Origin of the sequence: Bacillus sp. AFS029533 (assembly GCF_002585125.1) — a bacterium.
Taxonomy (GTDB): domain Bacteria; phylum Bacillota; class Bacilli; order Bacillales; family Bacillaceae_G; genus Gottfriedia; species Gottfriedia luciferensis_B.
The window spans coordinates 1-48,481 of record NZ_NUQC01000011.1 but is presented as its reverse complement, the minus strand read 5'-3'; the positions used below and the strand labels follow the sequence as shown (position 1 = coordinate 48,481).

55 protein-coding genes and 1 pseudogene are annotated in these 48,481 nt (G+C 32.5%); 41 read left to right on the top strand and 15 right to left on the bottom strand.

Annotated elements, in window-relative coordinates:
* Positions 1 to 155: 155 nt before the first annotated feature.
* Both COE53_RS06320 and COE53_RS24470 read left to right on the top strand, forming a co-directional pair.
* Complete coding sequence (locus COE53_RS06320) at positions 156 to 446, top strand: hypothetical protein (protein ID WP_069033476.1); 291 nt, start codon at positions 156 to 158, stop codon at positions 444 to 446.
* A 792-nt stretch (positions 447 to 1,238) separates the two neighbouring features.
* Positions 1,239 to 1,706, top strand: a pseudogene (locus tag COE53_RS24470) (immunity protein Imm33 domain-containing protein); the annotation flags it as partial.
* 237 nt (positions 1,707 to 1,943) lie between these two features.
* On the opposite strand, the gene COE53_RS06305 reads toward COE53_RS24470, so the two are convergent.
* Positions 1,944 to 2,540 (bottom strand): DedA family protein, encoded by a 597-nt coding sequence (locus tag COE53_RS06305; RefSeq protein WP_069033465.1) that lies wholly within the window; start codon positions 2,538 to 2,540, stop codon positions 1,944 to 1,946.
* A 195-nt stretch (positions 2,541 to 2,735) separates the two neighbouring features.
* On the opposite strand from COE53_RS06305, the gene COE53_RS06300 reads away from it, so the two are divergent.
* From COE53_RS06300 to COE53_RS06290, 3 genes are all read left to right on the top strand, one after another.
* Positions 2,736 to 3,422 carry an alpha/beta hydrolase family protein gene (locus COE53_RS06300; protein ID WP_069033464.1) on the top strand — a complete coding sequence of 229 codons (687 nt, stop codon included), beginning with the start codon at positions 2,736 to 2,738 and terminating at the stop codon, positions 3,420 to 3,422.
* Positions 3,423 to 3,435: 13 nt separating this feature from the next.
* Positions 3,436 to 3,630, top strand: a complete 195-nt coding sequence (locus COE53_RS06295) for a helix-hairpin-helix domain-containing protein (RefSeq protein WP_069033463.1) — start codon at positions 3,436 to 3,438, stop codon at positions 3,628 to 3,630.
* A 183-nt stretch (positions 3,631 to 3,813) separates the two neighbouring features.
* On the top strand, positions 3,814 to 5,154 hold the full coding sequence (locus COE53_RS06290) for a glycosyltransferase family 2 protein (protein ID WP_069033462.1): 1,341 nt from the start codon (positions 3,814 to 3,816) through the stop codon (positions 5,152 to 5,154).
* 68 nt (positions 5,155 to 5,222) lie between these two features.
* On the opposite strand, the gene COE53_RS06285 is transcribed toward COE53_RS06290, so the two are convergent.
* Positions 5,223 to 5,507 carry a YiaA/YiaB family inner membrane protein gene (locus COE53_RS06285; RefSeq protein ID WP_069033461.1) on the bottom strand — a complete coding sequence of 95 codons (285 nt, stop codon included), beginning with the start codon at positions 5,505 to 5,507 and terminating at the stop codon, positions 5,223 to 5,225.
* 271 nt (positions 5,508 to 5,778) lie between these two features.
* On the opposite strand from COE53_RS06285, the gene COE53_RS23865 reads away from it, so the two are divergent.
* Entirely contained in the window at positions 5,779 to 5,943 is a 165-nt protein-coding gene (locus COE53_RS23865; protein WP_175403474.1) for a hypothetical protein, read from the top strand.
* A gap of 67 nt (positions 5,944 to 6,010) precedes the next feature.
* Here COE53_RS23865 and COE53_RS06280 read toward each other — a convergent pair whose 3' ends face one another.
* The 3 genes from COE53_RS06280 to COE53_RS06270 form a co-directional block, all read right to left on the bottom strand.
* Positions 6,011 to 6,409: a thiol-disulfide oxidoreductase DCC family protein gene (locus COE53_RS06280; RefSeq protein ID WP_069033460.1), complete on the bottom strand. Its 399-nt coding sequence runs from the start codon at positions 6,407 to 6,409 to the stop codon at positions 6,011 to 6,013.
* 17 nt (positions 6,410 to 6,426) lie between these two features.
* Entirely contained in the window at positions 6,427 to 6,783 is a 357-nt protein-coding gene (locus tag COE53_RS06275; RefSeq protein WP_049819805.1) for a globin domain-containing protein, read from the bottom strand.
* Between the two features lie 931 nt (positions 6,784 to 7,714).
* Entirely contained in the window at positions 7,715 to 8,068 is a 354-nt protein-coding gene (locus tag COE53_RS06270) for a VOC family protein (protein ID WP_353615534.1), read from the bottom strand.
* A gap of 154 nt (positions 8,069 to 8,222) precedes the next feature.
* Between COE53_RS06270 and COE53_RS06265 the strand changes: the two genes are divergently transcribed.
* Complete coding sequence (locus tag COE53_RS06265; protein ID WP_069033459.1) at positions 8,223 to 9,461, top strand: DNA polymerase IV; 1,239 nt, start codon at positions 8,223 to 8,225, stop codon at positions 9,459 to 9,461.
* A 100-nt stretch (positions 9,462 to 9,561) separates the two neighbouring features.
* On the opposite strand, the gene COE53_RS06260 is transcribed toward COE53_RS06265, so the two are convergent.
* Positions 9,562 to 10,242, bottom strand: a complete 681-nt coding sequence (locus tag COE53_RS06260) for an N-acetylmuramoyl-L-alanine amidase family protein (protein WP_180242392.1) — start codon at positions 10,240 to 10,242, stop codon at positions 9,562 to 9,564.
* A gap of 241 nt (positions 10,243 to 10,483) precedes the next feature.
* On the opposite strand from COE53_RS06260, the gene ggt reads away from it, so the two are divergent.
* The 3 genes from ggt to COE53_RS06245 are packed head-to-tail and all read left to right on the top strand — an operon-like array spanning position 10,484 to position 13,227.
* Positions 10,484 to 12,100: a gamma-glutamyltransferase gene (ggt, locus tag COE53_RS06255; protein WP_439097775.1), complete on the top strand. Its 1,617-nt coding sequence runs from the start codon at positions 10,484 to 10,486 to the stop codon at positions 12,098 to 12,100.
* A 21-nt stretch (positions 12,101 to 12,121) separates the two neighbouring features.
* Positions 12,122 to 12,703, top strand: a complete 582-nt coding sequence (locus COE53_RS06250) for a chromate transporter (RefSeq protein ID WP_069033457.1) — start codon at positions 12,122 to 12,124, stop codon at positions 12,701 to 12,703.
* The gene (locus COE53_RS06245) at positions 12,700 to 13,227 is read left to right on the top strand and encodes a chromate transporter (protein ID WP_069033456.1); all 528 of its coding nucleotides are present in this window, start codon (positions 12,700 to 12,702) and stop codon (positions 13,225 to 13,227) included. The genes COE53_RS06250 and COE53_RS06245 overlap by 4 nt, the downstream gene beginning before the upstream one ends.
* A 19-nt stretch (positions 13,228 to 13,246) precedes the next feature.
* Here COE53_RS06245 and COE53_RS06240 read toward each other — a convergent pair whose 3' ends face one another.
* Complete coding sequence (locus COE53_RS06240; RefSeq protein ID WP_069033455.1) at positions 13,247 to 13,678, bottom strand: SET domain-containing protein; 432 nt, start codon at positions 13,676 to 13,678, stop codon at positions 13,247 to 13,249.
* A 240-nt stretch (positions 13,679 to 13,918) separates the two neighbouring features.
* On the opposite strand from COE53_RS06240, the gene COE53_RS06235 reads away from it, so the two are divergent.
* From COE53_RS06235 to COE53_RS06225, 3 genes are all read left to right on the top strand, one after another.
* Positions 13,919 to 14,419 carry a hypothetical protein gene (locus COE53_RS06235; protein ID WP_069033454.1) on the top strand — a complete coding sequence of 167 codons (501 nt, stop codon included), beginning with the start codon at positions 13,919 to 13,921 and terminating at the stop codon, positions 14,417 to 14,419.
* A 239-nt stretch (positions 14,420 to 14,658) separates the two neighbouring features.
* The gene (locus COE53_RS06230) at positions 14,659 to 15,423 is read left to right on the top strand and encodes a MerR family transcriptional regulator (RefSeq protein WP_069033453.1); all 765 of its coding nucleotides are present in this window, start codon (positions 14,659 to 14,661) and stop codon (positions 15,421 to 15,423) included.
* A gap of 927 nt (positions 15,424 to 16,350) precedes the next feature.
* Entirely contained in the window at positions 16,351 to 16,728 is a 378-nt protein-coding gene (locus COE53_RS06225; protein WP_069033452.1) for a hypothetical protein, read from the top strand.
* A 162-nt stretch (positions 16,729 to 16,890) separates the two neighbouring features.
* Here the strand turns inward: COE53_RS06225 and COE53_RS06220 are convergent, their stop codons facing one another.
* Positions 16,891 to 17,811: an NAD(P)/FAD-dependent oxidoreductase gene (locus COE53_RS06220; RefSeq protein ID WP_069033451.1), complete on the bottom strand. Its 921-nt coding sequence runs from the start codon at positions 17,809 to 17,811 to the stop codon at positions 16,891 to 16,893.
* Positions 17,812 to 18,006: 195 nt separating this feature from the next.
* On the opposite strand from COE53_RS06220, the gene COE53_RS06215 reads away from it, so the two are divergent.
* Together COE53_RS06215 and COE53_RS06210 are read left to right on the top strand one after the other, a co-directional pair.
* Positions 18,007 to 18,930, top strand: a complete 924-nt coding sequence (locus COE53_RS06215) for a DMT family transporter (RefSeq protein WP_069033450.1) — start codon at positions 18,007 to 18,009, stop codon at positions 18,928 to 18,930.
* Between the two features lie 81 nt (positions 18,931 to 19,011).
* Positions 19,012 to 19,875 (top strand): AraC family transcriptional regulator, encoded by an 864-nt coding sequence (locus COE53_RS06210; protein ID WP_069033449.1) that lies wholly within the window; start codon positions 19,012 to 19,014, stop codon positions 19,873 to 19,875.
* Between the two features lie 68 nt (positions 19,876 to 19,943).
* Here COE53_RS06210 and COE53_RS06205 read toward each other — a convergent pair whose 3' ends face one another.
* Positions 19,944 to 20,885: a Gfo/Idh/MocA family protein gene (locus COE53_RS06205; RefSeq protein ID WP_098947567.1), complete on the bottom strand. Its 942-nt coding sequence runs from the start codon at positions 20,883 to 20,885 to the stop codon at positions 19,944 to 19,946.
* Positions 20,886 to 21,111: 226 nt separating this feature from the next.
* Between COE53_RS06205 and COE53_RS23860 the strand changes: the two genes are divergently transcribed.
* Positions 21,112 to 21,276, top strand: a complete 165-nt coding sequence (locus COE53_RS23860; RefSeq protein ID WP_175403476.1) for a hypothetical protein — start codon at positions 21,112 to 21,114, stop codon at positions 21,274 to 21,276.
* A gap of 156 nt (positions 21,277 to 21,432) precedes the next feature.
* Here COE53_RS23860 and COE53_RS06200 read toward each other — a convergent pair whose 3' ends face one another.
* The 3 genes from COE53_RS06200 to COE53_RS06190 form a co-directional block, all read right to left on the bottom strand.
* Entirely contained in the window at positions 21,433 to 22,044 is a 612-nt protein-coding gene (locus COE53_RS06200) for a DsbA family oxidoreductase (RefSeq protein ID WP_069033447.1), read from the bottom strand.
* 134 nt (positions 22,045 to 22,178) lie between these two features.
* Positions 22,179 to 22,562 carry a hypothetical protein gene (locus tag COE53_RS06195; RefSeq protein ID WP_069033446.1) on the bottom strand — a complete coding sequence of 128 codons (384 nt, stop codon included), beginning with the start codon at positions 22,560 to 22,562 and terminating at the stop codon, positions 22,179 to 22,181.
* Positions 22,563 to 22,633: 71 nt separating this feature from the next.
* Positions 22,634 to 23,749, bottom strand: a complete 1,116-nt coding sequence (locus COE53_RS06190) for a BMP family lipoprotein (RefSeq protein WP_069033445.1) — start codon at positions 23,747 to 23,749, stop codon at positions 22,634 to 22,636.
* 147 nt (positions 23,750 to 23,896) lie between these two features.
* Between COE53_RS06190 and rnz the strand changes: the two genes are divergently transcribed.
* The 5 genes from rnz (at position 23,897) to cbpA (ending at position 28,046) form a co-directional block, all read left to right on the top strand.
* Entirely contained in the window at positions 23,897 to 24,823 is a 927-nt protein-coding gene (gene rnz / locus COE53_RS06185) for a ribonuclease Z (protein WP_091021034.1), read from the top strand.
* A gap of 97 nt (positions 24,824 to 24,920) precedes the next feature.
* On the top strand, positions 24,921 to 25,673 hold the full coding sequence (locus COE53_RS06180) for a polysaccharide deacetylase family protein (RefSeq protein ID WP_069033443.1): 753 nt from the start codon (positions 24,921 to 24,923) through the stop codon (positions 25,671 to 25,673).
* A 158-nt stretch (positions 25,674 to 25,831) separates the two neighbouring features.
* Positions 25,832 to 26,161: a lmo0954 family membrane protein gene (locus COE53_RS06175; protein WP_069033442.1), complete on the top strand. Its 330-nt coding sequence runs from the start codon at positions 25,832 to 25,834 to the stop codon at positions 26,159 to 26,161.
* Positions 26,162 to 26,176: 15 nt separating this feature from the next.
* Entirely contained in the window at positions 26,177 to 26,818 is a 642-nt protein-coding gene (locus COE53_RS06170; RefSeq protein ID WP_069033441.1) for a PspA/IM30 family protein, read from the top strand.
* 580 nt (positions 26,819 to 27,398) lie between these two features.
* On the top strand, positions 27,399 to 28,046 hold the full coding sequence (gene cbpA / locus COE53_RS06165; RefSeq protein WP_069033473.1) for a cyclic di-AMP binding protein CbpA: 648 nt from the start codon (positions 27,399 to 27,401) through the stop codon (positions 28,044 to 28,046).
* A gap of 90 nt (positions 28,047 to 28,136) precedes the next feature.
* Here the strand turns inward: cbpA and COE53_RS06160 are convergent, their stop codons facing one another.
* Together COE53_RS06160 and proC are read right to left on the bottom strand one after the other, a co-directional pair.
* Entirely contained in the window at positions 28,137 to 28,388 is a 252-nt protein-coding gene (locus tag COE53_RS06160; protein WP_069033440.1) for a hypothetical protein, read from the bottom strand.
* Positions 28,389 to 28,466: 78 nt separating this feature from the next.
* Positions 28,467 to 29,306 (bottom strand): pyrroline-5-carboxylate reductase, encoded by an 840-nt coding sequence (gene proC, locus COE53_RS06155; protein ID WP_069033439.1) that lies wholly within the window; start codon positions 29,304 to 29,306, stop codon positions 28,467 to 28,469.
* 323 nt (positions 29,307 to 29,629) lie between these two features.
* Here proC and COE53_RS06150 point away from each other — a divergent pair, with 323 nt between their 5' ends.
* The 19 genes from COE53_RS06150 to COE53_RS06060 all read left to right on the top strand — a co-directional run bounded on the left by COE53_RS06150 (position 29,630) and on the right by COE53_RS06060 (position 47,503).
* The gene (locus COE53_RS06150; RefSeq protein WP_069033438.1) at positions 29,630 to 30,610 is read left to right on the top strand and encodes an MBL fold metallo-hydrolase; all 981 of its coding nucleotides are present in this window, start codon (positions 29,630 to 29,632) and stop codon (positions 30,608 to 30,610) included.
* A 15-nt stretch (positions 30,611 to 30,625) separates the two neighbouring features.
* Positions 30,626 to 31,414, top strand: a complete 789-nt coding sequence (locus COE53_RS06145) for an SDR family NAD(P)-dependent oxidoreductase (RefSeq protein ID WP_069033437.1) — start codon at positions 30,626 to 30,628, stop codon at positions 31,412 to 31,414.
* 218 nt (positions 31,415 to 31,632) lie between these two features.
* Entirely contained in the window at positions 31,633 to 31,929 is a 297-nt protein-coding gene (locus COE53_RS06140) for an antibiotic biosynthesis monooxygenase family protein (RefSeq protein WP_069033436.1), read from the top strand.
* A gap of 377 nt (positions 31,930 to 32,306) precedes the next feature.
* Complete coding sequence (locus COE53_RS06135; protein ID WP_069033435.1) at positions 32,307 to 33,635, top strand: aspartate aminotransferase family protein; 1,329 nt, start codon at positions 32,307 to 32,309, stop codon at positions 33,633 to 33,635.
* Between the two features lie 65 nt (positions 33,636 to 33,700).
* On the top strand, positions 33,701 to 34,330 hold the full coding sequence (locus tag COE53_RS06130; RefSeq protein ID WP_286133816.1) for a CoA transferase subunit A: 630 nt from the start codon (positions 33,701 to 33,703) through the stop codon (positions 34,328 to 34,330).
* 14 nt (positions 34,331 to 34,344) lie between these two features.
* Complete coding sequence (locus tag COE53_RS06125) at positions 34,345 to 34,989, top strand: 3-oxoacid CoA-transferase subunit B (RefSeq protein ID WP_439097777.1); 645 nt, start codon at positions 34,345 to 34,347, stop codon at positions 34,987 to 34,989.
* Between the two features lie 6 nt (positions 34,990 to 34,995).
* Positions 34,996 to 36,264 (top strand): peptidase, encoded by a 1,269-nt coding sequence (locus COE53_RS06120; RefSeq protein WP_069033432.1) that lies wholly within the window; start codon positions 34,996 to 34,998, stop codon positions 36,262 to 36,264.
* Between the two features lie 324 nt (positions 36,265 to 36,588).
* On the top strand, positions 36,589 to 37,083 hold the full coding sequence (locus COE53_RS06115) for a HugZ family pyridoxamine 5'-phosphate oxidase (RefSeq protein ID WP_069033431.1): 495 nt from the start codon (positions 36,589 to 36,591) through the stop codon (positions 37,081 to 37,083).
* A 186-nt stretch (positions 37,084 to 37,269) separates the two neighbouring features.
* Positions 37,270 to 38,055: a polysaccharide deacetylase family protein gene (locus COE53_RS06110; RefSeq protein ID WP_069033430.1), complete on the top strand. Its 786-nt coding sequence runs from the start codon at positions 37,270 to 37,272 to the stop codon at positions 38,053 to 38,055.
* Between the two features lie 225 nt (positions 38,056 to 38,280).
* On the top strand, positions 38,281 to 38,760 hold the full coding sequence (locus tag COE53_RS06105; protein WP_069033429.1) for a PH domain-containing protein: 480 nt from the start codon (positions 38,281 to 38,283) through the stop codon (positions 38,758 to 38,760).
* Positions 38,753 to 40,168, top strand: a complete 1,416-nt coding sequence (locus COE53_RS06100; protein WP_069033428.1) for a PH domain-containing protein — start codon at positions 38,753 to 38,755, stop codon at positions 40,166 to 40,168. Before COE53_RS06105 ends, COE53_RS06100 begins: the two co-directional genes overlap by 8 nt.
* A 105-nt stretch (positions 40,169 to 40,273) precedes the next feature.
* On the top strand, positions 40,274 to 41,710 hold the full coding sequence (locus COE53_RS06095; protein ID WP_091021036.1) for an FAD-binding oxidoreductase: 1,437 nt from the start codon (positions 40,274 to 40,276) through the stop codon (positions 41,708 to 41,710).
* Between the two features lie 4 nt (positions 41,711 to 41,714).
* Positions 41,715 to 42,257 carry an MFS transporter gene (locus COE53_RS06090; protein ID WP_069033426.1) on the top strand — a complete coding sequence of 181 codons (543 nt, stop codon included), beginning with the start codon at positions 41,715 to 41,717 and terminating at the stop codon, positions 42,255 to 42,257.
* A 274-nt stretch (positions 42,258 to 42,531) separates the two neighbouring features.
* On the top strand, positions 42,532 to 42,711 hold the full coding sequence (locus COE53_RS06085) for a hypothetical protein (protein ID WP_069033425.1): 180 nt from the start codon (positions 42,532 to 42,534) through the stop codon (positions 42,709 to 42,711).
* 159 nt (positions 42,712 to 42,870) lie between these two features.
* A complete protein-coding gene (locus tag COE53_RS06080) occupies positions 42,871 to 44,382 on the top strand; it encodes an MDR family MFS transporter (RefSeq protein ID WP_069033424.1) in 1,512 nt (503 codons plus the stop codon).
* Positions 44,383 to 44,484: 102 nt separating this feature from the next.
* On the top strand, positions 44,485 to 45,111 hold the full coding sequence (locus COE53_RS06075) for a class I SAM-dependent methyltransferase (protein WP_069033423.1): 627 nt from the start codon (positions 44,485 to 44,487) through the stop codon (positions 45,109 to 45,111).
* A gap of 170 nt (positions 45,112 to 45,281) precedes the next feature.
* Positions 45,282 to 45,704, top strand: coding sequence for an RrF2 family transcriptional regulator (locus COE53_RS06070; RefSeq protein WP_084006839.1), 423 nt, complete (start codon positions 45,282 to 45,284; stop codon positions 45,702 to 45,704).
* Positions 45,705 to 45,903: 199 nt separating this feature from the next.
* Positions 45,904 to 46,611: a nitroreductase family protein gene (locus tag COE53_RS06065; protein ID WP_098947566.1), complete on the top strand. Its 708-nt coding sequence runs from the start codon at positions 45,904 to 45,906 to the stop codon at positions 46,609 to 46,611.
* Between the two features lie 280 nt (positions 46,612 to 46,891).
* Positions 46,892 to 47,503 carry a YdeI/OmpD-associated family protein gene (locus tag COE53_RS06060; RefSeq protein WP_483295424.1) on the top strand — a complete coding sequence of 204 codons (612 nt, stop codon included), beginning with the start codon at positions 46,892 to 46,894 and terminating at the stop codon, positions 47,501 to 47,503.
* 82 nt (positions 47,504 to 47,585) lie between these two features.
* Here the strand turns inward: COE53_RS06060 and COE53_RS06055 are convergent, their stop codons facing one another.
* Positions 47,586 to 47,903: a hypothetical protein gene (locus COE53_RS06055; RefSeq protein ID WP_091021037.1), complete on the bottom strand. Its 318-nt coding sequence runs from the start codon at positions 47,901 to 47,903 to the stop codon at positions 47,586 to 47,588.
* Between the two features lie 197 nt (positions 47,904 to 48,100).
* Here COE53_RS06055 and COE53_RS06050 point away from each other — a divergent pair, with 197 nt between their 5' ends.
* Complete coding sequence (locus COE53_RS06050; RefSeq protein WP_091021038.1) at positions 48,101 to 48,310, top strand: hypothetical protein; 210 nt, start codon at positions 48,101 to 48,103, stop codon at positions 48,308 to 48,310.
* Positions 48,311 to 48,481 lie beyond the last annotated feature (171 nt).

Below are 48,481 nucleotides of genomic sequence, written 5' to 3'. Positions count from 1 at the left end.
TAGGTATAGATATGTTATTTTAATGTTTCGTAAAATCCTTTAATAATATTTTTAATTTAATACAACTAACTCATGCAATAGTACAACAAGCAATCAGATTCAGTGTTTAATCAAAAAACAAGAAAAGGGATGAAATATTGAATAAGTCAAAATGGATACCATTGTCTAATATTAAGGATGATGAGGAAATATGGGCAGGAGCAAGAGTAAGATTATACGATGTTGGATTGAATTCAAGTGACAAAGAAAAAGATTACTATGAATTTATAATTTCTTACATTTACGATAATAATGACCATCTTCAATTAACCAATTTAACACCAGGCAAAGCAGGATATGTAACATTTGTTTTAGAAAAGGATTTACCGAACAACTTTGGATTAGGTAAAACATTAAAATATTTAATAGGCTTAGAAAATGCCTATATTAAATTTGAGTTTGAATAATTAAAAACTAAGGGATGCACCTACTTTAAGGTGTTTTCCTTAGTTTCATAATTTATCAACATTATCTTATATAACTAACGCATGCGTGTGCGGCCGAGCCTAGGTCGTATCATATAGCGGGTGGGATTCCCGTCGAGTAAGAACTAGCCATTCACTCGTAGCGAGTCTTGGAGGGCTAAAGGTAACTTTAGTCTTTAAGCGTAGACAGTTAGGTTGCGGGCCGAAAGCCAAATGGTTGAAGGGATTGAGCTTCGAAATGTTAGTAAAACGAGAGGGCTGATGCCTTACGCATAGCAGAAAGCAACATTTTACCTTTCATTAAAGGCAAGAAGGGTAAAACCTCTCCGGAGTCAGAGACCTTGGCACGTAATACATTGATATGATACGGCAACTCGGGAGACCCTACTGGTCTTTTCATTTAGAAGAAGAGTATGGTGTACAAACGATAACAAGTAAGGAAACCAAATGCCGATGTAGGGAGCCGGATAGCAGCGTAGTACCTATGAAGTTGGGTAATGCCAATGGAGGAAAGGCTGCTACCAAAGAATCACCCTTAATAGGGACACATTTACTACACACAGAGGTAGAATAAATGGAAACAAAACTATTAAGGATAGTAGAATTAGCAATATTTAAGATTGCTACATTCTATGAATGATAACTTGGAGGAGCCGTGTGCATTAATAGTGCAAGCGCGGTTCTGAGAGGGGTTGTACAACAATGGGAGCTGATCAATCGATCGGCTCCTTTATTATTTTTAGAGTTAAGTTGAATTAGAAATGATATAGTAATTGGGTCGAAATAACTCAGATGGATGATCAAAAATTTATTGGAAAACTAGATAACAAACCTTATTGAATACAAGATTTAAAAGCTGGCGATGAAGTTGCATTTGGAATTGAAAACATTTGTGATACAGAATATGATGACCCAAATTCCTCAAATTGGGATTACTATTTTGATACAAAGGTCATTGTTAGTGATGATGTACTTGAAAAAAGAGAGTTTAACTTTCTACTAAGGGATGTTTCGAAAGGCGAAGGTGACTCTGGTTGGTCAATATTAAGTGGTTTCGAAGATGATGAATTTCTTGGTGATTCCAAAAATTTTCAGGTTATATCTATTGGTGTAATCCTAAATATCGATGACTCCATTCTAGATTTTATTGAAGAACCTCCTTTATGTGCATACGAAAGAAACGAAGACGGCAACTTTATTAAAATAGAAGACTGCGATTGGGAAACATATTTAAATGAATAAGATCATCTCTTCTTATTCAAATACCATGAAAATAACTATCTACTAAAAAGTTGTTCCATTAACCATTTTCCTTATGCAACTAAACTGCCAGTAAATTACCGATAAAAATAAACAAAAAAAAAGACCTTTTCTAAGGTCCTTCGGTGTTTTTTGACTAACGTTTTAATCTATTACTGGACTTGTAAATCAAAGAAATGAGCAATCACAATGCCTCGTCTTTTTAATAGTTGCCTAACTCTAATTTGTAGTTAATCGTTTTCTATATAGGAAAAAGAATACAATCGCAATCAATAAGGCAGTTGGAAAAATGACTAAACTATACTTTGCAAAAATAGACGCAACTTTATCCCATTCTTCACCAAAAATTTTTCCTAATGTTATAAAAGTGAATCCCCAAAGGATTGCTCCAATAAATGCAAACGTTGCAAATTTTCTATACGAATATTTATTAATGGCAGCAAAATAAGCAGTTAAATGCCTGACTCCGGGTATAAAAAATCCTATTATAAGAATATATGGTCCAAATTTTGTAAATAAGCTTTTTGTCATTTCAATTTTTTTCTCTGTAATATGAACTTTTGGTCCATATTTATTAAGTAAAGGTAAACCAAATATGTATCCAAGTAAATAGCTTAATGAGATTCCACAAATGATTCCAATCATCGCACAAGCTATTGAAGGTAAATATAATAATCTACCTATAAATACATTATAACCTATGTATACTAAAAGAATTTCATCTGGTAGTGGTAATCCTATAATTCCTCCTATTAATGCTAAAATGATGCCTAAATAACCATAGTGACTAATTAGTAAGTTTAAATGGTGAACCATTGATATACACATCCTCGATTTTTTCCGCGTGAAGTAAATAGGCAAAAAATTAATTTTAAAGATAATATCATTGTATACAAACAAAAGTATTTTATAGCATTTTTTTAAATATGGCAATTCAAAATTCAAATAATTTTGTTATTATTAGAATGATTTAATATTACGATAGAAAATAATGAAATTTAGGTGCTAAAAATGATTAATTATTATGAAATAACCCCAAATATATTTAGTAGGAAAGAAACAATCATCATGTTTCATGGTTGGGGTTCAACGATTGAATCACAAATAAAACTTGGCAATGAGCTATCTGAATTAGGATTTAAAGTTGTTATTCCCGAAATTAAATACCATGATTCCAGACAAGCTCTAAATAACCATTTCGATCAAGAGATTTTACAAACATATTTTTGGAAATCGATATTTGAAACAATTGATGAAGAAGATGAAATGATATATCAGCTTAATTTACAAAAAGAAAATACGATTCTGTTAGGCAGTTCAATGGGTGGTTTCATTGCAAGTGGAATGTTTTTTTCAAACAATAGTTATGCCGGGCTAATTAATATTAATGGATCAAGTTCTTATATTTATTCTGAGCAGGATTTTCGTATAAAAGATAGAAGAGAACCATTAAATGATAGTGAATTGGAAAAGTTTGTGATATATGATCCAAAATATAAAAAAAGTACGATAAGAAAGCCTGTTTTATTTTTACATGGCGAACAGGATCTAGTTATTCCAATTGGTGGGCAACTCGATTTTTTAAAAACAAATCATCATTATTATATAGATTTTCTTAAGTATAAGGATGTAAATCATACAATCACAACTAGTATGAAAAACGACATATTGAATTGGCTTGATAAAAATTTTAAATAGGAGAGGATTTTATATGAGTGAAAATTCACTACCAAATGGATTAGCTAAACCTGCAATTAGAGCATTAACTTCAGAAGGTTACTTACAGTTGGAGCAATTCACACAATTAAGTGAAGCGGAAGTATTAAAATTACATGGAATGGGACCTAAGGCGATTATGACAATTAAAAATGCATTGGAAGAGAATGGATTATCTTTTAAAAAATAATATTGGCTAGCGATTAAGAACTGATCAAATTTCAGTTCTTTTTTTGTCTTTATTAAGTAAATGAAGGTGTTATAAAAAATCATTGATTAACTCATTTTTACCATAAGTTGTTAGGATATTAATATAAACTATAGTGATATAATGATTCTTATCGATTAATTTTCATAAAAAGGAGGAAGGCTATTGAAACCTAACTTGTCTCCTATACAAAAAAAAGGAAACCGTTATTATTTAACAGTAAATAAGAAATTTTGGTTTAGCCATTTTATTTCATTTTCTTGGTTACTTTTTTCAATTTATTTATCAATTCCTTGGGTAAAGGACTTATCTGACGTTGTTACTACGCCAGTAGCAATCATCATAATAGGAGGTATTGCCTATATACCGGGCTATATGAGCACTTTTTTAGTCATAAGTTTACTACTCGATAAACAACCGAATTTTAAAAATGAATTTCCAGATGATTCGGTAACTGTATTAGTGGCTGCTTATAATGAAGAAGGTGCTATTTTTAATACGTTAAAATATATTTCAGATCAAGACTATACTGGTGAAATAAACGTTATCGTTATTAATAATAATTCAACTGATGGTACAGATCGTGAAGTAATGAGGGCGAAAACAGAGTTAAATTCAAATATAACTTTATTACATCAACCAAAACCAGGTAAATTTCATGCACTTAATTTAGGTTTGGAGTATGTAAAAACAACATATGTCATTACATTAGATGCAGATACATTAATTCATCCTTCCGCAGTAAGATACTTAGTTTCAAGAATAAAAAGTAGCCCTACCGATGTTTGTGCTGTTGCTGGCTCAATGTTAGTTCGTAATAGTCGTGAAACATTTTGGACTAAGATCCAAGAATGGGACTACTTTTTAGGAATTGCTTCTATAAAAAGACTTCAGGGATTATATCAAGGAACACTAGTTGCACAAGGGGCGTTTAGTTTATATAAAACTGATTGTGTCAAGGAAGTCAATGGTTGGCCAGATGCAATTGGAGAAGATATCGTTCTAACATGGAGACTTTTACAAAAGCAATGGAAGGTATATTTCGAACCTTTAGCAGTAGCATTTACTGATGCACCTACTACCTTTGGTCATTTTGCTAAACAAAGATCAAGGTGGGCAAGAGGGATGGTTGAAGGACTAATTGAAATAAAACCGTGGCAACAACCACAAGTATATACAAAGTATTTAACTGGTATTAACCTCTTGATGGTTTACTTAGATCTTATTTACACTTTATGTTGGATTCCTGGATTGATTTTAGCGTTTTTTGGAATCAACATTATTGTTGGACCAATGACTTTATTAGTTCTCCCATTAACATTCATTAGCTATTCAATCCTTTATTTTTACCAGAAAAACTATGTTTTCCGTAATTTAAATTTAAGAATAAGAAATAATCGTATAGGATTTCTATTCTTCCTATTATGCTATCAAATGATTATGTCGCCAATTTCACTTTATGGCTATATTCAAGAATTCTTTAAATTAAAACGAGTTTGGGAATAAAAACTTTATCATCATAAAAAAAGGGGATCACTAAAGTAAAAATACTTTTTGTGATCCCCTTTATGTTTTTATAAATTTTTTGTTTCTTTCTTTATTGAGCTATCTAACTTCATCTTTAATTGAACTTCTTGATCCGCGATAATATCATCATCTTCGGCATTATCACGAACAACCTTTTGGGTTAAAATTGAGCCTACTGCTACTAATAGCATAACTGCAATATAATAACCTTTTTCGTTTAACTCCATATCTGCATTATAAAGTCCAATACAAAACAAAAATACTCCTGCAACTAATGTAAAGTAAGCTAAAACAGTAAATGCTGGTGTGTTTCTACGTCTGTGCTTCTGCAAATTTAATCACGCTCCGCATAAGATTTTACAAAATTATTTGACGTTAAAAAATGCTATTAAGAAGATATAAATGATTTCAAATTAATTCTTAACGTCTGTTATTATTATATAAAATTTGTTGTTAAATAGTAATAAAATTCTAATAAATTAGTAAATTGGAAAATATTACTGGAATTTTTTAGGAAAAAGCTAAATAAAAAATAGAGAAATACAAAAAGGTATCTAATCACAAATAGATAGGAAATATTTATTTGGAGAGGATGGTCAGATTTTGAGTAATAGAGGTGCTGGTATTGGTGGAATCGTGTTTGTAGGCTGTATGTTTCTAGGCGGAGGAATTGGAAGTTTATTACATGAACCACATTCTGGTTGGCTAATTGGAATGGGTGTTGGATTTTTAGGGCTCGCTTTAACAAGATTTCTAATAAAAAGTTAATTCGGGAACTAAAAAAGAACCACAAGGGAAATGATAACCTTGTGGCTCTTTCAATTGAAGAGGACTTTTATAAATAAAATCGATCCCTAATTTCTTTTGATGGAATCATACACGATTCGTTTTTTCCAAAAAATTTAAAACGATTTCTTGCGATCAGTCTATATAAATGGTCACGTATTGTTGTTGGGATTATGATAAAGGCATAGAAAAATTTTGGCCAACCTTCTAAATTTTTTGCAATAGAAAGGGCAGCTGAAGATTCAATTTTTATTTTTCCATTTTGTACAAGAATAATTGAATCAATTGAACAAAGTTCGGGGTGATCCTTCTTAAGCTTTTCGCCAAAAGTAGATTGTAATGCGGCAAAATGAAAATATCCTTTTTGGTCATGTTTAATAATAAATTGAACGGCTCCATTGCACAAAATACATTCACTATCAAATAAAATAATTGGCCTCTCACTCATAATATATCCCCTAAAGATTATTCTTGGTTCACCATATGGTAAGCAACATTTCTTAAATGTTGTAATAATGGCTCTTTAATTTCTTCATCTAGATCGACATCATCCATCGCTTTTCCCATGCAATCCAGCCAGTCATGCGCTAATTCAATTGTAATTGGAAAAGGCAAATGACGCGCGCGCATTCTTGGATGACCACGTTCCATACTATAATATTGTGGTCCACCTAAAAACTGTGTTAAAAATAGTTTTTGTTTACGTGCAGTCTCCTCCCAGTCACCTGGAAATATTGGTGAAAGTCTCTCATGCTTTGAAACATAAGAATAAAAAGTATCCACAAGCTCTTCTAATTTTTCTTTCCCTATATAATCATACATTGTTTGATTTTCGTTACTCAAAAGAAAATACCTCCATTAACTTCAAAAAATACAATTAAGATAGGTTTATTTTATCTCTTTTTGGACTTTATGAGAAGTAAATAGGAACGTTAGGGTAATATAATTTATTATTAAAAGATATTGTCCCACTTTTTATGGGAACCCTCGTTTTTTAAGAAAGAAGATGAAATATAGTAACTCATAGGAGGTTCATGAGTAAGTAAAAAAGGAAGAAGATGAAAATAACTTACCCATAGGAGGTTCATGAGTAAGTAAAGAAGCAAAAAGATGAAAATAACTTACTCATAGGATGTTCATGAGTAAGTAAAAAAGCAAAAAGATGAAATAACTTACTCATAGGAGGTTCATGAGTAAGTAAAAAAGCAAAAAGATGAAAATAACTTACTCATAGGAGCTTCATGAGTAAGTAAAAAAGCAAAAAGATGAAAATAACTTACCCATAGGATGTTCATGAGTAAGTAAAAAAGCAAAAAGATGAAAATAACTTACTCATAGGAGGTTCATGAGTAAGTAAAGAAGCAAAAAGATGAAAATAACTTACTCATAGGAGGTTCATAAGTAAGTAAAAAAGTAAAAAGATGAAATAACTTACTCATAAGAATTTATATGAACTAATCGGCTAAATTTCTATAAAGAGTCGTTCAGTCAGTCGTATTAACATCAAATCATAAACTTAGGTGAGATGCCTCCCTATACATACTTCAACTTCAGAGCTTTCCCAAAGTGCTAGTACATTTTATCGTGATTTAAGAGATAGCCCCTATCCTTTATAAGCATCAATTAAGTTGTTTAGATTGATTTTATTCTTAGTTTGGAGAATAGCTTTCATTACTCGTTCAGATTTTTCTAGATTAGAGTCATTTAATAGTTCAGGTAAAATGGTCGGAACAATTTGCCATGAGACACCAAATTAATCTTTTAACCAACCACATGCTTGAGCATTTTTATCTCCATCCTTTGATAATTTTTCCCAATAATAATCTATTTCTTCTTGGGAGTCACAATGAACGATGAATGAAATTGCTTCTGTAAATTTAAAGTGAGGTCCACCGTTTAACGCAACAAAATCTAACCCCTCTAAGCTAAATTGAATGGTCATAACCGCACCTTCTTCCATACTGTTTGGATCATGTCTTTCTTTTCCGTATCGTGTGATTCTTTCAATTTTTGAATTCTTAAATATAGAAGTGTAATAATTTACGGCTTCTTCGGCTTGTGTATCAAACCATAAATTCGTTGATATTTTTTGAATTTTACTTTGCATAGCTTTTCTCCTTTAATCCAAAAACGTTTATAATAATTAGATATTGGTTTTAGATATGATTCAAACTTTATCAGTTTTAACTATATTCAGGCATTAATACACGTTAATAGAATATATAAAAAAATGAAATTATACTAGCATAGGAGGTGAGTCAATGAATCAATGGGCACCAAAGAGCGGAAGAGTTATTTTACATGTCGATATGAATTCATTTTTTGCTTCAGTTGAAATAGCGAATGATCCATCATTAAAAGGTAAACCAGTAGTTGTGGCCGGTAATGAAAAAGAGCGGAGGGGAATAATCGTAACTGCAAGTTATGAAGCTCGAGCCTATGGAATCCGGGCAACAATGCCATTATGGGAAGCACGAAAAAAATGTCCTGAGATGATTGTGAAAACGCCAACTTTTGAAGCTTACCGAAAAGTCTCAAGGCAAATATTTGAAAAATTAGGTGCAATAAGTCCTAAAATTGAAGTAGCATCAATTGATGAAGGATATATTGATATAACTGATTGTGATGAAAAACTAGGTCATCCAATTAAAATAGCTGAAATGATCCAGTCAATGTTGTTAGAAGATCTTGATATGCCATGTAGTATCGGTATTGGTCCAAATAAATTTCTTGCGAAAACAGCTTCAGATATGAAAAAACCACTTGGAATTACTGTTCTTCGAAAGAGGGATGTTCCTACTATTTTATGGCCTAGAAAAGTAGGAGAGATGCATGGTGTTGGTAAGAAAACTGAAGAAAAATTAAATGAAATTGGCATTATTACAATAGAAGATTTGGCAAAAAGTGATGAAGAACAAGTACAAGAATTATTAGGTGTAAACGGTAAATCTTTAAGAAATAAGGCAAATGGAATAGATGAAAGAGAAGTCGATCCTAGTCGTATGCTTTCACATAAGACAATTGGCCAATCAACGACATTTTCATTTGATGTTTTTGAGGAACCAATGATTGCAGAAAAATTTGAAGCTCTATCGAAACGGGTTGCTGAACGATTAATTAAGAAGGGTTTAGTTGCTGACACTGTGACAATTACACTTCGATTTAGTGACCGAAAAACAATTAATCGAAGTAAAAAACTTACTACACCTGTACAACAAGCTAATGAAATCTTTAAAGAGGCATTTGACCTATGGAAAAGAAATTGGAACGGAGAACCATTACGTTTAATCGGAGTAACTGCCTCACAATTAAATCCAAAAGATGAAATATCAAAGCAATTGGACTTATTTTCTTTTGAAAAGGATGCCAAACAAGAACCTTTGTTTGAAACATTACATAAATTGCAAAATAAATATGGAGAACAAGTGATTAGTTTAGGGAGACAAAAAAAGAAAATTGACTCAAACAATATATTAGATATATTGAAATCTACAGAGTAAACAGCTGGTGCGGTTTCTTAATCGAAGAACCCTTTTTTATTCTCTACGAAAAAAAGACGGTCTATTAATTAGACAGTCTTCAAATAGTTAATAGAACCGTTTAAACTTTCTCGATAATAATTTTAGTTGCTGTTGGAAGATATTGTTCCACTGCATTCAGTACATTTTGATCATCCTGATATGCACCGACTTGTATTCCGTCTACGATTACTCTATGCATTTCAGCCTTAGCCTTAGCTGTTAAGTTAAATGCTTTTACTAATCCATTTACATGCCCTTGAGCTACTTTTTGACGCCAATTTGGGTCTTTTAGTTTTGCAGCATCACTTGCATTATCAATGAAACCATTTTCAGTCAAAATCGCTGGCATATTTGATTCACGTAATACATGAAAATTAGCTTTCTTTTTACCACGATCAGTTAGACCATTTACCTTTACGATCTCTGGATGTAAAACGTTTTGATACTGAGCTGAAGTAGACGTATCTGACAAACTATCATGTATATAATCCTCATAACCTGACGCTGATGTATTAAATGAATTGATATGAACAGATAAAAAGTAGCTAGCACCCCATGAGTTTGCATCATTAGTACGTTCAGTTAAAGAACGATCAGTATCGGTAGATCTGCTCATTCTAACCTCAACGTCATTGTAGTTATTCAATAAATCTCGTATTCTTAATGCGATATCCAAAGTTAAGTCTTTTTCCTTTAATCCATTACCTACTGCACCTGAATCAGAGCCACCATGACCTGGATCTAAATAAAGTTTCAACATTTTTTTATAATCCCCTCCTAAAGATAATGTATTCAAAGTAGCCTTTAGTTGAAATGGACAAGCATCTAAATGTATATAACCAAATTTAAGACATTTAATTGAATTAGGCATTCATTCTAATAGATTCTTTTATTTAGATTGATAGTTAAGTAGGGGAATACTAAAATATTGTCGAATTTATAGATTAGGTTATTTTGTTATCCAATATAACTATTGCAGAGAAGCCAAGGAGGAAAAGTGTATGTATACAAAAATGAAAGCGAATGAACACGTTTATTCATCACATCGTAATGTGGTGTATGCTAGAAATGGAATGGTCGCTACTTCTCAACCATTGGCTGCACAAGCGGGCCTTGATATTTTAAAAAAGGGTGGTAATGCAGTAGATGCTGCAATCGCTACAGCTGCTTGCCTTACAGTAGTAGAGCCTACTTCAAACGGCATTGGCGGGGATGCTTTTGCATTAGTTTGGATGAACGAAAAGTTATACGGTTTAGATTCAAGTGGACCAGCACCTAAAAATATATCGATTGAAAAAGTAAAAGATCTAGGTTATGAAAAAATGCCTAAGTATGGTTGGGTGCCAATAACAGTTCCTGGTGCTCCTGCTGCTTGGGTAGAATTATCGAATCGGTTTGGGAGACTTTCATTAAAGGAAGTGCTACAACCGGCAATTGAATATGCTCGTGAAGGTTTTCCGATTTCACCAACATTAGGTAAGTTTTGGAAGAAGGCTTATGAAATATACAAAAAGGAGTTAAACTCTGAGGAGTTTGCTGCTTGGTTTGATACGTTTGCCCCAAATGGAAGAGCTCCTGAAGTAGGAGAAATTTGGTCGTCACTGGATCATGCAATAACTTTAGAAAAAATAGCCGAAACAAATGGAAAAGATTTTTATAAAGGTGAAATTGCAGATAAAATTATTGAGTCTTCAAATCAATATGGTGGCTTTTTAGCAAAAGAAGATTTAGAGTCTTTTAAACCGGAATGGGTAAATCCAATTAGTATAAATTACAGAGGCTATGATGTGTGGGAAATTCCACCTAATGGTCAAGGCATTGTCGCACTGATGGCTTTAAATATATTGAAAAATGATCAGTTTGATGACAAAGAGAACGTAACTACATATCATAAACAATTTGAAGCAATGAAGTTAGCTTTTGCTTGTGGAAAGGAATATGTGACAGACCGAAAGTTTATGAAGACTTCGGTGGAGAGTCTATTAAGTGATCAATATGGAAAAGAACGTTTTTTAGAGATCACGGAAACTGCTCATACACCATTACCAGGAAGACCGCCTAGTGGAGGCACTGTTTATTTAGCAACAGCTGATGCAGATGGAAATATGGTCTCATTTATTCAAAGTAATTATATGGGTTTTGGGTCAGGTATCGTAATTCCTGGAACTGGAATTGGATTGCAAAATAGGGGTTGTGATTTTAGCTTAAATGAAAAACATGCCAACGCTTTAATCGGTGGAAAAAAATCATATCATACGATTATTCCGGCATTTTTAACAAAAAATAATAAAGCAATTGGACCATTCGGTGTAATGGGTGGTTATATGCAGCCTCAAGGTCATGTTCAAGTAATCATGAATAGCATCGATTTTTATTTAAATCCACAAGAAACTTTAGATGCTCCTAGATGGCAATGGATTGAAGGGAAAATAGTTGAAGTCGAACCTAGTTTTCCGCAAGAGATTATAGAAGAGTTACAGGCTAAAGGTCATGAAATTAAGGTTGCAGATGATACTGGAAGTTTCGGGCGAGGCCAAATTATTTGGAGAAATGAAGATTCTGGCGTTTTAATGGGTGGTACAGAATCAAGAACGGACGGTTGTATAGCAAGTTGGTAAATATGAAAAGGAAATGATTTAATGAAACAATTAGAAATATTCATCGCGTTTTTTCGAAGTAGTATATTAGGATATGGTGGAGGACCATCTACGATTCCTCTAGTTTATAAGGAAGTCGTTGATACGTATAAATGGATGAAAGACGAAGAGTTTTCTGAAATTTTAGCTATAGGTAATATGCTCCCAGGTCCAATCAATACAAAATTAGCAGGTTATATCGGTTATCGTATGGGTGGTATAATCGGAATGCTAAATGCGATTATTGCAACGATCCTACCGACAATCCTATTAATGATTATACTATTAACATCATTATCGTCTTTTAAAGATATAAAATGGGTTAATGGGATGAAGGAATCAATTGTACCTGTTGTTGGGGTAATGTTAGGTGTATTAACATGGCAATTTTATCAAAGTTCAAAAAAAGGATTGAAAACACCAACAATATTAATTCATTTAGTTGTTGGATTGTTTCTAATTCAATTTTTACACATACATCCAGCGATTATTATTGGTAGTTTACTAATATTTGCAATCTTCCAACCAGTAAAAGCAACTTCCTCAAATGACCATCAGACGAGGAAGGGGAGTACAAACGAATGATTTATTGGAAATTATTTCTTTCATTTCTTATAACGAATCTTTTAGGATATGGTGGGGGGCCAGCTACAATCCCATTAATTCAAAATGAAGTTGTTACACAAAAACATTGGTTAACAGGGCAAGAATTTCATGAAGCGTTTGCAATGGGAAATGCCTTACCAGGACCTATCGCCACAAAAATGGCTGGCTATATTGGATATAAAATTGGAGGAATCTTTGGTTCCTTTATTGCAGTCTTTGCAACGGTATTCCCTTCTTTATTGCTAATGATTCTATTGATTGGGTTGCTTTATAAAAATCGTGACTCAATTCGAGTGAAGAGAATGACAGCATATGTAAAACCGACAATTGTTGTCCTTTTAGGTCTACTTACATATCAATCTTTTTCTGATTCGTTTCATGATATTGGAGCATTCCAAGTTATTTTTATTGCGGCTTGTACATTTTTCTTAATGGAAAAATTTAAGATTCATCCGGCTTTTGTAGTACTTGGTGCATTAATTTATGGTGCCATTAATCTTTAAAAATAAAAAAAGAAACCAATTAATTGGTTTCTTTTTCATTTTCTTTTTCCTTTTCCTTGCTCATAACTTCTTCATAATCTTTATTAAACCAAAGTGGATCCATATTATCTACTTCGCCATTATAATTAATCAAAATTTCTTCGCCAGCTTTAATGTCTTTGTAAGCGAAAAAATCAAATGTGTGATTATCAAAGTTAATATCGTAAGTTGCATTTGCATCATAAGAATGGTTGAATAGCATTCCGTATCCTAGAAGAATAGCTGAATGATTAATACCATATTCAAATGCGTAGTCTGCTAATAAAGTTTTCTCGATATGCTCATGTTCCTCGTTCGGGTAAGAAATAACTGGCGCCTCGTGTATTAATTCACCTTTTGCAATATCACGTGTTGCAAAGACACCTCGATTAAATTCACCGTCACTCAACGTAGAAGTTTTAATTTCAATCATAATTACACCTATAATTCTCTCTTAAGTCTTATAGATAGTTTGCCATTATTTTAAATATAAATCAATTTTTTTATCTATTTATCGTTATTCACAAAAAAAAGTGCGTCTCTTATTCGAGCGAAAGGAGTAGTAAAGCTAATATTAGATTAAAAACTGATAAAATTTTAAAAATCTAAGTATATATTTTGCCAAAACATCAAATTATAAAATTGTTATATATATATAGGGAGGCAGATTATAATGAAATTTTTTTATAAGATTATGATTTTATTGATTGTAATGTCTTCTATTCTTCCAGGAAATAAGCAGGTAAATGCAACTAGCAAAAAGGAATTTCTGCGAATTGAAGGATATAAGCCAAACCAAACTGTTAACAAAATTCCTAATCTAGCTGATATTTTCCAGGTTTCAACAAATCAGATCCTAGTAACTTTTGATTCACAAGTTGATATTTATTTAGGAACAAAAGCATCTTTTTATTGGATTCAAAGTTTATCTGATAAAATCCCTACCGGAATTGCATCACTAGGAAACAAAAGTCAATTTAATGCAAGGAATGCCTTATCAAATAATCAAGTTACAATTACAAAGGTACAAGGAGATAACAATTCATTCTTGTTAACCTTTAAACAAGAAATCCCTTCAAATAAGCGATTTAAACTAGCAGTTCGTCATTTGCACGCTCCTGGTGGAAAACCATTTGATGGTATAAATGGTATAAAAGTATTTACAGGTAAATAATTATTTTGTAGTTTGTCTACATGATTGATGTAATCCCCTATTGCAGAGGGGATTTTTTTATGTCTTGTAATGAATAATGTTACCAAGCGATCGGTAGAAATTAAATGTAGTGTAGTTCAAAGAAATTTTTTTGAACAGGGTATAGCTTACTCCAAAAAAAATCTTAAAAAATATAAATTATAGAATTGACTTTAACGTTGCGTAAAGGTGTATTGTAAAGATGTCAGGAGGTAGTCGCAATGGAATACACTGTACAAAAGCTTGGACTTCTAGCAGGAATCAGCACAAGGACTTTAAGATATTATGATGAGATTGGGATTCTTAAGCCGGCAAGAATTAACTCATCAGGATATCGGATTTATGGTCAAGCGGAAGTAGATCGCTTACAACAAATCTTATTTTATAGAGAACTAGGTATGAATTTAGAAAACATTAAAGAAATTATCACGTCACCTGACTTTAATAGTACCAAGGCGTTAAACGAGCATCGTGAGCGGCTTCTTGATAAAAGAAAGCAATTGGATTTATTAATTTCAAACGTTGAAAAGTCAATTGCTCTAACAGAGGGGAGAATTACAATGTCAAATAAAGAAAAATTTGAAGGTTTTAAGAAAGATATGATTGAAGAAAATGAAAAGAAATATGGAAAAGAAGCACGTGAAAAATATGGGGATGAAGCTGTTAATAAAGCAAATCAAAAAGTAATGAATATGACAGAAGAAGATCATAAAGAAGTAACGCGACTTGCTGAAGAATTAGCAAAAACACTAGCTGAAGCATATAAAACGGGTGATCCATCAAGTGAAATTGCCCAAAAAGCAGCTGATTTGCATAAACAATGGTTAACATTTTATTGGAGCAAATATAGTAAGGAAGCTCATGCAGGCCTAGCCCAAATGTATGTAGACGATGAACGCTTTAGAGCACATTACGATAAAGAACAACCAGGAACTGCTGAATTTTTAAGAGATGCAATTCATATTTACACGCAACATAAAAAATAAGTCGGGGATGGTGTACTTAGGCAAGTTCTAAGTACACCTGTTCTTAATTCGTGAAGGTTCATGAGTAAGTGAAACAGCAAATAAGAAAAAAGGTGACTCATGAGGGGTTCATGAGTAAGTAAAACAGCAAAAATAAGAAAAAAGGTACCGCATGAAGGGTTCATGAGTAAGTAAAACAGCAAAAATAAGAAAAAAGGTGACTCATGAGTGGTTCATGAGTAAGTAAAACAGGAAAAATAAGAAAAAAGGTGACTCATGAAGGGTTCATGAGTAAGTAAAACAGGAAAAATAAGAAAAAAGGTTCCTCATGAAGGGGTCATGAGTAAGTAAAACAGCAAAAATAAGAAAAAAGGTGACTCATGAGGGGTTCATGAGTAAGTAAAACAGCAAAAATAAGAAAAAAGGTGACTCATGAAGGGTTCATGAGTAAGTAAAACAGCGAAAATAAGAAAAAAGGTGACTCATGAGTGGTTCATGAGCAAGTAAAACAGCAAAAATAAGAAAAAAGGTTCCGCATGAAGGGTACATGAGTAAGTAAAACAGCAAAAATAAGAAAATACCTTACTCATAAAAGGTTTATGAGATGTAAAAGTGAAAAAGAAGATGTTGTCATACTCTTATGTCACATGGAAATCAACATCACTCTACTTCTTTTACGAAAATTTGCTAACTTATTTAACAAGGTTGTTTTTCAGTAGCGTGAAAAAGTGTAATTAGATTCATTCTAAGTACACTTTTTTTATTTTTTTTGGAAAAAAATAGTAAATGTATTCAATGAAATTTGGTATAATTATTTTTATGATTATTTAGTTTGATGTAAATTTTGTAGAGATGTATTATAAATTTTTAAATAATGGAATGTTTATGTACAATATAGGTAAGAATTTGATTTAAATAATTTAATTTTTAAACTAAGGATGTACTAAAATGGACGAACAATTTATACCGAGGAAAGAGCGACATAAGAAGCGCTTTATTAGAAAGCGCCAAAATATTGAGCATGAAAAAATAAAATTTAGTACTTATATATTAAGTGTATTTTATTATTTTTTATTATTTTTAATTTTTAATCTTGTACAATTTTATATATTTCAGCATGTTAATCACACCATTAAATCACTAGGGAATTTTGATTTAGCTAGAGCAATTATATCAGGATTAATCTATTTACTATGTATTATTTGTATTGAGGATACTTATAGAAGATATCGAATACCTTCAACTTTCATCCGAATATTAATACCAATTTTAGTGTTTATTTTAGCAATCGTCACTATGTATACTTTAATAAAAGTATTTTTCTAATACGATTTGTTAAGTGAAAACAGCAAAAAAGTATTACTTCTTTTAATGATGTAATACTTTTTTTGTTAAACTTAAATGGTATTTTGTTAGATGGATAAGGTGTAGGGAATTTTTAGTTTAAGCTGTGTAATGGCTAAAAGATGGGGGAACAAAGTGCTTTATTTATGATTCTTTTACACTCATTTCTAATAATCTTTTTTGTATCCAAACAGCGGCTTGGGTACCATCGCCCATTGCTATTGTGACTTGTTGAGAGTGGGCTACTAAATCGCCGGCTGCCCATACATTTGTAACATTCGTCTCCTTTGTCCGTGAGTCTACAATAACATGCTTATTATTTAAAAGATTTACTCCTAGCTGGATAGCGAGACTATTTTGTACTTTATTTCCACCAAAACCAATAAATGCTCGGTCCCCATAAATTATTTCACCACTATGTAAACAAATGCCTTTAAAAGTGGAATCGTCTTCTTTGAGTACTTCTTTAATCGTTTCTTTTCGATAGTGAACTCCAATTTTCTGTAGTTGGTCATGTAATTTGGAGTCAAGGTCATGTCCATCGTGATTAATATATGTAATTTGTTTTGACCAATAAGCTAATGTTATGGCAAGATTTGCACCAATATTACCAGATCCAAGTATTAAAACACTTTTATTTAAAATTTCATATCCATCACAATCTGGACAAACATAAATTGTCGATCCAAGACAATCGACTAGATTTTTAATTTGAGGAATTCGATCAATTAGTCCAGTTGCTAGTAAGACTGTTTTGGCAGAATAAGATTTTCCTGTTTCCGTCTCTATTAAGAATTGATTGTTTACGTTTTGTATACTTATTACTTTATCTTGGATGAATGATACACCATAAACTTCAGCATGCTTTCTTCCTAGTTGTCTTAGCTCTTGTCCACTTATACTATTCGGCCAACCTAATATATTACGATATGTTTTACATAATGTTGAGCGACCATAATTTGAGTCAATTACGAGTACATTCCTTTGGTATCGACCAAGCTGAATGGATGCCTGTAAGCCTGCGAAACCTCCCCCTACTATGATACATTCATATAACTCATTCATAGACTAGTCTCCTAAATCATTTAATACAAAATCGTATATGTTCAATTTTTCCAATTAAGCAATTTCTAATCATAATTTCTCAATTAATCTAATTGTTGAAAATAAAAAGATTTTTGATTGATATATTCTGAATATTTAGGTACGATTTTTCTATTAACTTATTTTAATTTGTTGTTTTTTGTGGAGGGAGTAAGAATGAGTGCAGATAAGATTGCCTTAACAAATTCTAGAACGAAGGGAATTATTCTCGTATTAACTGCGGCAATATTATGGGGCATATCTGGAACTGTTGCACAATTTGTATTTCAAAGAAATCATTTTAGTCCAGAATGGTTAGTCGTTATTCGATTATTGTTTTCAGGAATCATCCTATTAATTTTTGCTAGTCTAAAAGAAAAAGGACATATAACGGAAATTTGGAAGGATAAGAAGGATATCTTTAGTTTATTGTTATTTAGTATTCTTGGAATGTTAGCAGTTCAATATACATACTTTGCCGCAATAAAAGCTTCAAATGCTGCTACAGCAACAATTTTACAATATTTGGCACCTGTCATTATTACATGCTTTTTAGCAATGCGTTTCAAAAAAGTACCAACTAGAAAAGAAGTACTGGCTGTCATTTTAGCGCTTGCAGGGACATTTTTATTGGTAACACATGGAACGATTAAAGGATTGTCTATTACTGGATGGGCATTATTTTGGGGGTTAGCGTCAGCTTTTGCTTTAGCATTTTATTCAATTCATCCTCAGAATCTTTTAAAAAAATTTGGGTCGACTATCGTAGTAGGGTGGGGAATGCTAATCGGTGGAATTTGTTTTAGTTTCATACATTCACCTTTTAATTTCCAAGGTCATTGGTCGATGAGTGCATATTTCGCAGTCATTTTTATTGTTATATTTGGAACGTTAATAGCCTTTTATTGCTACTTAGAGAGTTTAAAGTATATTAATGCTTCCGAATCTAGCTTACTTGCATGTGTGGAACCATTATCAGCTGCTGTACTGTCAGTCATTTGGTTAAGAGTAAATTTTGAAATGATAGATTGGATCGGTAGCCTATGTATTATAAGTACGATTGTCATTTTATCAATGACTGATCGAAAAGAGACTAATTGACGATTATCTGTCACAAAAGAGCATAAAAAGACAGGACTCAATCAATTTAACTTGTTAGGATGTAATTAAGGGAGGAGTCATATGGCTTGGGTTGAATCTTTACAAAAGGCAATTGATTATATTGAAGACAATTTATTAAACGAGTTAACGATTGAAGAAATTTCTAAACAAGCTAATTCATCTGTTTTTCATTTTCAGCGAACATTTTCAATTTTAACTGATATTAATCTAGCTGAATATATAAGACGAAGAAGATTGACGCTAGCGGCCAATGAATTAACAACTACTGATCATAAAATAATTGATATTGCCTTGAAATATAGGTATGACTCTCCTGAGGCTTTTGCAAAAGCGTTTAGAAGACAGCATGGTGTAACACCAAGTGAAGCAAGAAAGTTTATTGGAAAACTAAAATCATATAACCGCCTCGTTATTCAGGTGAGTTTGAAGGGAGCCGAACCAATGCAATTTAATATTGTTGAAAAAAGTGCTTTTCAAGTAGTTGGAGTAAAAAAAGAGTTTTCTTATTTGAATGATCAACAACAGCAACTGATTCCTAAAATGTGGGAAGAGGTTAATGAAAATGGTACGAGTGATCGTTTGTACGAATTGAACAACGGTGACATTAAAGGTGTTTTAGGTGTATGCATGATGAGCGAGGAGCAAAAATCAAAAAATTTACTAGAATATTGGGTTGCAACCGAATACGAAGGAGATGTACCAGAAGGTTTTTATTTTCACGAAATTCCTGCATCAAAATGGGCTGTATTTGGTGTTCATGGAGCGATGCCGAACGCAATGCAATCGGCATGGAAAAAGATTTATTCCGAATGGTTTCCTTCAAGTGGCTATTCACATGCAGGTATCCCAGAATTTGAACTTTATCCAGAAGGAAATCCATTTAGTGAAGATTATTATACTGAAATTTGGATTCCGGTAAAATAAAACCAATCATTAAAAGCGTTAAAAAAGGTGCTTTTTAGAGAAAGCACCTTTTCCTTTTATGTATGGATTTATCCTCTTAATGCTTCTAAAACTACTTGTGCTTTGTAGCCTTCAGAGAAATCTATAATTGTAGCTTCTTCACCTTTTAGAGCCTTTACTAAATGGTCAATTAATGAATCAGCTAAAGTTTGATCGGCTTCAATTTGTTGAATTGGCTCGCCGATTTTTCCTCCTTCTAAATTAGCCCAATTTACTAAAGAAAGAGTTCCTTTCGAACCGTATGCTGTAAATTTAATTTCTTCTTCACCTGCAATTTGGCTTAAGCCATCTATTATTACAGGAGTGCCATCTTCTAATTCTAAAAAGGCGATAATTCCATTTTCGGAAGCAAGAGGGTCAGCGGGATATTGCATATGTTTCGTGCCTACTTTCATATTACCAAAAATCTTTTGAATTTGTTGAATATAATGCACACCAACCTCTAATACATAACCGCCTTGTTCTTTTGTAGCAACCCACTCATTTTGTTGCCATAGTCTCGGCCAATTAGGAAAACGCATCTTTAATTCGATTCTTCTTAAGTCGCCAACATATCCGGATTTAATAAGGCTAGCAAAAGACTTACTACCAACATTGTAGTTTAATGGAAAGTTCATTGCGTGAAAAATACCTTTTTCTTTAGCTTGGGTATAAAGTCCTAGAGCTTCCTCTGTTGAGTTTGCCAAAGGCTTTTCACAAAGCACATTAATTCCTTTTGCGATTACATCAGTTACTACCGAATAGTGATATTTTGGAGGTACAGTCACATAAACGAGATCAAGTTCTGTATTTTCAAGCATCTCAAGATGATTTGTAAAGGTTAAAACTGATTCTAATCGGCTACTTGTTTCTTGAACTCTTTCCTCTAATGTGTCACATATTGCTACTATTTTTGTTTCTTGGTGGTTTGAAAATAAAGGAATTAATCTTTGGCCAATTGCGCCAAGACCAATAATACCAACTTTTATCATGAGAAAAACACCTTTCAAAGTAGATTTATATTGTAATTATAGTAAGAAAAATTAAATAATTAAAGAAATAGATACCATGTTCTTAGATTTAAAAATTTAAGGTCCTACAAATTGCTCATAGCAAAATAATTTTTGAGTAAAAAGTTTTGTGAATTACCAAATTCGAAAAGGGGTTTTCGACATAGAAAAAGAATATAAATCATTGATAAGTAATGGAGGTGACATTATGGAGAAGAAGCCATTGTATTATGATGGTAGTGGGGATGGAGAAAAATTAATTCAATCAGAAGTTATAAAAAAGCAAATGAGTATTGTTACTGAAGTAAGAAAAAATTTAACTGGTAATCCGTTTGTGATTGATTGGAGTCAAGTTAATGTAGCTGGGAAATGATTCGTTATTTGTGCTTGTTTGTTCTTGATTGAGAACGAATCGGTGAACTATTAACAAAATAATGAATTGAAAAATTGTTTATCCCAGTTAATTTAAATTAAAAAAGATGTCCCATAAGTTAGAAAAAAACTTAGGGGACATCCTTATTAAAGAGTATTAACAGTTTCCATCAATGTCGCAGCTTAATGAAGACTGCTCAACAAGTTTTTGGTTGTTTAATGCTTGAATAAATGCTTCTTTACTTTGAACACCTTGTAAAACTTGATCACCAATTATAAAAGTTGGTACTGCATTAATAAAATTAGGGTTTTGAATCGATGAGTCATATTTTGTATTTGAAACAGCTTCAATGAATTGAGAACGGTCTAAGCCAAGTTTTTCAGCGATATCTGCCAGTACGTTTACATCACCAATTTCTTTACCTTTTGTCCAAAAGTCTGCTAAAACTGCTTGAGCATATTCAGCACCTTTTCCATTTTCTTCTGCGAATAGAAAGCCTCTATGAGCTTTTTTAGTTGAAGGATGGGGATCCATTGTTGGTAAAATCATCTCTACACCAAGTTTTTGTGCAAGTGGTTGAACACCGAATTTCCATCCTTGTTGAATATAAGAACTATTAGGACTTAAAGGTTCAGCTCCCTCAGGTCTTAATTGGAATGGTTTCCATTCAAGCTCTACATCGCTAACTTCTTTAATAGCGTCCTCAAGTGGTTTTTTTCCTAAATAGCAAAACGGACATACATAGTCCGAATAAATTGTAACTTTCATTATGAAACCTCCTAAATCAATTAAAGAAAGTATAAACAATATTAGAACTAAATCTCAATTTATTAGCTTCGAATTACGAAATTTTTAAGTGAAGTAACAGATATTCAACTAAAAAGAAATAGAGCATAAGAGCTCTATTTCTTTAAATCATTGGTAGATTGATCATCAGGTGGTGGATTTGTTCCAATTCTAGCAGTGTTTAGATCAACAAATGAGTTTAAAAAATATTTTCTTCTTAAAAGTAAAACGGTTAATAGTAATAGGCCACAGATTGATGTGAAAATCATTCCAGTAAGTAATCCACCGATATACATGAATGTATCCATTTGTGATGTAAATAGTGACCAAACTAATATTGAAAGGATTCCGTCTGCTAAAACAATGGCAAGCGATACTACTAAATACGGTAAAAATTGTCCAGTTTCTTTTGTTTTCTTTGAAGCATATCGATACCCAATTGGTACAGATAAAAAGATGATAAAACAATAGAAGAGTAATATGAAATCTCGAATTGACATAGTATCACACCTAACTTTTTTGTTGGTACTATACTATATGCAGAATATTCATATAATTGGACAAGATTTTTTTATTTACCAATTTTTACTTTTTTCTTTTTAATTTCTGCTTTTTCAGGCTTTGTAGGAGAGAAGTTATCAAAATCCTTTTTTGTTTCTGGTACTTCGATATGACCTGTTCTTATATTTGCTTTATATAAATCAACTTGCTCTTTTGTATCTTTATTTAAATTCTTATCTGTTTTTGCAAGATCAACGCCATTTTCTTTAATACCCCATCTCAAAATGCGTCCACCTTGAAAGTTCCCTTTTAATGACTTGGTGATTACTTCATCTACGCCTTTATCAATTCGTTTAATTGCTGATGTTAGGGTGACATTTTCCGGTAATCCTTGTTTATATTGATCCCGGTCAACACCAATAACCCAAACCTTTTTGCCATTTTTCTTTAATTTTTTAGCTTCAGTAAATACACCTAATCCTGTTTTTCCTGCTACTTGGAAAATAATATCTACACCTTTATCATTGTATAAGGTTTTTGCTAATTTACTTCCGTCTGCAGGTTTATCAAATGAATTTGCAAATTCCGTCAATACTTTTATTTTTGGATCCACGGACATAACACCTGCTTTGAAACCATATTCAAATCTTTTAATAAATGGATCCTTTGTACCACCAATAAATCCGATCTTATGCGTTTTAGTGTTCATCGCAGCTGCAATACCAGCGAGGAATGCTGACTGCTCTTCACGATAGGTAACGCTAACAACATTTGGTTTTTCAACAATCCCATCAATTATGACAAAGTCCGATTTTTTTTCTTTACTCGCAACTTCAGAGATGGCTTTTTGAAATGAATAGCCTATTCCAAATGTTAAATCATATTTTTTCTTTGCATACTTCATTAATTCTTTTTTTGCTGCTTTGTCTGTTGGAGCATCTGTTTTTACATAATTTTTATTTTCTTTCCAACCATGTTTCTTTCCAGTTTCTATAATTCCATCCCAAACTGCTTGGTTAAATCCTTTATCGTGAATTTCAGTTTTACCCATAACAATTCCAATTTTAAAATCATTTTCTTTTTCTTTCTCCGATGCACTTATATTATTATTTCGATTAGCACAGCTGGTTAAAGTAAGGCTAGCAATTAGTGAGACAGTGGCGATTTGGAAAAAACGTCTTCGCATTGTTTTCCTCCATATATTATATTTAAAAAACTAAGCTCTATTGTGTAAATTTCCCAATCAATTCATAAATCATTCTTTAAAGTGTTGGCAATTTAATAGACAAGTGGTACTGTAACAATTAGAAATGATTAAGATGGAGGCATTAACGTGAAGCTTGTATTTTTAGGAACGGGAGCAGGAATGCCATCAAAAGGTAGGAATGTAACAAGTATTGCATTACAGCTTTTAGAGGAAAGAGGAGCAACATGGCTTTTCGATTGTGGTGAAGCAACACAGCATCAAATATTACATACGTCTATTCGGCCACGACGAATCGAGAAGATTTTTATTACTCATTGCCATGGTGATCATATCTTTGGATTGCCTGGATTATTAAGTAGTAGAACTTTCTTAGGTGGAGAAGATTTATTAACAATTTATGGACCTAAAGGGTTAAAGGATTATGTGGAAACTAGCTTTAAAATTAGTGGTACTTACTTAAAATATCCGATTCATTACGTTGAAATTTCTGAAGGGATCGTTTTTGAAGATGACCAATTTATTGTTCAAGCAGTAGAACTTGAACATGGAATTCAATCATTTGGTTATCAAATTATTGAAAAGGATTTACCTGGAGAATTGAACGTAGAGGAATTAAAGAAAATTGGTGTAAAGCCAGGGCCAGTTTATAAATTCCTAAAAGAAGGGAAGACAGTAACTTTAGAGGATGGAAGAATTTTAAATGGTAAGGATTTTATTGGATCTTCAAAAAAAGGTCGACGCATTGCAATAGCAGGGGATACTCGTATAACTGATAAAAGTAATTTGCTTGCAAGAGGTATGGATGTATTAGTTCATGAATCAACCTTTGCAGACGATGAAACAGCTCATGCTTATGATTATTTCCATACTACAAGTACTCAAATTGCAACAGTTGCTAAATGTGAGGGGATTAAAACACTCTATTTAACACATATAAGTGCAAGATATCAAGGGGAAGCTTCAAAAAAATTGTTAGATGAAGCACGTGAAATCTTTGATCATACGTATATCGTGAATGATTTTGATGAATACGATATCACAAGAAATGATTAAATTTTCAGTTAAGATGCAAAAGCTTAAAAAGTTGAGAAGTTTACATAAAAGAATCGTTTAGAGACATGATATAAGTATTCTGTGTAAAAGGAAGGTCATGGCTTTGAAACAGTTAAAAGTTATCCTTTTATTAATTTTTAGTTTCCAATTTATTTTTTACAGTTCTATTAATGCATCAGCTGAAAGTAAAAATCGATATTACTATGAAAAACAAGGTACTGCTATTTGGGAGGTACCTGTAAAAGAGAAAGTAATAGCAATTACATTTGATGATGGGCCGAATGATGAATATACCCCAGAAGTTTTAGATTTGTTAAAGAAGTATAATGCTAAAGCTACATTTTTTTTAGTCGGTGAGAGAGTTGCGAAATTTCCTGAAGTTGTAATGAGAGAAATAAAAGAAGGTCATGAAGTTGCGAATCATACATATACGCATGCTAGACTTCAGTATTTAACTGATGAACAAATAAGAGATCAATTACATAAAACTCATGATGCAATTATAGCTGCAACCCATGTCGAACCAGTATTATTTAGACCACCATTTGGTTACTATAGTGAGCGTTCAATAAATACCGTGCATGATCTTGGCTATTTAACTGTTATGTGGTCTTGGCATCAGGATACATTTGATTGGCAAAATCCTGGAGTATATAAAATCGTATCAAATGTATTAAAAGATACTAGAAAAGGAGATATTGTTCTTTTTCATGATCACGGGGGGGACCGTAGTCAAACTGTCGATGCACTGAAGCAAATCTTACCAGCTCTTCAAAAGCAGGGCTATCAGTTTGTAACGGTATCACAATTATTACAATTAAAAGCAGGAGTTAAACTTCCTAATTTTTAGTCAGAACCAGATCAATGGGTAACCAAAATTGATCTGGTTTTTTGTTTGTCTTGTACTTCTACTTCTTAAGTCTGATATAAAACCATTCCTCAGGCCATTATTCCGATATAAAAACTTGTATAAGATAAGAGTATAAGTTGAAAGGAGGCGACGAGGTCATGAAGAAGTTCTTAACTTTTATCCTCGTACTAATATTAATTGGAGTTGCTTTAGCGAATTTAGGTGGCTTGATTACTTTAGCACTTGGGTTAGTAATCACATATTTCAGTTTTAAAAAGTTTATGAAAACAGATTCGATTTTAATGAAAATCATCTGGACAATTATTGGATTAATCGGTTTATCGATTGCAATAGGTGGTCTTCCTTCTTTAATAGGTGCAGCAGCAGCAATTTTGCTTTATTACCTATATAAAGATTATAAAAATCAAAAAAAACTTAAAGATGATGAATTTAATGTTTATGATGAAAATTTTAACCCTATAAAATAAGAGGAGTGTATGATTATGAAAAACTTATTTACTCGTATTAAAAATCAAATCTCAGCGGATTTACATGGCTTATTAGATGAGAAAGAACAACAAAATCCTATCTCACAATTAAATTACTTCATTAAACAATCTGAAAGTGAATTAGGAAAAGTAAGGGGATTACTTGAAAGACATTACTCATTACGTACGAAATTCCAAGTCGAACGTGAGGGAGCACTTCAAATGGTGCAAAAACGTGAAGAGCAATTAAAGGTTGCTAATGAAGCGGGTGCCGAAGAGTTAATCAAACGTGCAACTGAAGATCTTGCTTTTTATAAAGAACAAGCTGAAAAGTTTGTTACATTAATCGCTAAAACAGAAGAAGAAATTAGCTTTATGCATGAGCAAGTTAATCAAATTGAAAAAAAGCTAAAAGAGCTTCATACGAAAAAATATGACTTAATGTCTCGTCAAAACATGGCTCACGCGACAAAAAAAATAAATGAAACTCACCATTTACTTAATAGTAAAATGCCATCAATTGACTTCAACTACTTTGAAAAACAAATTCGTGATTTAGAGCTAAGAGTTCGTTCAGAATTTGATCTACAATCATTTGATTACAAAATTGACTTATTAAAAAAAGAACTGACAAATAAAGTAAAGCAAGAAGCATAATCGTTTTTGAGAAGAAGAGATCACCAATCTCTTCTTTTTTTGTGGATTTAAAAAGGCTGAAAGAGCATTTTGAGTACCTCGTGAACCTGTTATGAGGAAGTAGATTACAAGAAAAGGCAATATAAGTACCTCATGAACCCAATTTTTTGTCTGTTTTTTGATTATTTTGGAATAAATTTCTCTTTAAATAATATAGATAGGATGTTGACTTTAAATAGTATTGTAAAATTATTTGAAAATTTAGAATTAGTTTATCAAACAAAAAAGGTAGATTTTGAGAAAGGGCGAATTAGTTATGAAAGGCTTCGAGATCGTTTTAAAAGACATTGTTATTTATTAAAGTAAGATTCGTAAGATTCCCACATAATTCAACATCAAAAGATCCAACAATGAGGAGCGTATAAGGAGGTTTTTAGAGTTTCAATCTTTGGAATGTGGGGCGGTTAATGGAATCCATTTATTTTAACAGTGCTTTTATTCAAATCATGCGACTTGATGGAGTTTTTATTTTTGTATAGGTGTTTTTAAAAGAGAAAAATTAAGAATGACTAGTAAAATAAATTTGAAAGTAGGGTTATTATTGAGAATTAAAGGTAATATCGTAAAAAAACATGATGTAGTTCATTGTATGGTTTCGACTGAGGCGCAGTTTGCTTGGGATCTTTTAAAGAAAACAAAATATCGATGTATTCCAGTTTTAAGTGAAAACGATAAAGAGTATGTTGGAAATCTTTATCGTGTGGATTTAGCTGAGTATTTAGTAGATAACGATTCTTTGCAAGGCAAGACAGTAAATGATTTTGTGCGCAAAGAATGTCCACCAATTCAGGAGGATTCACCATTTTTCAAAGTATTCTTTACGATTAAACGTTTTCCTTATTTAGCAGTAGTAAACGATCTAAATGAATTTGTAGGAATTTTAACGCATAAAACAGTTTTTGAATTATTAGAAGAAGCATGGGGACTAAAAGACGGCGGTTATTCATTAACTGTTAGTACGATGGAACATGAAGGTGCATTAGCAAGATTAGCTAAGCTTGTAAATAAATATTCTAATTTGAAGAGCTGTATTACACTAGATAGTGATTCGGTTTATCGAAGAATTTTAATTACACTACCACCAACTATTAGTGAAGACGATTATATTAAGTTGAAAAAAGATATTATTAAAAAAGAGTTTCATATTATGCATGAAGAAGTTTCAACAAGTCATGCAACTCAAAAATGATTAAAAAGAAGAGCAAGGGGATCAATATAGAGTCCCTTGCTCTTTTTTTTAAAATATGATGCCAGTTCAGGCTTGAACTTAGTTAAACCCTTAATTTAGCTTTTTATGTACTTCATGATTTGATTCTTTATTTTTCTTTAATGAATCGAATTTTAATAGTAAGAGAGTTGATACCTTTTGAGGGTAGCTAAGTGGTTTGCCTTTTGCTTCTACCATTGAATTGCCAACAACATAACTGATTGTTAGAAAGCCAACAATTAAAACTAGTGTGACGATTAAAGCAATTGTGATGAGAATACGCTTAATACTTGCTCGTAATACACTACGGTTTGTTATTTTCATCAGAAAACTCTCCCCCTTAGGACAACACAGTTACCTGTATCATTTTATTACCTAAAGAAGAGAGTCATGACAAGCAGATTAAATTTTATTAATTTTTTCATATTCCTCTTGGATCTCACGTGATCGAACAGTTGCTTCAATAAAGCAATTTAAAAATGAATTAGCAACTTCACGGTCTTCAAGAACAGATATTCCAGCTTGAGTAGTGCCATTTGGGCTTGTAACTTTCTTTCTCAATGTCAATGGAGATTTATTCGTTTCTTGAAGCATTGAAATCGAGCCCATTAAAGTTTGTTGAATAAATGGCTTGGCAATATCACGATGGATCCCTAGTGCCATTGCAGCTCGTTCAAATTGTTCGATGACATAATATATATAGGCAGGACCACTACCAAATAATCCAGTCATAGCATGTAATTCGTCTTCTTCAACTTTAGCGACAATACCAACACGCTCAAATAATCTTTTTGCTGTTTGCACTTTTTCAAAAGGAACTTCATCTGGATAAGCAAGTGCTGTAGCAGATTTCCTAACGAGTGAAGACGTAGTAGGCATTGCACGAACAATATTCAGATTTTCATTTCCTAGTAACTGTTTAATTGTATTGATTGTAACACCTGCTACTAAGGAAATAATTAATTGTTTTTCATTGAAAAAACTTTTAATTTGATCAAGAGCGACTGTAACATCTTTAGGTTTCATCGCTAAAAAAACTACACTTGAACCAGAGATTGCTAACTGACGGTTAGTAGTAGCTAATACACCGTATTTTGTATGTAAACTATCTAAACGCTCTAAATCCTCCCTATTAGTGATCGCAATTTGATCACTCTCAATATACCCACTATCTATTAACCCTGCAATTAATGCTTCTGAAATACTACCTGCACCAATAAACGCAACTTTGCCTAGAAACATTACATTCACCTCACCTCTATTGTAATAGATATTTATATTAGAGAAATAAATGCTATATTCCTTGTTGACATATTACTTTTATATAATTTTTCAAAAATATTTTTAAATAATTTTTAGTTGAAGGGAAAATTTTAATGAGAAAAGAAGTAATTAGGAAATTTTTCTAAGTTTTGTAACGATTAATTCCTTTTCCGTCCCCGTGTTTTCTGTACATTCTAGATTCTGTCTTTACATTAATGTAAAATTCTAATCATCTTTGTTTTTATTTTTTTAAATGTATATTAGAATTAACTGTAAGAAGATTCAGATAAGGAGGAATAAGTATGATCCCTGAAGATAAGATTCACCAAATTACACTCCCGGTACCGTATGCAATGAATACTGTAAATGTTTTTTTAGTTGAAGGAGATTTATTGACTTTAATTGATACAGGAACGAATACTCCAGATACATTAGATGCACTTAAAAGTGAATTAGATAAATTAGGGTATAAATTAGAAGATATTGAACAAGTCATTTTAACTCATCATCATCCAGACCATGCAGGACTATTAGAGGAGTTTAATGAGGATGTAAAAATATTAGGTCATGAACGAAATATTCCATATTTAACCCAGGACGAATCATTTTTAAATTACTATAATGAGTATTTTATTGAAAATGCGCTATTATACGGTGTACCACAAGAATATGTACAAAGAATGCCACGAACAACAGAGAAAATGCCATATACTAGTATTCGTTCTTTAACTCATACGATCGATGAAGGCGATCGAATTGATAGTATTTTTGGGTTGAAAGTATTGTACACACCTGGTCATGCAACTTCTCACATTTCTTTAATTAGTGAGGATGATGGCATTGCATTTGGAGGAGATTTATTATTAGATAAAGTTTCGTCAAACCCAATCATAGAGCCTCCATTAAATGGTGAAACCGAACGTGTAAAACCATTATTACAATACAATCACTCTTTACAAAGAATAGCAGAACTTCCGATTACAAAATTATATACTGGACATGGTGAACCAGTTATCGATATTAAAGGGTTAGTAAAAAGTAGATTAGAAAAGCAAAAAGCTAGAGCTGAAAAAGTATATGAAATGATTAAAAAACAACCGTTAACTGCATATGAAGTTTGCCAAATGTTATTTCCAAAGGTTTATCAAAAGCAACTTTCACTTACTATATCTGAAACAATTGGTCAATTAGACTATCTGGAAAACTTAGGTTTTATTAGTTTAAATGAACGAAATGATGGTATACTTGAGTATAAAACGAATGAGCATTCAGTCAGTCAATAATAGAGGTGGGAATTTTTGAGGTTAAGTAACCAAACGGTAGTAATAACAGGTGCTTCTAGTGGTCTTGGGAAAGATTTAGCTTTAACTGCAGCAAAACAAGGCGCTAATATCGTCTTAATTGCTAGAAGAGAAACAGAGCTAAAAAACTTAAAGGCAAAAATACAAGAAGATTTTCCAGTTAAATGTCATTATTTTGTTGTAGATGTGACAGATGAAAATGCAGTATACGATGCATTTCACCAGATCGAGGAACAATTTGATGGAATCGATGTTTTAATAAATAATGCAGGGTATGGTCTATTTCAAACGGTTGAACAAATGTCACTTCAAGATATGAAGCAAATGTTTGATGTCAATGTATTTGGAGTCATGATTTGTTCAAAGCTTGCCCTTACGTCTATGAAGCTGAAAGGGAAGGGGCATATTATTAATATCGCTTCTTTAGCTGGTAAGATTGCAACTTCGAAGGCTGCAGCATATGCAGGTTCTAAGCATGCAGTACTAGGTTTCAGCAATGCCTTAAGACAAGAAGTTGAAAAAGACGGTATCTATATTACGAATATAAATCCAGGTCCAATGGATACACCGTTTTTTGATATAGCAGATGAGTCAGGATCGTACGCAAAATCTGTTCGAAAAATGATGCTAGACCCTGAAAAAGTTGCTTCGAAAGTTATTTCTTTAATTGGAAAAAATGTTCATGAAATCGATTTACCTTCATGGATGGGATTTGGAGCAAAAGTTTATTCAGTATTCCCTAAAGTAAGTTATTATTTAATGATGAAATTCGGAAATAAAAAATAACAGAAGCTGTTCATAGAGACTGCTTAAATGATGATAGAAAAAAGAGCTAAGAGAGGTAATTTTCTCGAAGCTCTTTTTATTTTGTTCTGTATTAAAGAATAATGTTGTTTTTGTTATTCAACTAATTAGTAGATTAGTGGATTAATTACACTTAAAGGTGGAGATTAAAGTTTTGCCGAATAATATAAAGTCAGATCAAAATAATTAGGGGTGATTAAATGGTATTGGAAGCTGCTATGCTATATGTTAAGGAAGGTATGGAGGAACAATATGAAGAAGCTTTTCGAGAAGCATCAAAAATTATTTCTTCTATGAAAGGGTACATGTCTCATGAATTACAACGATGCATGGAAACAAAAGGGAAATATCTATTATTGGTGCAGTGGGAAACATTGGAGGACCATACAATTGGATTTAGGCAATCTAATGAATACCAAGATTGGAAAAAGCAGCTTCATCATTTTTACGACCCATTTCCAACAGTGGAACATTTTGAAATGGTGAAATTTTTGTAGATGTTTCTTCGACAACTATTGAAGTAAGTTATAAACTTCCATGGACTGAGGTAATTATTAATCCATGGTCGGCTAACGCAATTGTTCGTTACATAAAGTAAAGTAAGACCACATTTTTGTGGTCTTTTTCAGTTGCAATCAACATTTAAATTTAGCGTAGCTTTATTTAAATTAATTTAAACCTTTTCTATTTGTTATTTGCTTTTCAATTTTTAATAATACTAAATTGTTTTACGCCTCGTTAATATTTCAATCTTGCTTCTATACACCTCATAATTTTATTCGAAGTAAACCCTATTGTTTTTCATTAGTCTAACTTCATGCGCTTTCAACTATATATATAGTAATGAGATCTAAGTGAAAGATGGTGGGATAGTATGACTAAAAGGGATTATTTAATAAAACCACTTGTAGGTGATTGTTATCCGACAATTGATCGAGGAGAAACTATCTACCTATGGGACAAGCAAGGAAAGAAATATATTGATGGTTCTTCAGGTGCAGTTGCGGCAAGTATTGGTCATGGTGTTAAGGAAATAATTGATGAAATGGTAAAACAGGCCTCTAAAGTGGCATTTGTTTATAGATCACAGTTTACGAGTGAGGCGGCAGAACAATTAGCTGAAAAAATAGCTCAGCTAACACCTGGGGATTTAAACTGGAGTTTTTTTGTTAATAGTGGTACTGAAGCAACTGAAACAGCTATGAAAATGGCAATACAGCATTTTCAAGAAAGAGGAATTCATACGAAAACGAAGATTATATCAAGAAGCATGAGCTACCATGGTATCACCATCGGATCCTTATCTATGTCAGGGCACCCTTTAAGGAGGAAACGTTTTACTAGTTTACTAGAGGATTATCCTATGGTTGAAGCGCCGTATTGCAAAAGGTGCCCATTTGAATTAGAGCCTGAAAGTTGTGGGTTACTTTGTGCGACTGCACTTGATCGTACAATTCAGAAATTGGGTTCGGAAAATGTGGCAGCATTTATAGCTGAACCTATTGTTGGTGCGGCAGGAGCTGCGTTAACTCCTCCAAAAGGATATTATGAAAAAATTAAAGAAATTTGTGATAAACACGATGTCCTACTTATTGCGGACGAAGTAATGACGGGAATAGGTAGAACTGGAGAAATGTTCGGAATGAACCATTGGAGTTGTGTACCCGATTTATTAGTCCTTGGTAAGGGATTGGCGGCTGGTTATACGCCTATTGCTGCAGCAATCGCAAGTGATCGTGTAATGCAACCAATTTTAGAAGGCAGTCGACTTGTTATGAGTGGACATACGTTTAGTGCGAATCCTCTTTCTGCAAGTATAGCTTTAGCCGTTTTAAACTATGTCGAAAAAAACGGATTAGTACAAAATTCTAAAATACAAGGTGAAAAGATTAAATTAAAACTAAAAGAATGGCAGAAAGAGTATCCTTTTCTTTTCGATGTCAGGGGTGAAGGACTACTGATCGGTATTGAAATAAATGATGATCTGTTTGATTGTAAAAGTGTAACAAATCGTGTAATTGAGATTGCCAAAAATCATGGATTATTACTGTATCCATCTGTTAGTGGTCCATATGGAAGATCTGAAAATAGTTTCTTGCTTTCTCCACCTTTAGTCATTACTGATGCGCAAGTAAATGAATTGCTAACTTTATTGAAGGAAGTATTTAATGAGCTAAATCAAGAAGCAAAGGAGATTAAATAATGGCAATCAATACTTTCGGGAAAATCATTAGTATTGAAGAAGCTTTGCTTTATTTTAAAGATGATATGGTGTTAATGTTCGGTGGGTTTGGAGGAATCGGTAATCCACCAACATTAATAAGGAGCATTTTAGAGAAAGGTGTGAAAGATCTTACTCTAATTGGAAATGATACGGGTTTTCCTGATGTTGGGATCGGACAATTAGTGACGGCTAAAAGAGTAAAAAAAATGATTACAACGCATATCGGATCAAATCCGAATGCTGGAAAGCAAATGACAGATGGTACGTTAGAAATAGAGTTCAGCCCTCAAGGTACTTTTATCGAACGGATACGAGCGGGTGGAGTTGGATTAGGTGGCGTTTTAGTAGATATAGGGATTGATAGTGTAATAGATGTTGATAAACAGAGGGTGAATGTATTTGGAAAAGAGTATTTAGTTGAAACTCCTCTCATTTCAGATGTTTCAATTGTATATGCGAAGAAAGCAGATCCTTTTGGGAATTTAGTTTTTGATAAAAGTGCTCGCAATACGAATCCTTATGTAGCAATGGCCGGAAAAATCACTATTGCCGAAGTTGATGAAATTGTTCCTTTAGGAGCATTAGAACCTGAAGAAATTATCGTACCTGGCGCTTTTGTAAACCACATCGTTCAATCGGAAGGGGTGAATTGGAAGTGGGTTTGGGAAAAATAAATCCTAGGGAAATAATGGCAAAGCGTGCAGCAAAAGAAGTAAAGAGCGGTATGATAGTGAATCTTGGGATTGGAATTCCTTCACTTATCCCAAATTACTTACCAGATGATTGCCAAGTAATGTTCCATGCAGAAAATGGCGTGTTAGGTTTAGGTCCTACTCCACAAAAGGGTGAAGAAGATGAGAATTTATGTAATGCTGCAGGATTACCTGTAACATTAATTCCAGGTTCTAGTTATTTTGATAGCAGCATAGCCTTTGCGATTATTCGAAAAGGTTTATTAGATTTAACAGTACTAGGTGCTCTTGAAGTTAGTAAAAATGGTGATTTAGCAAATTGGATTGTTCCTGGTAAAAGAGTGCCAGGAATTGGTGGAGCAATGGACTTAGCTCAAAAATCAAAAAAAGTAATTGTTTTAATGAACCATACTAATAAAAATGGTGACCCAAAAATAGTCTCTGATTGTACACTTCCTCTTACATCTCCAAGTTGCGTAGATTTAATCATTACTGAAATGGCCGTAATTGAAGTTAAAAAAGAAAGTGGAGAGCTTTGGTTAAATGAAGTAATGTCTCCATATTTAGTCAGCGATGTGATTGAGAAAACTGGTGCTCCACTATTTGTGAACCCAAATGTTGTTGTTCATCGTTGGGAGTGATCAAAATTGGATTTGAAAGCTAAAATTAATGACTACATTCAAAAAAATAAGAACAAGGCAATTGAATTACTTCAGAATCTTGTTCGTGAAAAAAGTGTTTCAGGAAATGAAGCTGCTGCTCAAAAAATTGTTTCAAATTATTTACAGAATCTTGGATTAGTAATTGATCGTTTTGAGCCGACAATTGAGGAATTAACAAAATCATCCTATTTTATTTCAGAACGAACTTCATTTGAAGATAGTCCGAATATCGTTGCAATTCTAAAGGGAACAGGAAATGGTCGATCGATTATATTAAATGGACATATTGATGTGGTTCCTGAAGGTGAAATAAGTGGTTGGGAGCGCCATCCGTATAGTGGTGCAATCGTAGGAAATCGCTTATTTGGTAGGGGATCAACAGATATGAAGGGTGGAAATGTTGCTGCATTATTTGCGATTGAGGCAATAAAAAAATGTAATATTCCACTTAAAGGCGATATCTATTTTGAAAGTGTTATTGAGGAAGAAAGCGGAGGGGCAGGTACGCTAGCAACAATATTACGGGGATACGTTGCAGATGCTGTCCTTATTCCAGAACCAACTAAAATGAAAATATTTCCGAAACAACAAGGCAGTGTTTGGTTTCGAATAAAAGTAAAAGGTAAAGTTGCCCACGGTGGAACGAGGTATGAAGGAGTTAGTGCAATTGAAAAAAGTATAATGGTTATAAATCATATAAATCAATTAGAAAAAGTTCGAAATACAAGACTACTAGATGATCCACTTTACAAAAATGTGCCAATTCCAATACCAATTAATATCGGAAAAATAAATGGGGGTACTTGGCCCTCCTCAGTCTCCGATTTAGTTACTCTTGAGGGAAGACTAGGTGTTTCACCAAATGAAACAATTGAAGAAGCTAAACTTGAAATAACGAGGTGGCTTAAAACACTCTCATTAATAGATGATTGGTTTATTGAAAATCCGGTTGAGATTGAATTTTTCGGAGCAAGATGGTTACCAGGTAGTATCGATCTTGAGCATCCATTTATGGAATCTCTCAAGAAATCTTATCGTTATGTTTATAAAAATGAACCGATTATTGAAGCTTCTCCATGGGGGACGGACGGTGGATTATTTACACAAATCAAACAAATACCTACGATTGTGTTTGGACCAGGGGAAACAAAGGTTGCACATTATCCAAATGAATACATTGATCTAGATGAATTATTTCGTTGTGCGGAGGTAATTGCCTACACTTTACTAGATTGGTGTGGGGTAGATGAATAAAGAAGTATTTTATCAAAACAAGTAGAACACAAATGAAAACGAAGTCCCAAAATATTTTCACGGAAATAATTTGAGCTTTTATACTATAAAAATGTAAATATTGACGAACATAGACATTGATTGAAGAGGATGATATGAATAAACAAATCACTTCTTCAAATGAATGGTCAAAAGGGAGTAAAAGCTCTCTAAAACTTTGATATAGAAGGGCCTTAACTGTAACTAAGGCTCTTTAATTTTGATTTAAAATTCTGGAAATATAATTGATAATGATGATTATTATCATGAAATTTTAGGGGAATATTTTCTTTAAGGGAGATGCTTATGGAAAAACAATTAGAAGTTCAATTTAAAATATATGAAAAACTTCAATCTGAATGTAAAACGTTGATGATCAATTCAATGGATCATAAAGGGGATCCGCATATTAGTTATTCACCTTTTGTCATCTACGAAGGTAACTTCTATATTTTCATTAGTAAGATCGCAGCTCATTTTCAACATTTAGAAAACAATAAGTTTATAAGTATCATGATTATTGCAGACGAAGCAACTTCTCCAATATTATTTACAAGAGAGCGAATTCGATATAAATGTACTCCTGAATTCGTGGGCAATGTGGACAAAGAGCACATATTTGAAAAGTTTGTAAAAAATCATGGAGATCAGATGATTGAGGTTTTAAGAGGAATTGATCTGTCGTTATTCAAGCTTACACCAATAGAAGGTCGATTTATCGCTGGATTCGGTCAGGCTTTTGATATCAATCCGATTGAAGGAACATTCAACCAAATTGACCCTTCTAAAATGAACCACTAAATAGAAAGGCCCGTTACTACATTATGAGTAATGGGCTTTAATTTATTAATAGACAAGTTAAGCATCATTGTATAGTTAAATCGTAGGTAAAATAATTTTTTCAATTAGTATAAAATTACTATAAATAATGATAGATAAAATGGAAATTGGAACACTAAATAGTAAAAAGATAAAGGGAGGATTTATATGCGAAAGATAACTTTATTTTTTCTATGTCTATTTTTGTGGATGCAGTTACCAGAAAAGACACATGCTGCAGACAAAATTCCAATTTTAATTTATCATAATATCGATGAGTTTACGGGTCATGGAGTAAGGGATTTATTTGTTTCACCAGAGAATTTCGAAAAACAAATGATTTATTTACGTGATCATGGCTTTACGCCTTTAACTTTTGAACAATGGGGAGACCGTAATAACGTAAAGAAACCGATCTTTATTACAATTGATGACGGTTATAAAAATAACTTAAATGTGTTAAAAATCTTTCAAAAATTGAAATCGGATACGTTTACACCAAGAGCAACTATATTTGCGATATCTGATTATATTGGATGGCCGGATCGACTTTCTAGCACGGACTTAAAAAAGATGTCTGATTCAGGGATGTTTTCAATCCAATCGCACACTGCAACCCATCCGGATTTAAGGAAAATAGATGATTATAAGCATGAGTTGAAAGGTTCCAAAGATAAGATCCAATCAATCACCGGAAAAGATGTGATCGCGCTCTCTTATCCTTATGGTTATCATAATGATAAAGTAATTGAGGAAACAAAAAAGTACTATAAATTTGCAGTAGCGACAGATCCGAAATATTATCTTGAAAAGGGTACAAAGAATGAAGTCTATCTTTTACCTAGAATCTATATTAAGTATGACACTACGATGGATGAATTTGCTAAGATTGTAGAAGGACAAGCTAAGGTAATTGTAAATTTTAGAGAATCTGAAACTATTTATTACGATTGAAATAGGGTTACTCATAAGTCTTTGTACGTTAGACTCTATGAGTTAACCTTTTTTTATTGATTAATCAGCTTAAAGATATTTGCTTAGTTAAATGATTATTTTTTCATCAATTATGGGGAAAATTACCTTTTTTTAACTTTGTCGATAAATAGGAGGTTTGTGAATAGTTTGTCTCATGGTATGATATAGTAAGTGATAGATTAATGAGATAGAAAAGGTGATTAAATGAGAGCAAATCCATCACAAAGACCATCACCTAAAATGAGGTCAGTATGGAGAATTACATCGCTACTTAGCAGTATCTCTTTAGTTGCTTTACCAATTATCTATTATTTTCTTATGAGATATTTTTCACTTCCCTTCTTTATTTTAATGATTATAATCGGTGTCGTTATAGCGTTAATTATTTTTTTAACTTTATTTTTACCTACTCTTAAATTGAAATATACCGCATATGAGATTTATGAAAATGAGTTAGAAATTCAAAAAGGAATATTTGTTATTAAACGAATTGTAATTCCTATGGTCAGAGTTCAACACGTTACGACAGAAGTAGGACCACTACTGCGTCGATACGGTTTATCTACAGTGAATATTTCCACGGCTGCTACCACACATGAAATTGAAGGCTTAGAACACCATATCGCAGAAAAGCTTAGAGATAAAATTATCTACTTAGCAAGGATCAGTGATGACGATGTATGAGCCAAAAAGACAACATCCAGCTTATATACTTACCGTATTTTTAGAGCAAATTAAAAACGTACTAATACCACTTATTATACTTTTAGTTTCAGGTGGTAAAGGGTCAATGTTTCAATATTTGTTTGCTGCTGTTCTGATTGTTTTTCCAGTTGCTTCGGCAATCATAAAATGGTATCGATTTACCTACTATATAACTGAAGATGAATTTAGAATTCGTTCGGGATTATTTGTAATCGAAAATACATTTATTCAAAAAGAACGTATTCAGTCATTTTCAATTAATGCTGGATTTGTTCAACAGCTTTTTAATGTGGTGAGCGTACGAATTGAGACAGCTGGTGGAAAAAAAGCTGAAGGTATATTAAATGCAATACCTAAGGAAGTGGCACTTTCATTAAAAAATGAAGTATTAAACTCTAAAAAGAAAAAAGTAGGTTTGGTTGTAGCTGAGGAAAATAGTGTACAAGCAGTACCTTTAGTAGATATAAGTTTAACAATTGAAACGAGAAAACTTTTTTTAGCTGGCATCACTTCTTTTGAAGTTGGACTAGCTTTTGCCGTTTTAGCATCATTATTTTCACAAATCGAGGATTTACTTCCACATAGTATTTATGTGGCAATATATAATCAAATACAAACATTCACTTACATGATGTTTTTTATTGTATTTTTAGGTAGTTTATTACTTTCCCTAATTTTTTCAACCATTCGATACATATTGAAATTTGCAAACTTTACTGTCCAAAGAAAAGATGATCGAATAATTATTACAAGAGGGTTATTCGAAAAAAATGAATTTACGGTTTCGTTAAAACGAATTCAAGGAGTAGTTATAAAAGAAGGCATCATTCGCCAATTATTTGGTTATTCTACAGTTTACGTCGAAGCTGTTGGAATGGGGGATAAGCAGGAGCAAGGTAGACATGTTCTACATCCATTTATTAAAACGAAGGATGTCCACTTATTCCTAAAAAATTTTATTCCTTCTATTAACTATGATGAAATAACAAACCGAGCACCAAAAAGAGCCCGAAAAACGTATTATTCAAGAATGATTATTACGTTTCTTCTAATAGCAAGTGGAATTGTATTACTTCCATTTATTCACTTCTGGGTTTATGGCATTGTTTTAATCGGTATATTTATTGGGGAATTAGGATTTAGAAATGCAGGCTATACATTATTAGATCGAACTGTGATCATTCAATCTGGTTATTTATCAAGAACAACCGCGATTTTACCAAAAGAGCGAATACAAGTATTGATCGGTGAACAAAGTTTCCTTCAAAAAAGAGTAAAACTAAAATCTATATACATTACAATTCTTTCAAGCCAATTTGGTCGTACGTATCAGATAAGACATTTAGATGAAAAAGACGTAAATCGAATGATTGGTTGGTTTAGTTAATATCCATATTGAATAAGCAGATTGTAATAGAAGACGTGTATACATTAGTGTAAGCACGTCTTTTTTAACGCTTAAAATTATTTTTTCTATTAGGAGGAAAAGAACTTGGGGAAAAGAATATTTGTAGGAATACTCCTCTTAACCGTGTTTGTGACAGTTTTACATACACTGTGGAATAAACCTGCACCATTAAGGCATGGAGTAATTGATGATGTTGGCCATCTTCTTCCTACTAAAATTGATCGTATAGTCAAAGGAAAGGAAGTAGATCAATTAAAGAAAATTGTAATCGATGCAAAAAAACAAGGTAAGACAGTTTCAATTGCGGGCGAGCGACATAGTCAAGGAGGTCATACATATTATAAAGATGGTGTGGTGATTGATTTAAAAACATTTAATAAGGTTGAAAAAGTGGATCCCGTTCAGAAGACAGTAATTGTTCAAAGTGGTGCAACATGGGGAGATGTACAAAAAGCGATTAATCCTTATCATCTTGCCTTAAAGGTAACTCAGTCACAAGAGATATTCTCAGTAGGTGGTTCATTAAGTGTGAACGCACATGGTCGTGACATTCGGAATCACTCATTAGCTAGTACTGTTAATTGGTTTACATTATTAACACCAGATGGGAAAGTAATTAAAGTAAGCCGCACTGAGAATAAAGAATTATTCCCATATGTATTAGGTGGATATGGATTGTTTGGAATTATTTTGGAAGTAGAGTTTCAACTAACAAATAATGAATTATATCGAGTAGAAACAAAAACGATGGACTATAAGAAATATCCAAATTATTTTAAGAAGAACGTTTTAGAAAACCCAAATGCAAGAATGCATATTGCTAGGATTTCTGTAGCACCAGATAGCTTTTTAGACAAGGTTTATGCAATTAATTATACGGCAACATCCCGTAAAATGACCGATTCAGATCAAGAGCTGAAGGAAGATCATTCCGCTTTTTTACCGAAGCTTGCGTTAGGTATGTCCAGAACTTCGGATATTGGTAAAGATCTTTTTTGGGATTTTCAATATCGCTTTATTCACTCCCTAAATGGAAACTATGAAACACGTAATAATGTCATGCGTTCTGAAAGTAAGTTTATGGAATTCGATGACCGTCAAGATACACAAGTTTTACAGGAATTTTTTGTGCCTGTAAATGAATTTACTCGTTACATTGATGATGTTAGAGAATATTTGCAATATGAAAATTTAAATATATTAAATATCACGATTCGTTACGTTGAAAAAGATGATGAAACAGTCATGAATTATGCAAAAGATGATATGTTTGCTTTCGTTGTTTTGATTCAACACGGTAAAGATAAAGATTCTGTTCAATATGCAAAAGAGGTAATTCAAAAGTGGACTGATCTAACTTTGGCGCATCGAGGAACTTATTATTTACCGTATTATCCATATCAGTCTAAGCAACAGATGGTAATAGCATATCCAAAAACGCAAGATTTTTTCAATAAGAAAAGAGAGTTTGATCCAAATAATGTATTTATGAATACTTTTTATGAAAATTATGGGGAGTAATCCTATGAACCGTTTTTTAATTGCATTGCTTAGTATTATTGGATTTAGCAGCTCTTTAGTATTTCCATATTATGTACTCTTCTTAAGGAATATAGGAGATGCGTATGACGTATTTAGTTTATTATATGGACTTTTTTCATTAAGTTTAAGTGTCGTTGTATATTTTGGTGGCAGATTCGTTGACCGGGTTTCACCATTTTTATTAATGATATTCCATTCATTATTTTGCTGTTTATTGTTTTTTTCACTTCCTTTGATCGATAATATAAAAATTGTTTATATTGGGCAAGTTTTATTTGGAGGATTTACTGCGTTATTCAAGATCGCTGAAAAGAAATTATTTATGAACGCTTCTTCCGATTTTTATAGAAGTTACTTATTTTGGACTTCTTTTGTAACAGCTATTTGTATTATTGGTGTAGGAACTTTACTTGAATCAATTGACATTCAATTTATGTTTCATTTAGCAGCTTGGCTTTTCTTAATAAGTGCAATTGGTCTTTGTTATAAATTGATAATGAACAAGAGGCTGACTGGTCCTAAGTAATGTATCCAAGGTAACACAACAATGTTTTGTTTTTGTGGGTTATTTTTGTACGTAACGTTGTTGTATTCCTTTTTATACAATAAAGTTACTGAATAAGTAGCATGATATACATATAAAATACTGTTTTTAATAAAAATAAAATAATAAATTAAAATTTATATATTGTTTAAGTAACGAAACAATGTTATATTAACTTTAAATTAATTAAAGTATTTATGGTGACATTTATTACTTTATGTGAAGTTAAATTGTATGGAAGGAATGATTATATAGTATGAGACATGAGGAAGCTGTAGGAATTTTTTATGCTGCTTTTGTAATTTTAGGATTAACGATTGGTTTAGGTGTAGGCTATTTTACATCGCATTTAATCGTAGGCGGATTTCTTGGTTTTGGAATTGGAATAGGTTTAGGTCTATTAAGTAATGCTATTTTATACATTAATAGAGACTGATTTTGATTGCTGTGCTAATTATCGCCAAAGATTAGCTCTTTTTTTAGACTAAGCGTCTCGAAAGAATATCGTTTTTAAGTCAGTCAAATACTTAAGTTAGGCTATGAATACAGTATTGAAATTAATTTTTATGCTTGAAATGTAAAAGGAGAGATGGTTATGCAAAAAAGGGAAACAAAATTGGTTCCTGTTATGATTGCGTTATTACTTGGGATATTTTTCGCTTCCCTTGATAACACAATCGTTTCTACGGCGATGCCTACAATATTAAAAGATTTAGGTGGCTATGATAAATTTGTTTGGGTAACTTCAGCTTACTTAGTTACAGAAATGGCTGGGATGCCAATTTTCGGTAAACTTTCTGATATGTACGGTAGAAAAAGATTTTTTATGTTAGGAATTATTTTATTCATTTTAGGTTCAATTCTTTGTGGAACAGCAAATTCGATTATTCAGTTGAGTATTTACCGTGCAATTCAAGGTATTGGTGGAAGTGCTTTAATGCCAATTGCTTTTTCAATTATTTGGGATGTGTTTCCTGTTGAAAAGCGTGGTAAAATGAGCGGTATTTTTGGTGCCGTTTTTGGATTATCAAGCGTTCTTGGTCCATTAATTGGTGCTTATATTACAGATTATATTAACTGGAGATATATTTTCTATATAAATATTCCTTTTGGACTTTTAACACTTGGACTAATTAGTTATTTTTATATCGAATCAAAAAACCACACGAAGCAACAAATCGACTGGTGGGGTGCAACAACTTTTGTTATTAGTATCATCTGTTTAATGTTTGCACTTGAGCTAGGTGGAAAAGAATACGCTTGGGATTCAGTTCAAATTCTTGGATTATTTGCTGGATTTGCTGTTTTCCTTATTATCTTTTTATTCATTGAACGGAAAGCTGCTGAACCGATTATTTCGTTTAGTATGTTTAAATATCGTCTGTTTGCTGCTAGTAACTTTGTTGGATTATTTTATGGGGCGGCATTCATCGCTGCAACAATTTACATTCCAATCTTTATCCAGTTTGTTCAAGGTGGAACAGCTACGAATTCTGGTTTAGTTTTATTACCAATGATGGTAAGTGTAAGTATTTCTGCCGCATTTGGTGGAGCTTTAGCAAATAAAACTAGTTATCGTAATATCATGGTTGGATCGGTTGTACTTTTATTAGTAGGTATTATTTGTTTAGGTACTTTAACACCTGATACGTCTAAATTCCAAGTGATTGTTTATATGATCATTGTTGGATTTGGTGTAGGGGCATCGTTCTCAGTTCTTGGTATGTCTGCGATGCATCATTTTGATAATGAAAATCGTGGTTCTGCAAGTTCAACTAACGCATTCCTTCGTGCTCTAGGCATGACAGTAGGTATTACGGTATTTGGTGTTATTCAACGAAATGTATTTACAGATAAAATTGCTGATGCATTTGCAAAAAGTGGCGCACCTCAGAATTTCTCTAATATTAATCAGGCCTTTACTCCTGAAGCTGCCAAATTGATTCCTGCGCCAATACTGACAAAAATTACTGACGTGTTTTCAACATCAATTGCTCATACATTCCTTTGGACATTAGTTCCAGTAGGATTAGCATTGATTTCAATTTTCTTAATGGGTAACGAGCGTTTATCAGATAAAGAAATGGCAAAGAGCAATGCTTCATAAATAGAAATAAAAAAGAAAGACCTTTGGTCTTTCTTTTTTTGAACACAATAATCTAACTTAAGTTGGTAAGTAGATTAAATGATTTTAAAAGGGGATTTAGATATGGCAGAAATTTGGGAATCGAGTTTTATAGAAAATCAAATGATGTGGGGGTATGAACCTTCAGACTCTGCAATTTTAACAAAGGACTTTTTCCTTGAAAAGAACGTTAAGGATGTATTGATTCCGGGGATTGGATATGGTAGAAACGCAAAGATTTTTACTGACAATGGAATAAACGTAACAGGTATTGAAATATCAAAAACAGCGATTGAATTGGCAAGACAAAATGGAATTAATTTTACTATTTTTCATGGTTCAGTAACAGACATGCCTTTTGACCAAAAGCTTTATGACGGTATATTTTGTTACGCACTTATTCACTTATTGAATGATCATGAGAGAGAGAAGTTTATTAAAGATTGCTATAATCAGCTAAAGCCGAATGGCTACATGATCTTTACTACGATTTCAAAGGATGCACCAATGTTTGGAAAGGGCAAACAGCTAGATAAAGATTACTTCGAAATAATGGAAGGGATAAAAATGTTCTTTTATGATTCTGACTCGATCAAACAAGAATTTGGAAACTATGGACTCATCGAAGTTTCCGAAATTCTTGAACCACATAAGAATATGGAAAGTAAACCTCCGTTTAAATTTACGATGGTGAAATGTCAAAAGAAATGATCCTTACAAATCTTATTGTCATTAAAAACTACGAATCATTATTGTGAATTTAGGAAAAGTCATAGGGTTTTTCTAAATTCACTTAATTTTTTTCACCCTGTATTACATTTATTTAGATAAGGTTGTCTTTTTCAAAAAATAGTTTAGACTAGTAACTGAGGTGAATGATCTTGAAAGATAAGGTTTCTAGTACGAAATGGTTTGGACTAGCACTGCAATCTCTATTAGTTTTAGCGGAGCAAGACGGAATTTGTCCAAGCGCAGTATTAGCTCAAAAACTTGAAGCACAATCTACTTTTTTAAGAAAAATTCTTGCTAATTTAGTTAAAGCAGGCATTATTTCAGCTAAAGAAGGACGAGATGGTGGATATTATTTAGCCAGAGGTGCTAATGAAATTACTTTAAAAGATGTTTATGATGCGATGAGATCAGATCCATATTCAAAAGGCTTTTTAGATGTAAATAGTAAGGAATGTTTTACGCCATCTACACGATCTGCTTTATATGATTTAAAAGATGAGATGGAAAGCTGGCTTGTTGAAGGTCTTGCAAAGAAAACAATTTCAGACTTATTACCAAAGGAAAATGGGTAAAATAAAATCGAAACTAGTTTCAGACTGACCGCCAAACGCTCGCAATCAGTCTGAAAATCAAATTATTAGTATTTTTTCTAATTTAGTCGAAACTAAGATGTTTCGATTTTATTTTTTTATAAACTGTAGTTGACTTTTATACAGTTAAAGTCATATACTGTATTTATAAATAGTGCAGTTAAATAAGGAGAGATTAAATATGTCTAATGTTAAATCTGAAAAAGAAGAGTATTTAAATAAAGTAAACGAAATTGATTTTGGTAAAGAAGCGCCAAAAGAACTTGATAGTACGGATTTCTTCACTGTAGCAAAGGAAAGAAGATCAGTTCGTTATTACGATCCAAGCTTTCAAATGTCTGATGATGAAATTAAGGAATTACTAGAAATTGCAGTTCAAGCTCCATCTTCTTCAAATTTACAACCATGGAGATTCCTTGTCATTAAAGACCAAAATACTAAACAAAAATTATTACCAATCGCTAATAACCAACAACAAGTTGTGGATGCATCTGCAGTAATCGCTGTTTTAGGTGATACAGAAGCATACAAAAATGCTGATCGCATTTACGATGAATTAGTTGAAAAAGGTATGATGACTCAAGAAGTGAAAGACTTCTACGTTGGATCAATCGTGAAAAACTACGGTAGTTTACCAGAAGAAATTGCAACAAAAATTGCGATGGTTGATGGTGGATTAGTTTCAATGCAATTTATGCTTGCAGCAAAAGCAAAAGGTTTAGATACAGTTCCAATGGGTGGATTTGACCAAGCGAAATTTGTAGAAGCTTTCAATGTACCAGCAAACTTCAAACCAGTTATGCTAATTTCAGTTGGTAAAGGAATCAAAGCAGGTTTCGAAAAAGTTCGTTTAACGTTAGATGAAGTTGTTGCTTGGGATCAGTACTAAGTACTTAGAAGAGTATGTAGAGCAGGGATAAGGGAAACCTTGGACCTGTTCTTTTTTTGTTTGAAGGAAATTTGCATCCGTTTAAAGAATAACTTTTTTAAGGGGAGTAATGACCGAGCTAACTAGCTAAGACTAAAGTGAATGAGCCAATCCGATTGGTATTATAAAAACATTATAGTAAAATTTAAAACGAAGATTTTTCATGAAATACGAATCATATTATTGGGATGAAAATTCTGAGGTTAATTTATGTTTATTTAAAGCTAAAAAAGTGGAATTAATGAGAGGTGTTTATCGACTGACAAATAATAATATGCATCCTAAAGTTGAAGCATTTTTATTGAGAGCGAAAAAGTGGCAAGAAGAATTTTATAAGTTAAGAGAAATCGTCATTGACTGTGAACTGACTGAAGATTTTAAATGGATGCATCCTTGTTACACACTTGATAATAAAAATATCGTTTTAATTCATGGTTTTAAAGAATATTGTGCACTTCTGTTTCATAAAGGTGCGTTGCTAAAAGATCCAAAAGGCATTCTGATTCAACAAACAGAAAATGTACAATCAGCACGTCAGATACGATTCACCAATATTCAGGAAATAATTGAAATGGAAAGCGTTTTGAAGGACTATATTAAAGAAGCAATTGAAGTGGAAAAAGCAGGTTTGCAAGTGGAATTAAAAAAGACTTCAGATTATGAAGTTCCTGAAGAATTACAACTTAAATTAGATGAAAACCCGACCTTAAAAACGGCTTTTGAAGCATTAACGCCAGGACGTCAAAGAGCTTATATTTATTATTTTTCTCAACCGAAACAATCGAAAACACGTACGTCTAGGGTTGAAAAATACATTGATCAAATTCTCGATGGAAAAGGATTAAATGACTAGTTTTATTAAAATCAATAAAAAATAAAGAGCGATTAATGACGAATATCGCTCTTTATTTCTTGAGGTTATATTGCTTAAAGAATTATTCCCCACCAATCATTCCGACTTTTTTGTTTGTCTCTGTATCAATATAGATAACGATCTTCTCTTCAGGATTATCTCCATTAAAAGTAACAGAATATAGTTTATCTTTATGATAGTTTTTATTAAATAAAGTCGCTTGATTGGGTATAGATTCTACTTTTTTAACGACTCCATGTTTATCACTTAACGCAGCCTGTTCAGTTCTTGTTAAGCTTGCATATGCAATCGCTTGGATATCTTCGTTATTATTTTTTTCACAACCAATTACTAAAAAAAGCAGAAATGTTAGCATTAAGATGGAAAAATTTTTTCTCATAAAATCCACTTCCTTTCTATATATAATAACATGTAATACATAAAAAAATGTTAAATAATGGTAATTTTCACTTGGTATTCAAAATTATTGAAAGTGTAAAAGTATGTGGGAAATAGAGTAGAAATTAATCGGAAAATTGTATGCTCTAGCTATTTATAAACTATTTAAGCTATTAACTAAAGGAGGAGAGAATTTATATGGGACAAAACAAACATGCATTACATCTTCACAAGCGTCTAAACACTTTCCATACAAAACGTAATGAACGAGTTGCTGAATTTCATAAACAACACACGCTTCAGATTGAAAATGGTGAAAACGGAAATGGTTTATTAGCTAAATGGGAAAGATTCGTTTATTTCAAAGGAAGAAATGCAGTTAAGGCAATTAAGGGAATTGTTAAGTGAAAAGTGGGAACATAAGGGATAGGGAAACCTTTCCCCTTTTTTTATTTTTAAAATAAAAAATGTACGTGGACTGCAAATAAAATCTGAAAAACGCAATTAAATTTGGCAAAACTGCAATTAAAATTAGGATATCGCAAATAAAGTTAGTGAAATGTATCTACGTCAATAAAA

Excerpts from the sequence above, each read along its gene's own strand:
- COE53_RS06075 (WP_069033423.1), top strand. The coding sequence starts at position 44,485 with ATGGCAGAAATTTGGGAATCGAGTTTTATAGAAAATCAAATGATGTGG.
- COE53_RS06060 (WP_483295424.1), top strand. The coding sequence starts at position 46,892 with ATGAGAGGTGTTTATCGACTGACAAATAATAATATGCATCCTAAAGTT.
- COE53_RS06220 (WP_069033451.1), bottom strand. The coding sequence starts at position 17,811 with ATGAATGAGTTATATGAATGTATCATAGTAGGGGGAGGTTTCGCAGGC.
- COE53_RS06240 (WP_069033455.1), bottom strand. The coding sequence starts at position 13,678 with ATGATTGAAATTAAAACTTCTACGTTGAGTGACGGTGAATTTAATCGA.
- COE53_RS06090 (WP_069033426.1), top strand. The coding sequence starts at position 41,715 with ATGAACCGTTTTTTAATTGCATTGCTTAGTATTATTGGATTTAGCAGC.
- COE53_RS06055 (WP_091021037.1), bottom strand. The coding sequence starts at position 47,903 with ATGAGAAAAAATTTTTCCATCTTAATGCTAACATTTCTGCTTTTTTTA.
- COE53_RS06130 (WP_286133816.1), top strand. The coding sequence starts at position 33,701 with ATGGTGTTAATGTTCGGTGGGTTTGGAGGAATCGGTAATCCACCAACA.
- COE53_RS06140 (WP_069033436.1), top strand. The coding sequence starts at position 31,633 with ATGGTATTGGAAGCTGCTATGCTATATGTTAAGGAAGGTATGGAGGAA.
- COE53_RS06160 (WP_069033440.1), bottom strand. The coding sequence starts at position 28,388 with ATGAAAATAACAAACCGTAGTGTATTACGAGCAAGTATTAAGCGTATT.
- COE53_RS06125 (WP_439097777.1), top strand. The coding sequence starts at position 34,345 with ATGGCAAAGCGTGCAGCAAAAGAAGTAAAGAGCGGTATGATAGTGAAT.
- COE53_RS06175 (WP_069033442.1), top strand. The coding sequence starts at position 25,832 with ATGAAGAAGTTCTTAACTTTTATCCTCGTACTAATATTAATTGGAGTT.
- COE53_RS06150 (WP_069033438.1), top strand. The coding sequence starts at position 29,630 with ATGATCCCTGAAGATAAGATTCACCAAATTACACTCCCGGTACCGTAT.
- COE53_RS06260 (WP_180242392.1), bottom strand. The coding sequence starts at position 10,242 with ATGTTGAAACTTTATTTAGATCCAGGTCATGGTGGCTCTGATTCAGGT.
- ggt (WP_439097775.1), top strand. The coding sequence starts at position 10,484 with ATGTATACAAAAATGAAAGCGAATGAACACGTTTATTCATCACATCGT.
- COE53_RS06180 (WP_069033443.1), top strand. The coding sequence starts at position 24,921 with ATGGCTTTGAAACAGTTAAAAGTTATCCTTTTATTAATTTTTAGTTTC.
- COE53_RS06200 (WP_069033447.1), bottom strand. The coding sequence starts at position 22,044 with ATGAAAGTTACAATTTATTCGGACTATGTATGTCCGTTTTGCTATTTA.
- COE53_RS06270 (WP_353615534.1), bottom strand. The coding sequence starts at position 8,068 with ATGCAAAGTAAAATTCAAAAAATATCAACGAATTTATGGTTTGATACA.
- COE53_RS06085 (WP_069033425.1), top strand. The coding sequence starts at position 42,532 with ATGAGACATGAGGAAGCTGTAGGAATTTTTTATGCTGCTTTTGTAATT.
- COE53_RS06100 (WP_069033428.1), top strand. The coding sequence starts at position 38,753 with ATGTATGAGCCAAAAAGACAACATCCAGCTTATATACTTACCGTATTT.
- COE53_RS06225 (WP_069033452.1), top strand. The coding sequence starts at position 16,351 with ATGGACGAACAATTTATACCGAGGAAAGAGCGACATAAGAAGCGCTTT.
- COE53_RS06230 (WP_069033453.1), top strand. The coding sequence starts at position 14,659 with ATGGAATACACTGTACAAAAGCTTGGACTTCTAGCAGGAATCAGCACA.
- COE53_RS06265 (WP_069033459.1), top strand. The coding sequence starts at position 8,223 with ATGAATCAATGGGCACCAAAGAGCGGAAGAGTTATTTTACATGTCGAT.
- COE53_RS06275 (WP_049819805.1), bottom strand. The coding sequence starts at position 6,783 with ATGTATGATTATATAGGGAAAGAAAAATTAGAAGAGCTTGTGGATACT.
- COE53_RS06245 (WP_069033456.1), top strand. The coding sequence starts at position 12,700 with ATGATTTATTGGAAATTATTTCTTTCATTTCTTATAACGAATCTTTTA.
- COE53_RS06190 (WP_069033445.1), bottom strand. The coding sequence starts at position 23,749 with ATGCGAAGACGTTTTTTCCAAATCGCCACTGTCTCACTAATTGCTAGC.
- COE53_RS06210 (WP_069033449.1), top strand. The coding sequence starts at position 19,012 with ATGGCTTGGGTTGAATCTTTACAAAAGGCAATTGATTATATTGAAGAC.
- COE53_RS06110 (WP_069033430.1), top strand. The coding sequence starts at position 37,270 with ATGCGAAAGATAACTTTATTTTTTCTATGTCTATTTTTGTGGATGCAG.
- COE53_RS06115 (WP_069033431.1), top strand. The coding sequence starts at position 36,589 with ATGGAAAAACAATTAGAAGTTCAATTTAAAATATATGAAAAACTTCAA.
- COE53_RS06195 (WP_069033446.1), bottom strand. The coding sequence starts at position 22,562 with ATGTCAATTCGAGATTTCATATTACTCTTCTATTGTTTTATCATCTTT.
- COE53_RS06295 (WP_069033463.1), top strand. The coding sequence starts at position 3,436 with ATGAGTGAAAATTCACTACCAAATGGATTAGCTAAACCTGCAATTAGA.
- COE53_RS06170 (WP_069033441.1), top strand. The coding sequence starts at position 26,177 with ATGAAAAACTTATTTACTCGTATTAAAAATCAAATCTCAGCGGATTTA.
- COE53_RS06215 (WP_069033450.1), top strand. The coding sequence starts at position 18,007 with ATGAGTGCAGATAAGATTGCCTTAACAAATTCTAGAACGAAGGGAATT.
- COE53_RS06305 (WP_069033465.1), bottom strand. The coding sequence starts at position 2,540 with ATGGTTCACCATTTAAACTTACTAATTAGTCACTATGGTTATTTAGGC.
- COE53_RS06280 (WP_069033460.1), bottom strand. The coding sequence starts at position 6,409 with ATGAGTGAGAGGCCAATTATTTTATTTGATAGTGAATGTATTTTGTGC.
- proC (WP_069033439.1), bottom strand. The coding sequence starts at position 29,306 with ATGTTTCTAGGCAAAGTTGCGTTTATTGGTGCAGGTAGTATTTCAGAA.
- COE53_RS06050 (WP_091021038.1), top strand. The coding sequence starts at position 48,101 with ATGGGACAAAACAAACATGCATTACATCTTCACAAGCGTCTAAACACT.
- COE53_RS06205 (WP_098947567.1), bottom strand. The coding sequence starts at position 20,885 with ATGATAAAAGTTGGTATTATTGGTCTTGGCGCAATTGGCCAAAGATTA.
- COE53_RS06105 (WP_069033429.1), top strand. The coding sequence starts at position 38,281 with ATGAGAGCAAATCCATCACAAAGACCATCACCTAAAATGAGGTCAGTA.
- COE53_RS06080 (WP_069033424.1), top strand. The coding sequence starts at position 42,871 with ATGCAAAAAAGGGAAACAAAATTGGTTCCTGTTATGATTGCGTTATTA.
- COE53_RS06065 (WP_098947566.1), top strand. The coding sequence starts at position 45,904 with ATGTCTAATGTTAAATCTGAAAAAGAAGAGTATTTAAATAAAGTAAAC.
- COE53_RS06250 (WP_069033457.1), top strand. The coding sequence starts at position 12,122 with ATGAAACAATTAGAAATATTCATCGCGTTTTTTCGAAGTAGTATATTA.
- COE53_RS06135 (WP_069033435.1), top strand. The coding sequence starts at position 32,307 with ATGACTAAAAGGGATTATTTAATAAAACCACTTGTAGGTGATTGTTAT.
- COE53_RS06235 (WP_069033454.1), top strand. The coding sequence starts at position 13,919 with ATGAAATTTTTTTATAAGATTATGATTTTATTGATTGTAATGTCTTCT.
- COE53_RS06300 (WP_069033464.1), top strand. The coding sequence starts at position 2,736 with ATGATTAATTATTATGAAATAACCCCAAATATATTTAGTAGGAAAGAA.
- COE53_RS23860 (WP_175403476.1), top strand. The coding sequence starts at position 21,112 with ATGGAGAAGAAGCCATTGTATTATGATGGTAGTGGGGATGGAGAAAAA.